Genomic DNA, 57,671 nt, shown 5'->3' with positions numbered 1-57,671 from the left:
TCCTCTCAAAGAGCTCCAATAAGTTAGTCAAGAAACCAATTAGGATAAGCTTTCTTTGCGCTCCTTACAGAAAAAGGCTTTTGCACAAGCCCTCGCCAGAAGTTTCCAATTATTGATTATAAAAGGTTAATTTTTTTAACTATTGGGGTTTTGCAAAGCGCTCAAGCATATTTCAAGTCGAATGACCTGAAAAAATGGCCGATTATCAAGAAAAGTATGGGGAGTCCAGCAATTAGCATATATGCTCAATATATCGAGCAACAGCAGACATCGCAATGAAAATCTTATAAATCAGAAAATACTTGCGATGTCCGCGCTACTCATTTCCTGCTTTCCGGCCGGAGCCTCTCGCATATTCCGAAAAATTATAGAGCAAGCGGATCTTATAGCCGCTTAAAAAGCACTGTAGCTAGCCATTATAATGATTTGACCATACTCTCAACTACTTTCTTCGCATCACCAAATATCATCATGGTTTTATCCATATAAAACAGATCGTTATCAAGACCAGCATAACCAACAGCCATGCTACGTTTAACAACCATTACAGTACGAGCTTTATGAGCATCCAGAATGGGCATGCCATAGATGGGACTGCCAGGAATATTTGCCGCAGGATTTACCACGTCATTTGCACCCAGCACCAACACAACATCGGTATTGGAAAAATCACTATTGATCTCATCCATTTCTAATACCTGCTCATAAGGAATTTCTGCTTCTGCAAGCAACACATTCATATGTCCAGGCATACGTCCAGCTACAGGGTGAATAGCAAAACGCACACTGACACCTTTTGCTTGTAAGGACTCTGCCAATTCCTTGACCGCATGTTGTGCTCTCGCTACTGCAAGACCATATCCCGGAACAATAATGACGCTATCTGCATTGCCCATCAAGAAAGCAGCATCATCTGCACTGCCACTACGATAATTCTTTTGCTCTCCGTCACCGGCTACTGCAGCGACGCCGCCATCGCTACCAAAACCACCCAATATAACTGAGAGAAACGGGCGGTTCATAGCCTTGCACATAATATAGGATAAGATTGCGCCAGAACTACCAACCAAGGAGCCCGCAATAATCAGCATAGGATTGCCCAATGAAAAGCCAATTCCCGCTGCAGCCCAGCCAGAATATGAATTAAGCATTGAGATCACTACCGGCATATCTGCGCCACCAATCGGGACAATAATTAAAAATCCCAATATGAAAGCGATAGCAGTCATGGCAATGAATGCTGTCCAGTTAGTTGTATCGCTAAAGAAAAACCATAGACCAAAACCGATCATTACGAGTGCCAGCATTAAATTAACTATATGCTGTCCGCTAAACGTAATGGGTGTACCACTCATACGACCTGATAATTTCAAAAATGCAATGACTGATCCAGACCAAGTCATCGCACCGATAAATGTACCCAGAAACAACTCTAGCTTACTACCCATGGGTAATATTTCGGGCAAACCAAACGAAACAGGATTATTAACAGCTGCGATGGCAATAAATACCGCGGCCAGACCAACTAGAGAATGCATGAAGGCAACCAGCTCCGGCATTGCCGTCATCTGCACACGCTGCGCAACAATTGCACCAATGATGCCACCCACTGCAATACATCCCAATATCAACGCCCAATTCTCGGTAAGAGTCAGCGTAGTGGCGACAGCAATCGTCATCCCGACTATACCAAACAAGTTACCACGGCGAGCAGATTCCGGCGAACTTAAGCCCTTTAGCGCCAGTATAAAAAACACTGAGGCAACTAAATACGCGAGTGCAACCATATTTGCTGACATTTACACGCTTCCTTTTTTATCTTTTTTCTTAAACATTTCCAGCATCCGTTGACTCACTAGAAAACCGCCGAATACATTAATTGAAGCCAGCGTTACAGCAATAGCACCTAGCCAGACGCCCCAATCAGTCTCCATCGGTCCGGCCGCTAACATAGCACCAACTAATATAATGCCGGAAATCGCGTTAGTCACTGACATCAAAGGCGTATGCAAGGCTGGGGTAACATTCCAGACTATGTGGTAGCCAACAAAAATTGCCAACACAAATACCGTAAGATTGATAATGACCGAATCAATTTCACCAATCATGACTACTCCCTCTTATATTCGTTAACTGTACGTTCAAAACGTAAAAATTAATTATCTAAATTCCACATTCCAGCTTCCGCACATTAATTACACTTTATTGACAATTTCTCCATCTATACAAACCAGTGTTCCGGCGATAATTTCATCTTCACGATTAACCTTGAATTCGCCGGTCTCCGGATCAAGCATCAGGTTCAGAAAATTCATCAGATTCCGTGCATATAATGTGCTGGAATCAGCCGCCACAAGTCCAGGAAGATTGGCAATACCAATTAAATGTACGCCATGTTTCACTATAATCTTGTCTAATTCCGATAAGGGACAATTACCCCCTGCTTCAACCGCCATATCCACGATAACCGAGCCGGGTTTCATAGACTGAACCGTCTCTTGTTTAATTAAAACGGGTGCTGGACGGCCTGGAATCAATGCAGTCGTAATAATAATATCTGCCGCTATAGCACGCTGGTGCACCAACTCACCCTGACGACGCTTATAATCATCCGACATTTCACGGGCATAACCACCGGCTGTTTCTGCTGTCGTTTTCTCCTCGTCGCTCAAGGGTACTTCAACAAATTTGGCACCAAGGCTTTCCACTTGTTCTTTCGCAGCAGGGCGTACATCAAATGCCTCAACTACCGCACCTAATCTTTTCGCTGTTGCGATTGCTTGCAGACCGGCTACCCCCGCGCCCAGCACCAGAACTCGAGCCGCTTTTACGGTGCCAGCAGCTGTCATTAACATGGGAAAGAATCGTTGATAAATATTTGCGGCCATTAGCACTGCTTTATAACCCGCAATATTGGCCTGAGATGAAAGAACGTCCATACTCTGAGCTCGAGAAATACGCGGCAGTTTTTCCATGGAAAAAGCAGTCAAACCATGTTTTGCCAGTGCTTCAATACCTTCTACCTGATGTGGAGACAACAGTCCCAGCAACACGGCATCTCTCCGCATCATTGCTAATTCGTCAGACTCTGGTCCGCGCACCTTAAGTATAATTTCAGACTGGCTATACAAGGCCGCCACATCAGTCACAATAGTTGCACCGGCATCATGATATGCTGAATCCGGTATGCTGGCACTTGCACCTGCACCTGCCTGTACTAAAACAACATGAGTGCCTTTAGCCGTAAATTTTTTTACAATCTCTGGCGTAGTAGCTACGCGAGTTTCTCCCGCGCGAATCTCTGCGGGTATGCCTATATGCATTGATAATCTCCCTTATCTTACCAACAAGCTTATGAAAATAACTAAAGCCGCGCTCAATTTACTATGAATAATCATGGATTATAAATCAATTTGAACCTAATGCATTACCTCGATTGGGAAAAACTTAAATTCGTTTTAGTTTCACGACTATTTACCCTATCGGATCTGCAACGTGTGCCGTTTACGCTCATCATTCTGTTGAAAGCAAGCATTGATCTGAAAAGCGGCTCGAATATAGCTTCATAGCATATATATTGACCGGAATTTCAGTCTCACCCATAGCCTGAGGCAGCATTTCTGATACGCTGCGATTAATATTACTTGTCAGCTGCTCTTGTTAAAGTGAAATTATAAATCAGGAAAAAGCCAGATCGCTCAACCAAAGTAATATTGACATTCACAAGTCCAATATCAAAATTTGCTGTTCCAGAATAATTTATTCGCTTCTCTCCAATCAATGAGAATGCACTCACCGTCCGCGAAAATTCTAATTCATTCACTGAACGAAAATTTCCAAAACCACGATAGAGAGCCAGTAATGCTTCCAATTGTTCATCGCTGACTGTTTGTAATGTTTCAGGAGCAAGATGCCGTAGTAGTACCTGTTTTTTCCAACCGGAAACTTCGGTAAGAATTTGGCCAATAGCCGGTTCTGCAGTTAAGCTATAATAATATTTCTGTCGATCTGTATAAAAATACAGCGCAACAACCAATGTGAGTAAAATCACAATGATGATACGTAACATTTGAGTTTGCATAAGTTTAATGTGTTCAGTTTAATCTAATTTATCTGCCATACACTGCCATTTAAACTTTGAAGTAGTATCTCAAAAATAGTCTGATCTATTTTTTCAATATTTCCCTCTTTCATGACGCTTCGCTCTCTTTCCGGCAGAAATATACCGAACAGCCGATAGATGCCATCTATCCGGATAACGCGCATTTCAGGAAGACTTATTGAATTAGACAAGAAGGTTTTGCTACATCCTCTGAGACCTTTGCAAAACCCCAATAGTTGAAAAATTAACTATTTATAATCAATAGTCAAAAACTTCTGGCGGGGATTTTTGCAAAAATCTCCCTCTATGGTATCCCGATTTTTCCGATTACAGCAATTCAATATAAAATCACCTCAAAATAACATCTCTGGGCACTTCGAATAATAATCAGGTCCCTATAAAAAGTCATACTTGGATATCTTGAAATAACACCAATATTATTTATATTGAATGTCACTTGCACTGCCATTATCAGCCATCACTTATTTAATCTGGAATACCGTGTTGCCAATCACGATAAAACTGTTCATGACTGCTGTACAAATCACTGTACCACTATTTATTCAGGCTATAAACACACCACTAACAAAACGCTTACTATCATTTCCACCAATAATTTCCAGCTATCAAGCCTAGACAGGACCAGTATTAACGGAGAAAACTTGCTAAATAGTTACCTACTCATGAATAACAGCCGTCGTGTAAACCTCTTGCACATCATCAAGATTTTCCAGTGCATCAAGTAATTTTTGCATTTTTATCGCATCCTCGCCGCTATACACAACTTCATCAACAGGTTTCATCGTTACTTCCGCATGTTCCGCCTTAAAACCTGCCTGCTCCAGCGCCTCCTTAACAGAAATAAATTCATAAGGTTCAGTAATGACTTCAATACTGCCATCTTCATTAACGATAACATCTTCAGCACTGGCTTCCAGCGCCGCCTCCATTAGTTCATCTTCATGAGTCCCAGGCGCAAAAAGCAATTGTCCACAATGTTTAAATAAGAACCCAACCGAACCATCAGTACCTAGATTACCCCCATATTTGGTAAAAGCATGGCGTACATCCGCCACAGTACGCGTCCGGTTATCGGTCATACAATCAACCATTACTGCCGCACCAGATATCCCGTAGCCTTCATAGCGGATTTCTTCGTAATTGACACCCTCAAGATCGCCGCTACCACGTTTGATCGCACGCTCAACGTTATCTTTTGGCATATTCTGATCATATGCCTTATCCATAGCTAAACGTAAACGGGGATTACTGTCTGGATCTGCACCACCCAATCTAGCTGCAACTGTTATTTCCTTAATTAAGCGAGTAAAAATCTTACCGCGTTTGGCATCCTGCGCCGCTTTCTTATGCTTAATATTAGCCCATTTACTATGACCAGCCATTTACCTGAGTTCCTTTATAAAAGAGCTTTATATTATCACTCCGTATCCTACGGATAAAGCATCGCACACGGTTTCCCAACAATGACTCTAAGAATTGTCACTTCCACCTGAGATCAGATTTAATCGTCGATCTATTTGCTATAGCCTAATCACAAATATTAATGCATTTCATCATTAAACCTGTTGAGCGCCCAGGTTTATTTACCAAGATAGATTTTGGTCTTATACGTTTTAGAACAAGGTGATTGAACGAAGTTGATCAAATATTGATCATAGTATCGAAAAGCATCAAACGCCTACTTTGCTCTCGGACGGGCTAATCTAAACATACGATTTATTTTAAATCCGAAGTCTATTTTATTTTTATTCTACCGTTACGGCTTTCGCCAAATTGCGTGGTTTATCAACATCGGTGCCTTTCTGTAAAGCAACATGGTAAGCCAACAACTGCAATGGGATAGTATGGAGAATGGGACTCAGCAATCCGGCATGCTCTGCAAGCCGGATAACATGAACATGTTCGCTTTCCTGTATTTGAGAATCCGCATCAGCGAAAACATAAAGTTCGCCGCCACGTGCCTGGACTTCTTGCAAATTTGACTTTAGTTTACCCAGCAATACATCATTTGGCGCAATGGCAACTATCGGCATTTCATTATCCACTAAGGCTAATGGGCCATGTTTTAACTCACCTGCAGCATAAGCCTCCGCATGAATATATGAAATTTCCTTAAGCTTGAGTGCTCCTTCCATCGCTATAGGATAATGCACCCCTCTTCCAAGAAATAAGGCATGGCGTTTCTGAGCAAATCTCTCCGCCCAGGCTTTAACCTGGGGCTCTACTTGCAAAGCCAGCTGCAATGCAGCAGGTAGATGGCGCAAGGCCGCAATCATCTTACCTTCATATTCATTGGATAATTTATGCCGCATCTTTGCCAGCGTCATCGTCAGCAGCAATAACGATGCCAGTTGGGTAGTGAATGCTTTGGTTGAAGCCACACCAATTTCGGGTCCGGCACGTGTGAGAAAGCGCAAATCAGCTTGGCGTATTAAGGCGCTTTCGGCTACATTACAAATAGCCAAACTATGGCGATGTCCGAGCGATTTAGCATAGTTAAGTGAAGCCAGTGTATCCGCAGTCTCACCCGACTGAGAGATTCCCACCACCAAGGTAGCAGGATCTGCAATGGGATTCCGATAACGATACTCACTGGCAATTTCCACATTACAAGGTAACCCAGCAACTGTTTCTAACCAATACCGGGCAACTAATCCAGCATGATAACTGGTACCACAGGCAAGTATCAGAATACTGTTTGTATCACGAAAAATATTTTCGGCTTCACTACCAAACAATTCCGGGGAAATGGAATGTATATTAAATATCATTTCGAGTGTATTAGCCACCGCACCGGGCTGCTCGAAAATTTCTTTCTGCATAAAATGGGCGTAAGGCCCTAATTCTATCGCTTCACTAGCCAGATCACTTTCATGAACAAGACGCTCTACTTCTTCACCCAACTTGCTATGCAGACAGTTAACAATGCGATATCCCTCATTATTTAACTCAGCAACATCGCCCTCTTCTAAATAAACTATATTTCGCGTCACCTGCAGCAAAGCAGACACATCAGAAGCAGCATAGTTACCAGTTTTACCTAACCCTAGCAACAAAGGGGCGCCATTACGTGCAACAATAATACGATCAGGGCGTGCTTCCTCCATAACGGCTATTGCATAGGCACCTTGCAACTCAGCGATAGACAGACAAACAGCTTCAAATAAATCACTTGTTTGCTGAAAATTAGAAGCAACAAGGTGGGCGATAACCTCGCTATCCGTATCGGAAACGAACTCAAATCCTGCCGCCTGTAAACGCTGACGCATTAATTCGTGATTTTCTATGATGCCATTATGCACAATAGCTATCTCCGAAACGGCCTTCGAGAAATGAGGATGTGCATTACGTTCAGAAGGTGCGCCATGCGTTGCCCAACGCGTATGTGCAATACCCGCAAGTCCCTGAGTATTCAATTTATTTGCAAGTTTATCCAGCTCAGATACGCGCCCGGTAGTCCGCAATCGGTGCAATCCATTCCTGGCTACCACAAGACCAGCGGAATCATAGCCCCTATATTCAAGACGAAACAAGCCTTCCAATAAGATTGGCACAACATTGCCATTTGCCACCGCACCAACTATTCCACACATATCAAGTTTTCCTTCTTACTACACTTGTCAGATCGAATTAAACTGGAAGGTTGAATTGCTTTACGTTTGGGTCTTTATCGGGCGCTTCCAGCCCGGAATACTAATCTGCTTGGTTCTGGATAAAGAAAGCTTATTCTGCGGGGTATCTCGAGTAATAGTAGAACCTGCACCCACTGTGGAACCTTTCGTTATTCTAACCGGCGCAATCAGTTGCGTATCAGAACCAATAAATACATCATCTTCTATAATCGTCTGATGCTTATAAGCACCGTCATAATTGCAAGTTATAGTGCCAGCGCCTATATTGACCTTTTCACCAATGACCGCATCACCAATATAGCTTAAATGATTTGCCTTGCTGCCATCAGCAATGCGACTATTTTTAATTTCAACAAAATTACCGATATGAACCTGGCTGGAAAGCCTGGTCCCCGGACGAATCCGTGCATACGGGCCAACCCGGCAATTTTCTCCGATTTCTGTCTCTTCCAGCAAACTAAATGGATAAATGATCGTTCCGGTCTCAATAGTTACATTCTTTAAAATACTATGTGCTTTTATTTTTACATAATCACCTAACTGTACATGCCCTTCAAAAATACAGTTGATGTCAATCTCGACACCACGGCCGCAGGTAAGCAAACCGCGAACATCAATACGTGAAGGATCAGCCAAAGTAACCCCATCAGCAAGTAATTTATTAGCGTATTCATTTTGATAAATACGCTCAAGCGCAGCTAATTGTTGCTGATTATTCACACCCATTACTTCCCATAAGTGCGTCGATCGCGAAGCAGCAACCCGAATATTTTTCTTAACCGCCATTGCCACGATATCGGTAAGATAGAATTCTCTTTGCACATTGTTATTTTCGAGCTTAGGTAACCATTCCCGTAAAAAGCGGTTCGGTACAACCATGACACCCGTATTGATCTCACATATTTCTCGTTGCGCTTCACTGGCATCTTTTTCTTCAACAATGGCAGAAATTTCATTGGTCTCATGAACACGTACAATTCTGCCATAACCCGTCGGTGTTTCCAGCTCGGCTGTTAATAACGCACAATACCTTTCCTCTGACACCCGTACCAATTTATTCAGTGTATCAACACTAACCAAAGGGACGTCACCAAAAAGCACCAGGGTTGACCCTTCTTCATCAAGGTACGGTAAAGCCTGTAACAAAGCATGGCCGGTACCTAATTGAGATTCCTGTTTTACCCAAAGCAACTTTTCATCAGCAATCGCTAGCGGGACAGCTTCACCACCATGACCATACACAATACATATCTGGCTAGGTGATAATGCATGAGCGGCATCCAGCACATGCGCCAATAAGGGTTTACCCGCTAGATGATGGAGCACCTTGGGTAAAGAGGATTGCATACGCTTCCCCCCACCTGCCGCCAATATTACAATATTAAGTTTTGGCACGATATCAAACACCAATTAATTAAGGGAACAATTAACGGATTGTGTCTCAGACCAAAAGACAAACCCTCAAAGTCTCAAATAGCCTCACTGAGCACTTCAATGATGGTTACTTGCTTAAATTCTGCAACTTATTATAATAAATTGTAAAAAAATTAGCCGCCTGACAAATAAAGCCATTTCTTAGCACGATACTCTACCTTCATCAGATTAATAAGCAGATAGCACATATTCAATCTTTCTTTCATGAAAGGCAGATACAAAAAAGGCGACTGATGTCGCCTTTTTTAGCTATTAATATATTCAATGACCACGCTTTCTTAGTTTATTGATTGCTGCCAATTGTGCTGTCGACTCAATCAGCTCTGCCTGGGCTCGCGCATAATCTAATTCAGATAAGCGATCTCTTATTGCCGCCTCAGCCGCACGTTTTGCTTCGATCGCTTTTGCTTCATCAAGATCCTCACTGCGCACAGCAGTATCGGCCAGTATCGTTACGACATCAGGCTGAACTTCCAGCATGCCACCCGAAACATAGACCAACTCCTCACTCTTCAATGGCGCCTTGATACGTACCATACCGGATCTTATCCTTGTCAGCATGGGAGTATGACGCGGATAGATACCTACCTCGCCCATTTGTGCAGGTGCCACTATAAACTCCGCTGGTCCAGAATAGATGGATTCTTCAGCACTAACGATATCAAGATGGAATATAGTACCCATTAATATTCTATTTCTCTCGTGTTATTATTGTAACGTTTTGGCTTTCTCAACCGCTTCTTCTATACTACCAACCATATAAAAAGCCTGTTCAGGAAGATCGTCATATTCGCCATTGACAATACCTTTAAATCCTTTAATTGTATCCTTGAGCGATACATATTTTCCAGGTGCACCGGTAAAGACTTCCGCCACATTAAACGGCTGTGATAGGAATCGTTGAATCTTACGTGCTCGACTCACAGCTAACTTATCTTCAGGTGACAGCTCATCCATACCAAGAATAGCAATAATATCTCTCAATTCCTTATAGCGTTGCAGTGTTTGCTGAACATCCCGGGCTGTATTATAGTGCTCTTCACCGACCACCTGTGGATCCAGTTGACGTGAACTTGAATCCAATGGATCAACCGCCGGATAAATGCCTAGCGAAGCAATATCACGCGACAACACTACAGTTGCGTCCAAATGACCAAAAGTTGTTGCGGGAGAAGGGTCGGTTAAATCGTCAGCAGGAACATATACAGCCTGTATGGATGTAATGGAACCCGACTTAGTTGAAGTAATCCGCTCCTGTAATCGTCCCATCTCTTCAGCCAGTGTAGGTTGATAACCCACAGCGGAAGGCATACGACCTAATAATGCAGAAACTTCGGTTCCAGCTAATGTAAATCGATAAATATTATCAACAAAAAGTAATACGTCACGACCTTCATCACGGAAATATTCTGCCATTGTTAAACCCGTTAATGCAACACGTAACCGATTTCCGGGTGGCTCATTCATTTGACCATATACCAGCGCAACCTTATCCAATACGCCAGAATCTTTCATTTCGTGATAGAAATCATTACCCTCACGAGTTCGCTCGCCGACACCCGCAAATACGGAAAAACCACTATGTTCGATGGCAATATTACGAATTAATTCCATCATATTAACCGTCTTACCTACGCCGGCACCACCAAACAAACCAACCTTACCGCCTTTAGCAAAGGGGCAGATTAGATCGATCACCTTAATACCTGTTTCCAATAGCTCTGTAGAAGCGGATAATTCATCAAATGAAGGCGCTTCACGATGAATGGACATGCTGTTCTCAGAACCGATTTCACCCATTTCATCAATGGGCCTACCCAGTACATCCATGATTCTACCCAATGTTTTTGGGCCGACCGGTACTGTAATCTGCGCGCCGGTATTTTCCACCATCATTCCTCGGCGTAAACCATCTGAAGAACCCAACGCGATGGTACGCACAACACCATCACCCAACTGTTGCTGGACTTCCAACACCAAATCCGAACCCTTCATCATTAAAGCATCATATATCTTTGGTATGGCGTCTCGAGAAAATTCGACGTCAATCACCGCACCAATACACTGAACAATTTTTCCTTGACTCATTGTTGTTCCCTAAATACTAATAAATATTTAAACAGCTGCTGCGCCACCGACAATCTCTGACAATTCTTTAGTAATTGCAGCCTGTCGAGACTTATTATAAATCAGCGTTAATTCGTCAATAACACTGCCAGCATTATCCGATGCAGCTTTCATAGCTACCATTCTTGCAGATTGCTCAGATGACATATTCTCAGTCACCGCCTGGTAGATTAATGCCTCAACGTATCGCACCATAATATCGTCAATAACCGGTTTGGCCTCAGGCTCATATATATAGTCCCAGGTTGTGCTTCTATTACTGCTATCTTCCTTGTTACCTTGGATACGTTCATCTGAAAGTGGAAGCAGTTGCTCCATAACCGGCTCTTGCTTCATTGTATTTATGAATCGATTATAGAATATATAAACACGATCAAAATGATCCTGAGTATAGCTATCCAGAACAACCTTTACTGCTCCAATCAATCTTTCCATATCAGGCGCATCTCCCAAACTCACAACCTGAGAGATAACATTGGCTCTGATCCGGCTCATGAAGCCTAAACCTTTATTACCAACGCAACAAACCTCAATCTGCTCACCCTGTGCTTCCCACGCTTTTATTTCCTTCAAAGCCCTGCGCAAAATATTAGTATTCAGTCCGCCACATAAACCTTTATCGGAAGTCACGACAATGATGCCAATGCGCTTCACCGTATTACGCTCAATTAAGAAAGGATGTCGATATTCAGTATTGGCACGGCTCATATGCGCAGCAACATTACGTATCTTCTCGCCATAAGGACGTGCTTTTTTCATTCGATCCTGTGCTTTACGCATTTTAGATGCGGCAACCATTTCCATAGCCCGCGTAATCTTCTGCGTATTCTTAACACTTTTTATTTTGTTACGTATTTCCCTGCTGCCAGCCATTGGTTAGTACGTTCCATTTTTCTTGAATTGTTGAATTGCTGCATCGAGTTCTTTCTCGGTATCAGCATCCAGTTCTTTGCTCTTCTCGATTTTATCCAGAATCGCACTATATTGCCCACGTATAAAACTCTTCAAAGCAGATTCAAACGCTAATGCGCGACTCACCTCAACATCGTCAAAATAGCCCTTATTGACTGAAAATAGTGTTACTGCCATTTCCGATACACTAAGAGTTGCGTATTGTGGTTGCTTCATTAACTCCGTTGCCATTTTTCCGCGCTCAAGCTGTTTACGTGTTGTCTCATCCAGGTCAGATGCAAACTGCGCAAATGCAGCCAGTTCACGATATTGCGCCAAAGCTAATCGTATACCACCACCCAATTTCTTAATGACCTTTGTTTGTGCAGCTCCACCAACCCGAGAGACCGAAACACCCGCATTAATAGCAGGACGAATACCCGCATTAAACAAATCCGTTTCCAGGAATATCTGTCCATCAGTAATGGAAATCACATTAGTTGGCACAAAAGCAGTAACGTCACCCGCTTGTGTTTCAATAATGGGCAAAGCCGTTAATGAGCCTGTTTTACCTTTTACAGCCCCATTAGTCGCCTTTTCTACATAAGCAACACTGACACGCGCAGCCCGTTCTAACAATCGTGAATGCAGATAAAATACATCACCCGGGTAGGCTTCACGACCGGGCGGGCGACGCAGTAAAAGAGAAATTTGTCGATATGCCCAAGCTTGCTTAGTCAGATCATCATAAATAATGAGGGCATCTTCTCCTTTATCCCGGAAATATTCACCCATAGTACATCCAGAATAGGGCGCAATAAATTGCATTGCCGCAGATTCCGATGCTGTAGCAGCAACAACAATGGTATATTCCATTGCCCCGTGCTCTTCTAGTTTACGTACCACGTTTGCGATAGACGAGGCTTTCTGCCCTATCGCAACGTAGATACATACCATATTCTGGCCTTTCTGATTAATAATCGCGTCAATGGCTACCGCTGTTTTTCCCGTCTGGCGATCACCAATGATCAATTCGCGCTGCCCTCGACCGACAGGCACCATCGCATCAACAGATTTCAAGCCCGTTTGTACTGGCTGATCGACGGATTGACGCCAAATAACACCGGGGGCAATTTTCTCAATTGGCTCAGAACCCTGTGAAGTCACCGGACCTTTGCCATCTATTGGCTGTCCCAACGCATTCACAACACGACCGAGAAGTCCCTCGCCTACAGGTACTTCCAGAATACGACCCGTGCACTTTACGGTGTCTCCTTCGGAGATATGCTCATATGATCCCATAATAACCGCACCAACAGAATCACGCTCAAGGTTAAGTGCCAGACCATATGTATTCCCAGGAAACTCCAGCATCTCGCCTTGCATCACATCAGACAAGCCGTGTATACGCACAATTCCGTCAGTCACAGAAACAATGGTTCCTTGCGTACGAACTTCCGATGTAACGGCTAATCCTTCAATCCTGTTTTTAATCAGTTCGCTGATTTCGGATGGATTTAACTGCATTTCAAATAACTCCTAGCTTTTAAGGGCAATAGCCATGGTTTCTAGTTTACCGCGAACTGAGGCATCGAGAATTTCGTCGCCGATTTCTACTTTTACCCCACCTATTAATTCTGGATCAACACTCACTTTAACTTCTATTTTACGCTTAAACTTTCTTTCAAGACCCGCCACTAATTGATTCAACTGGTTATCGCTAATAGCAAATGCGGAAACAATTTTTGCTTCGAGAACACCCTCATGCGCCGCTTTCAACTGCTCAAATAATATACTGATGTGAGAAAGAATCTCTACTCGATTATTTTCAATTAAAAGCAATATTAGATTACGACCTTTGTCATTAAGCCTATCGCCACATATATCCAAAAATAACTCTTTTAGCTGTTTGGCAGAAACTATCGGATTGTCAATCAGTTGTTTAATGCGATTATCTTCAGTTATAGCTGCCAACAATCGCAGCATATCCGACCATATGGACAATGTTCCGCTTGCCATCGCCGATTTGAATACTGCATCAGCATATGGTCTTGCAATAGTAATTACTTCGGCCATTATTTCAATTCTTTTTCAATTGAGGAGAGCAGATCTGCGTGCGCTTTTGCGTCTATTTCACGGCGCAGTATTTTAGCCGCGCCCGCAACAGCTAAATTCGCAACATCCTGACGCAGCTCTTCTTTAGCACTAAATATCTCATGCTCGATTTCAGCCCTTGCACCAACAAGGATACGCTCTCCTTCTTCTTTGGCTGAATTTTTTGCTTCCTCAACTATTTCAGATGCACGTTTTTCTGCTTGAGTAATTATTTCTGCCGCATGCTGTTTGGCATCTTTTAATACATCAGAGGAACGCCGGCTGGCTAGCTCCAATTCATGTCTGCCACGCTCGCCTGCGGCCAGCCCATCAGCAATATTTTTCTGCCGCTCCTCAATCGCACGCAGCAATGGTGGCCAGACAAATTTGACTGTAAACCAAATAAAGATTGAAAAGGCTATCGCCTGCGAAATAAGAGTAAAGTTAATATTCATGACTAGCCTGTAATATAAAACCAAATACCATTATTATTTACTGAATAACTGCCAGCAATGGATTCCCAAACGCAAACAGCATTGCCAGACCAACAGCAATAATAAAAGATGCATCAGTCAGACCAAGCAACAGAAATACTTTACCTTGCAACGTTGGAATCATTTCTGGCTGGCGCGCAGCACCTTCAAGAAAGCGGCTACACATTACACCCACGCCAATACACGCACCTGCCGCACCAAGACCGATCATCAAACCGATACCAATTCCAGTGTAAGCTTGAATCATTGCCAAATACTGCAAATTATCCATTTTATTTCCCTTTCGTTTCGTTATGATTAATGATTCTATGACTAATATGTTGTAAAGATCTAATGCGACTCATGCGCCATTGAAATATATACTACCGCCAACATCATGAAAATAAATGCCTGTAAAGCAACAATCAGAATATGAAATATTGCCCAACCTGCACCCAAAATTGCACCAAATAGTGTGCCAGCTACACCTGTTGCTGCCCACATACCCAGTAACAAGAAGATAATTTCACCCGCGTAGATATTTCCGAAAAGCCGCAAGGAATGCGAAAGTGGCTTCGATACATATTCGATAAAATTAAATAATAAATTAAGTATCCAAAGTAGCGGGTTACTCCCGAATGGAGTACAGCAAAGCTCATGTATCCACCCTCCCAAGCCTTTAACTTTAATACTGAAAAATATCATTAACAGCCATATCGACAAAGCTAATGCAAATGTTGTATTTACATCGGTAGTCGGTACTGTTCGCCAATTATGCAATCCGAATGCATGTTCATATACCCACGCCATAATATCAATGGGTAATATATCCATTGCGTTCATCATCAGTACCCACACGAATATTGTCAGCGCCGTCGGTGCCACAAACACATGGCGATTACCATGAAAGCTGCTCTTAACCTCATTATCGATGAATTCAATGGCCAACTCTACGAATGCCTGACGCTTACTTGGCACACCGGGTGTGGCTTTACGCACTACTAGCCATAAAAACCCAAAGCTCATGACTCCAAGTATTAGTGATGTTACCAATGTATCAACATGCAAAGTCCAGAATCCACCCTCACCTACTTGAGTAGTCAAGTTTGTAAGATGATGGTTAATATATGATGTTGGTGTAAGTTCGTTTTCTGATGCCATATACTGTCTACTTTCTATTTGTTAACCTGTGTAACTTTCGTATCATCCGATATAAACAAAGCCATACTGTATACAATTACAGTTATGGCAAATGTACCTACAAATGCAAGAGCATTAACATCCTCATACCACTTAAATACCAGCCAAAGCAAAATAACCGTAAAAATTATTTTGACCGCTTCAGCCCTCAAAGCCGTTCTCAATGTTCCGCTTGCAGTATAGCCGCGATGATTCGAGACAATTAACGCAAAAGCTGCGGAAGATATAATGCTAACCATTCCTCCCAATACAGCGGACACCGCACTACGTAAGTCTGCCCACACTCCCAATACAATCGCTACAACAATGACAAACAACATTTGCCAAATGAGAATGATTCGCAGCGGCCTATTTTTTATCCAAGGCATTGACTACACCTTATTACCTAAAGAGTAAGCAGTCGTTTTATCTAATTTACAAAAGACGCGGATTTTAACCTGCCAAAACAAATCAGTCAACGTAAGAAATCTTTTTTGTTCTTGATCCGAAGTAAACAAACGACACCAGCCGCTTGTTTAGCATCATCCTCAAGTAATCTCTAAATGCTCTATACCGGAATTCATATCGTTATTTTTTGCTTCAGCTCCTTCAAGTTTAATTTGTAAACGCAGTTCATTCATTGAATCTGCATTTCTTAAAGCATCCTCATAACTGATTTTACCCGCCTCATAAAGCTCAAATAATGCCATATCAAAAGTCTGCATACCCCCTTCACGTGATTTTTTCATAATTTGTTTGATCTCATGCACATGACCTTTAAATATCAAATCCGAGATTAATGGCGAGTTAAGCATCACTTCTATCGCCGCTATCCGGCCTTCTCCATCTTTGACAGGAATTAAACGCTGAGCAACCAGTGCCTTCATGTTCAACGATAGATCCATCAACAACTGTGATCGACGTTCTTCTGGAAAAAAGTTAACAATGCGATCCAATGCCTGGTTAGCACTATTTGCATGTAACGTTCCCATACATAAATGCCCTGTTTCAGCAAAAGCAATGGCATGTTCCATTGTTTCACGATCACGTATTTCTCCAATCAGAATTACATCCGGGGCCTGGCGAAGTGTATTTTTCAAAGCTACCTCCCAAGATTCCGTATCAACACCCACCTCTCGTTGAGTAATTACGCAATTAATGTGCTCATGTACAAATTCCACCGGATCTTCAATTGTAATGATATGGCCGTGGCTATGTTTGTTTCGATAACCTATCAATGCAGCCATCGATGTCGATTTACCTGAACCCGTGCCTCCAACAAAAATAATCAGACCACGCTTACTCATCACGACATCTTTTAATACCGGTGGTAAACTCAAACTATCAAATTCTGGAATCTGGGTCGTAATGGTACGTAACACAATACCGACCCGTTGTTGTTGCACAAAGGCATTAACACGAAAACGCCCGATATCCGAAGGATTAATTGCAAAATTGCACTCCTTGGTTTTCTCAAACTCGACAACCTGCTTATCATTCATAATGGCACGTGCCAGTTCTGAAGTATGTTCTGCTGTTAACACCTGCTGTGATACTGGTGTCATTTTTCCATCAATCTTAAGCGCAGGCGGAAATCCAGCCGTAATAAATAGATCTGATGCTTTTTTACTGAGCATCAAACGTAACAAGTCAAACATAAACTTTGTTGCCTGCTCTTGTTTCATAGCCAATTCCTGAAATTCATAATTAAAACCTAACCCAATGATGGAAACTCCCCTCTCCCGACAATACCAATGTACTACTAGACCCACCTAATAGTATTGACATCTCTCGCCACCCTAAAGAATAGTGATCTCTACGATAGGCATGCAAAAACCCTACAAAACCTTTGCAAAACTCCAATAGTTGAAAAATTAACTCTTTATAATCAATAGTAGAAAACTTATGGCGAGAGCTTTTGCAAAGACTTCTTACATGAATATCTTCAATAGATTCCTCTTTTCAAAGCAACTTGTTGTTTTTTATATTTTAATGAAATTACATTGATCTTATGCGCCGATCATCCCACTACTATAGCGATTTGATTTTTTGTATTCAAAATTGTTGTAAAACTGCCTTTCTAATGTTCTTCTGATGGTCTTTCAACACGGGGTAACAGCACGGATGAATTTAGATCTCTAGGCGACACAGCAGAATTCTGCGTTCCATATTGTCTTATATCCGAAGATGAATTCACCCCATCCCTGATTAAAGAGAAAATGATACAAACCGGTTTCAGCCTCACTCGCTTGCTGCACTACTTGCTCACTGTTGTCCTTCAAAGATCAAAACAACCATCATCCAGACAAATCTCCAACAAGCCTACTCCGAAATTATATTCCAGGTTGTCTCACATCGTCATCATCCACCATTTATAGAAAGAAGCTCATTTTGCCTGTTTCCATGTAGTATTTTATGATGTCAGATTGTATACAGTCGGACAACTGATGAAAGATATTGCTCCTATAATATTTTCTTGTAAAACCAGTCACAGCCGATCAAACCTCCAAACTAGTCGATACATTAGGCTCTAAAATTATCTTTATTCATAGCTTTACTACGCGCCTCTGCAACCGTAATCATATTTCGAGTGATTAAACTGCTCAGATTCTGGTCCAGCGTTTGCATTCCCACATTCTGACCCGTCTGGATAGTGGAATACATCTGCGCCACTTTTGCCTCACGAATCAAATTACGAATAGCTGGCGTACCAATCATGATTTCATGTGCAGCTACCCGACCTTTACCATCCTTTGTTTTTAATAATGCTTGTGAAATAACCGCACGCAATGACTCCGACAACATCGCCCGGATCATTTCCTTCTCCTCCGCTGGAAAAACATCAATAATTCGATCAATTGTCTTGGCTGCAGAGCTCGTATGTAACGTACCAAAAACTAAATGGCCTGTCTCCGCCGCTGTCATCGCTAAACGTATCGTTTCCAGATCTCGCATTTCACCCACTAGAATAATATCCGGGTCTTCGCGCAACGCTGAGCGTAATGCATTCGAAAAACTCAATGTGTCCCGTCCGACCTCACGTTGATTAATGAGACATTTTTTACTCTCATGCACAAATTCAATTGGGTCCTCTAGCGTTAAAATATGAGCATATTCATTTTCATTAATATCATTAATCATGGCGGCCAGCGTAGTCGATTTTCCCGATCCAGTCGGCCCCGTTACCAGTACGACACCACGTGATTGCTTAGCTATTTCGGAAAAAATCTTAGGTGCCTTAATATCTTCCAAACTCAGCACCTTGGATGGAATAGTCCGCATTACCGAGGCAGCACCCCGCTGCGTATTAAATACATTAACCCGGAAACGTGCCAGATTAGGAATAGAAAAAGAAAAATCACATTCCAAATGCTCTTCGTAGAATTTGCGCTGGCCATCGTTCATAATGTCATACACCATGTTGTGTACTGCCTTATGCTCCATTGCCGGTAAATTGATCCGCCGGATCTCGCCATTTACCCGAATCATAGGAGGCATCCCTGCCGACAAATGCAAATCTGAAGCCTTGTTCTTCACTACAAAAGCGAGGAGTTCAACTATATTCATACGATATTCCTTGTAAAAGCACCTTATATTTTTGTACCTTAAGTCATGTATTGATTACAGCTAGCGCCTGGCTGAAACCAAGCGCTTCAATCAAATGCTCGGTGGATAATCAAAACGCAGCGCACAAGAAGGTAACTTTACCAATTATTTGATACGACACAGCCGGATAGACTACACCGCTCTCTCCGTAATTAACCGTAGGCTACGAGGCAGACACTATCTTCCTGATTATGCATTCACAAATTTATAACCGATTCAGGCCATCATAGAGCTCAATCATCATCCTACACACCCGCCAAGATGTCATGATTACATTTTTTAACCGTTAGATATCTGTTCCTATCAACCGCCGCATTCGCATGCTCTGGATCATCACCATATCCTCAATAATAGGGCTGTTCCGTAATGTGGTAGCTACCGCATCAATTGAATTGTTACGTTTGATTATTAGAGACCTTTGCAAAACCCCAATGATTAAAAAATTAATCTTTTATAATCAATAGCATAAAACTTCTGGCGAGGGCTTTTGCAAAAGTCTCTATTAGTCTAGGAAGCTATCACAAATCATCCATCACCCTATAAATCACAGGAATTCGGGATGATTTATTCATTAACGGCTATCATCAATACAAATTAAACAAAAAGAGGGAGTGGAGAACAGAAAAGGATCAATGGCGCTGCTTTAGATACAACTCAAGATGATTCGTACGCTAATGAGCGTTTACGATACAAACAATATCAGCAGGCAATTTTATTAATTAATGGCATCGTTCTGGACCGAAAGCAAAATGCCAGCAAAACAGCATCATTGCATGGAGATTAGAAAGCTAAGCTTAATATACAATTACCATTAGAGTGCCTACAAAAAATAGCTCTGATTACACACACTATAGTCGCCTCTTGAGTTTAATACACGCATCATCACAAACAGCTTAAAAACGCTTACTGTTTACCCATCAATGCATGATACTTCTCTTGTAATTGCTCTTTACTTTCAACCATATTCGGGTCACTACTAATACAATCAACAGGGCAGACTTCGACACATTGCGGTACATCGTAATGTCCGACGCATTCCGTACAAAGAGCAGGATTGATGATATAAATTTCTTCGCCCTGTGAAATTGCCTCATTAGGGCATTCCGGTTCACATACATCACAATTAATACATTCATCAGTAATGATTAAAGCCATTTCAACCTCAAAATTATTTTTCCAGTCTACTATGTAGTCGTTCTGCAACTAAAGGATGCACAAACTTATCAGCGTTTCCACCCAATAATGCAATTTCACGTACAATCGTAGCAGAAATAAACATATACTGTTCGGATGGTGTCATAAACAAAGTTTCAACATCAGGATACAATCCACGATTCATCCCAGCCATCTGGAATTCATACTCAAAATCAGATGCAGCGCGCAAACCACGTAAAATTATACGGGCATTCTGCTGTTGCAAGAATTCCATCAGTAAACCAGAGAAAGCCAATACCGTTACATTTGGACAATCCGACAATACCTGTTGTGCCATTTTCACACGTTCATTCAATGTAAAGAATGGTTTTTTTCCACTGCTCGCTGCTACCGCTACCACAACTTGATCAAATAAACGCGATGCACGTCGGATGACGTCTTCATGTCCACGTGTGATCGGGTCGAAAGTACCGGGGTAAATCGCTTTATCCATTTGTTTTCCGTTTTAAAAGCTGATAGCACACCTTTCCCGCTTGCCCACTCCGCCATACGATCCAATCTTTATCCGGCATAAAAACATCACTTGTCTCAATATAAACCCATGCACCTTCAATAAGTCGCGACGAGAGCAGTGATAATAACTTCGGCAATAGTCCAAGACGATAGGGCGGATCAAGAAAAATAATATTAAATCGCTTCAGGTCGGCAGTCTTGATAAATTCAAGTGCATTCCCTTGAATCAACTGTACCTGTGTCGCCCGCAACTTTTCTTTAGAATTCCGTAATGTCTGTATTATATTAAAGTCGGATTCGACCATTACCACTTGTTCTGCTCTGCGAGAGGCGGCCTCAAAACCCAGCACACCGCTTCCAGCAAAAAGATCAAGGCAAATGGCTTCATTCAAATCTTGCCCTAACCAGTTAAATAACGTTTCTCGTACCCGATCAGGCGTTGGACGCAAATCTGCGCAAGAAGGAAAGGAAATGACGCGACTACGCCATTCGCCGCCAATAATACGCACCTTACCCTGAACTAGCACCATAAAACGAAATCTCTTGAGATTCTGATTTTATTCCATCGCACCTACAATAACCGTTACCATTCCTTCTGGTTTAATCCGCTGTTGAAACGCTTTCCTGATTTGTTCAGCTGTCACATTCTCAACAGCCACTACATAATCATCAAGATAAGTCAATGGCAGATTGTAAAATCCAATCATCGACAAATAGCTCAGGATTTTCTTATTACTATCGATCCGTAATGGAAAACCACCAATAAGATTTTGTTTAGCTGCGACTAACTCTTTTTCTGTCGGACCTTTGGCAACAAAATTTGCCAAAACATGTTGCGTCAGTTTCAATGCCTCCTCTGCTTGCTCCTTTTTGGTTTGTAGTCCTATTTCGAAGGGCCCTTGCTCCTTAAATGGGGAGAAGAAGCTATAGACACTATAAGCCAGCCCACGCATTTGGCGAATTTCCTCCATTAAACGTGAGACAAATCCGCCACCACCCAGTATATAATTCCCCACGAGAAGCGGAAAATAGTCAGGATCACTCCGACGCAAACCTGGATAAGCAAGCTGAATATGGCTCTGCGTGGCTGGATGCGCAATTTTTCTAACCATCGCAGGAGGAGTCTTTACTGCGGGTAAAGCGGCACGCATCCCCTCTATAGGCAAATTCGCTGTCAGCGCTTCCGCAATAGTCGTTGCCTGAATACGGCTGACATCACCAATCATAGCGATTACCGCATTTTTGGCGGTATAGTGTGAACGGTAAAATTCAACCAAATCATTCCGTTGTATTTTATCTAATGTGTTAATTTCACCTAAACTACTGAGTCCGTAGGGGTGATTACCATAAAGCATTTTCATCAGCTCACGATCGGCAATGTAGTCTGGTTTAGTAGTAGCTTCTTTTAAACTCGCAATCAATCTGATCCGCTCACGCTCAACGACTGCCTCAGGAAATTCAGGAAACTGGATAATTCGAGATAGCATATCCAGGGCCCGCCTACTTTCATGTTCACTACTTAAAGTGCGTAGCGATATACCCGCACGATCACGATCAAAGTGACTACCCAATTGCGCCCCGACATCGGCCAGTGTTTTTGCAATTTGATCTTCAGACAAGCCACCAGCGCCAAGACTCAGCAAATGCCGGGTTAAATTAGCCCGGCCTGATTTCTCCGGTGTATCCATACTACTACCAGCGCTAAATTCAATACTGACATCAAGCATCGGTAAATCACGATTCTCGACAAAATAAACGCGCGCACCGGAAGATGTCTGCCAAGACTGAATCGGCAATGAAGCAAATATTACTTGAGAATAAATACTAAAAAATAAAATTGATACAATATGTATTATCTGCATGGTAATTTCCCCTACGAGCAAACAAGCTGAAACAGCTTATTTAAAATTTTAGATCTGTTAAATATTGGATCAATTTTATTCCTGTTTACAGAAATTAAATTTTCTATCAAATACATATCCTAAGTGCAGTGAAAAATGAATCGCCAGTATCAGCAATCAACCGAGGTTACTCGGATCATTACATTAAAACAGCGCGAGACTTTTGCAGAAGTCTTCGCCAGAAGTCTTCGCCTATTGATTATAAATAATTAATTTTTAAACTATTGGAGTTTTGCAAAGGCCTCATTATAGATAATGAATAACCGCTCGGATATATCCATAATCAAAGTACAAAACTTTTTCCTGGTTTCACGCGGAACATCGCAACTAAAATAGTCATTACTGCTTGTAGCTGCATTATTCCATCTCTCAGATCAATCACAATATGAATTTAGTAGCCAATTACCTTTGCTGAGCATTCCTTTCGCCGATTCAGATAGCAGCAGTCCATTTAAACGCTATTATTGTTCAAACCTAGCAAGATAATTACCCGCTATTCCGTAATCCTGCTGTCACACCATTAATAGTAAGATGTATCGCGCCTTTGACTTCATCATCATCGTCACCAGAACGATAACGCCGCAGCAACTCCACTTGCAGATGATTCAGTGGGTCAATATAAGGGGTTCGATTACGAATACTCCGTGCCAAGGTAGGATTATCTTGTAACAACTCGCTGTGGCCCGTTATCGCAAATAACCATTTCACACTGCGATCCCATTCTTCCCGGATGCGTCCAAAAATTTGCTCGCGCAACTCAACATCTGTAACCAATTCAGCATAACGCGAAGCAATACCTAAATCAGATTTCGCAAGAACCATATCCATATTCGATAATAATGTTTGCATGAATGGCCAGGTACGATACATTTCCTGCAATAATTCTAGCCCTTTTCCAGCTTGATCATCACGCTGAACAAACGTTTCCACCGCATGACCAAAACCATACCAACCTGGAATCATGGCACGGTTTAAGCTCCAGCTAAAAACCCAGGGGATCGCGCGCAAGCTTTCAATCGAACTCGATTTCTGACGTGATGTAGGGCGGCTGCCAATATGCAACCCGGCAAATTCTCTAATCGGCGTAGATTCCTGAAAAAATTGTTCAAAATTAGGGGTCTCATATACCAAATTACGATAAGAAGCAAAAGAATCAGCAGCAAGTATCTCCATTGCCTGGTAATAATCGGCGGCACGCTGACTAATAGGATCATGACCCAGTAAAGTTGCTTCAATAGTTGCCGCAACTAGCGTCTCCAGGTTACGACGGCCTATTTCCGGATCAGCATATTTACTCCCGATTACCTCGCCTTGTTCAGTTACCCGTATTTGACCATTCACACTACCCGAAGGCTGCGCCAGAATACCCTGATAACTTGGACCGCCACCACGCCCCACTGTTCCACCGCGTCCATGAAACAAACGTAGCTCTACCTTGTGTTTAGCAAAGACTCTTGTAAGCTCGATCTCTGCCTTATAAATTTCCCAATTAGATGTAATAAAACCACCATCTTTATTGCTGTCGGAATAACCTAACATCACTTCCTGCACATCGCCGCGTGAATGCAATAATTTGCGATAATAGGGTAGCGAAAACAATTCATCCATTATGGTGCCACAACCACGTAAATCCATAATGGTTTCGAATAAAGGAATAATGTTAAGACCTAAATGAGGCGTATCCCCGACTTGGAGCAATCCAACTTCTTTTAGTAGCAACGCCACTTCCAATATATTAACAACATTGGATGCCATGGAAATAATATAATTTGGCATGGCTGCATGTCCAAAACGACGTTGAATTTCTGCCGCCATTTGCAAAATACGTAATTCACCTTGCGTTGCCTCAGAATATTCCAAATAAGGTGAAAGCAAAGGACGTGGACTGCTGATTTCGTCTAATAACCACTGCGCACGATCCGCTTCAGCTAACTCAAGATAGTTTTTACCATCTGTACCGAACTCAAATAACTCAGCCACTACCTGTTCATGCACTTTGCTATGTTGGCGCATATCCAACGGAGCCAGATGAAAACCAAATACATCAGCCGCGCGCCGCAAATTACGCAGCGGTCCTCGCGCTACCCAATCCGATTTGTGCTGTTTCAGTGAGTGGATAATAATATCTAGATCATGAACAAATTCAACGCTGTCAGCATAAGGTTCTACAGTATCTTCTTGATCGTGTGGCGCAACAGCGTGTCCTAGGTGCTGACTGGTTGCGACAAGACGAGCGCCAATACTACGAAATGCACGTCGATAAGGCTCATCAATTCGACTGACAGGAACATCTTTCGAAGCAGTCGCCAACTCCATCAACTCATCACTGACACGCACTAGCTGCTCGGTCAAACTCATAGTGCGGCCAATCTTATTCACTTCATCTATGTAAAAATCCAGGATTAATGCCGAATGGCGCTCTGCGGCATGCAGCATGACCTGATGAGTCACAAAGGGATTGCCGTCCCGATCACCGCCTATCCAGCTACCAATACGCAAAAAAGAGGGCACTCGTGGCGCATCCTTACCTAGGTGACGTTCAAGCAAATCTTCTATTTTGGCATAGATATAAGGTATTTCAGTTAGAAAGGTATAACTATAATAAGCCAAGCCATTTTCAATTTCGTCGCGTACAGACAAACGTACTGAACGCAGCATACGCGTCTGCCACAAAATCTGTATCGTAGCGCGCAACCCCTCCTCGTTATGACGGAGCTCGTTAGGGGTTAATTGCGTGCGGGCACGTTCCTTCAACAATCGCTCAATAGTTAATTGACAATCCAGTATGCTTCTACGCTGTACTTCTGTCGGATGTGCGGTCAATACTGGAGACACAACTGCTTTAGCAAAAAATTCAGCTAAGACGGCACTGTCTTTTCCATTCGCCAGTACACGTTCCAGCGCCAATGTAACACTCCCTGCCTGAGGCGGAGAACCCGCACACAGATGAACCCGACGCCGTCGATTATGGTGTAAATCCTCGGCAATATTCGAAAGTTGCGAAAAATAACTAAATGCACGTACTACTGAAACCGTCGCTTTATTACTTAATTGATTGAGTATCGTATCCAGTTCATGGCGCGCTTTCGGATCTTGCTCTCGATGAAAACGAATCGCAGTCTGGCGGATATTTTCGACTAAATCAAATGTAGGCTCACCCTCCTGCTCACGTAAAGTATCTCCCAGCATACGCCCCAATAAACGGATGTCTTCACGTAACGGTAAATCCTTATCGGCAATTGTATGATTGTTAGAATGATTGTTCTTAGAAGTAGTCATACTCATTGTGTAACACCACCTACTGTATAAAAGTGAATTCAGATCGCATATGCCATGACCCAAGTCGGCGCCGGCCATGCTAGAATGGTTGCTGTTGAAAAATTTTGTAATTCTTTCATTTTAATATTCATGTCCAGCTCATTTATTCTCCCCAAGAAAATTATAATTGCTTCACGAAAAAGCTTGCTTGCTATGTGGCAAGCTGAATTTATTCAACAGCGATTAACCGAATTATACCCACAAACCGAAATCAGCATACTTGGCATGACCACTCGCGGTGATCAAATACTAGACACCTCTTTATCTAAAATCGGCGGCAAAGGACTGTTTATAAAGGAGTTAGAGCAAGCGCTTGCAGATGGTCGGGCCGATATTGCGGTACACTCCATGAAAGATATGCCAATGAATATACCAGAAGGATTTGTGTTGGCCGCTATAACCGAACGCGAAGACCCGCGCGATGCTTTTGTTTCTAATCAATACAACAGTCTTGAAATGCTTCCTGCTGACAGCATCGTTGGTACATCCAGTCTACGGCGGGAAAGCCAACTACGCGCGCAGTTTCCGCATTTACAAGTACAACCATTGCGCGGTAATGTACAAACTCGACTCAGTAAACTTGATGAAGGACAATATGCAGCTATCATTCTGGCTGCCGCTGGACTAAAGCGGCTTGGACTGGCTGATCGCATCACTTCCTTATTGAGCGCCGAACAAAGTTTGCCCGCCGTAGGGCAAGGCGCTTTGGGCATTGAATGCGCTGCGAATCGCCCCGATCTGGTCACACTTATGCAACCATTACATCATCACGAAACAGCCCAATGTGTCAAGGCTGAGCGTACCATAAGCCGTATCTTGGGCGGCAGTTGCCAAGTACCATTAGGTGCATTTGCTGAGATTACTGATGATGTGCTGAGATTGCGTGGATTTGTGGCTACTCCAGACGGCAAACGCACGATAAAAGACGAGCTGAGTGGCAAGCCGGAAACAGGCGAACAGATGGGAGAACAATTAGCACAACAGTTGACAGCACAAGGCGCTGATAAAATCCTAGCTGCTTTAACACTTACAGATCATTGGGAATAAATTGTCTGCAATCAAACTGCTTACAGGGACTAATATCCTCGTCACACGACCCGTACATCAGGCAGACTGTCTTGCTGATGGCATTCGTGCCATGGGTGGCAATCCGATACTGTTCCCAGTTCTAGAAATTACCGATATCACAGATATTCGTCCGCTACAAGAATTAATCAATCATCTTGATGCCTTTGATCTCGCTATTTTTGTCAGCCCTAATGCTATCAACAAGGCGATGCCTTTAATTCTAATGAATCGGGCACTGCCGCCCAATTTAAAAATTGCCGTAGTTGGAAAAAGTAGTGCCGATACCTTAAAAGAATATGGCATTCATAAAGTGATTATGCCAACCCAACGTTTTGATAGCGAAGCATTACTTGATGAAGCAGAATTACAACAAATAAATAATAAGCGAGTCGTCATCTTCCGGGGTGATGACGGACGGAAATTACTCGGAGAGACGCTGATAAAACGTGGCGCCATACTGGAATATGTAACCTGCTATCATCGGAGAAAACCCTTTATTGACACAGGTCCCTTATTAACCACCTGGTCACAAGGTAAATTAAATGCTGTTACCATTACAAGCAGCGAAGGATTGCATAATTTATTTGACATGATAGGTGAGTTTGGCCAACAATTACTGAAAAGAACACCGCTATTTACAGCTCACGCACGAATCGCTCAAGTAGCAAGGGATCTGGGACTGGATATTGTAATCACGACAAGTGCTGGGGATAAGGGGTTATTACAAGGTCTGCTGGAGTATTTTCAAGCATCCAAAAACCAGATATGATTTCTCGGAAATATGGACAGAGAGATTCAAAACATGGCCAAACCACAGCGTTCAATGATACCGCTGCTGTTTATAACGGCACTTCTTATCTTCGCTATCAGCACACAATGGCCTTATGTTAGCGGCCACATCACAAGCATTAAACAGGAACTGGCCGCGCAGATAGATGAAATAGATATTTATGGAAAAAAATCCCGGCACCTTATGGCTGAGATACAAGCCACCAGGCTTGAAGCAGAAAAACGCTTAAATCAAATTGAAACCGATCTAATCGAATCACAGCAATACCAGGCAACGAACGATGCCTTCGGCAATACACCACCACCTGATTCTCACCAGAAAATATTAGAAACGGTAGAGCAACTGATCACCCTCGCAGCACAACATTTGAATCTTACTGGTAACGTTAACGCTGCTTTAGATACAATGAGAAAGGCACAGGTTTGCATACAAGATATCCATGATGAGGCTTTAATTTCATTTCATAATATTCTTGAAAAAGATATAGAAAACCTCAAAGCAGTCACGCCCATCGATATTTTAGAAATCAATTCTCGTCTCAACACCCTCACCGACACAATCAGCACACTCCCTTTAGCTATGGATCATAAGCTAATAACAATAGACTTGGCTCCCGAGCAGACCGACGCACAAGAAAATAGATGGCTTAAGCTCATGCACGAAATGCTACAGGATGCAAAAAAATTGATCCATATCCAAAAAGCTCATGATTCAGAGACACCACTGCTTTCACCATCGCAGGTTTATTTTTTACATGAAAATATTAAGCTAAAATTAATCTTAGCAAGATTTTCCTTGCTTTCCCGTAATGAGACCGGATTCAAAGCTGACCTCAAAACAGCAAAAAACTGGATCACTCAATACTACGATAAGCAATCAACGGACGTAGTTAAAATACTTCAGGTATTGAATCAGTTGCAGAATGATACCGTCGGAATAAAGCTACCGAATATCTCAGCCAGTCTTGATGCAATACGCACTTATCGACTCATGCATACTGAGGAGACTATATGAGACTGATACTCTGGCTATTAGCCTTATTTGCTGCCGCAGTGACAGTGACATTTGCAGCTAAATATAATACCGGCCATGTTTTGTTAGTGCTTTCTCCCTACCAAGTTGAGCTATCACTCAATATATTTATCATGGCATTATTAGTCGCGTTTTTTATTTTCTATTTCCTACTGCGTCTCATATTAGGCCTCTTCGGATTCAACCAGCGACATCGCCATAAAAAAGCAGACGAAATGATGCTAACCGGGCTTAAGGCTTTCTTCGAAGGTGATTATATCAAAGCAAAGCGAAGTGCTTCTACTGCATTGAAACTAGCAGATGCACCGACGATGAAGGTAATTAATGCTGTTATTGCAGCACGCTCAGCACATAAATTGGGCGCTTTTAAATTACGCGATGAATTTTTATCCCTCGCGGAAAAAGGTGCCCCTGAGGAAAGAACGGTAAGACTCGTAACACAAACAGAATTGCTGCTCAATGAAACACGTTACGAAGAAGCGCTCAATGTACTGCAAACCTTATATTCTACAGGTGGATTACAACAGACTGCTGTACTGCAACTTGAATTGGAAGCACAACAGCAAGCAAAGAATTGGGATGCAGTACTCGATTTAATTTACCTTTTGGAAAAACGGCACCCTTTTAATAAAGCATCAATAGAACAACTGAAACTCATTGCACATCTGGAAAACATTCAGCTTAAAGCATCCGATCCGCAACTATTAAATAAATATTGGCAAAACTTAACTACCATAGAAAAGAGAAACAGTAAGCTCGCTGTTGCCGCAACACGCGCGTATATATCACAGGGAGATTGCGCAACAGCCCATCACATCATCGAACAATACGTTGATGTAGAATGGAATTCTGAATTAATTACACTTTACGCAGAGTGCCTCGACTATCATGTGAACAGGCAGATAGAATGCGCTGAAGTTTGGCTCAAGTCTCAACCCAATAATGCCCATTTATTATTAACGTTGGGCAAACTGTGTGCTCATTGCGAACTATGGGGTAAAGCACAAAACTATCTGGAAGCCAGTCTATCTGTAGAGCCTGGTCACGCAGCTCATCTTGCCTTGGCTCAATTAAGTGAGAAACTTGGTAAGCATGAACTTGCCATGAGCCACTATAACAAAGGACTCGGATTTACCTTAGAGCAATTGAGTTAATATTCTAACAATGCAGGGAGATTATAAGTAAAACGGGGATCCTACCTATGTTCTATGGTTTGGAAAGCCCTGCTGAAGGTGTAAACACATCGGAAAAAAACCTGTCTTTTGGCAAGCTACGTAAATTAGTAAAATCATTATAAGCAGCTTTTACCATTACAGGTGAACCGCAGGCATATACCTGCTGCTTAGCCAAGCTCTGAAAATCCTCTAATACCGCTTGGTGGACCAGTCCTTTTCTTCCTTGCCAATTATCGGTAGGCAGCGCGTCCGACAAAACAGGAATAAAGGTAAAGTGCTCGTGTTGCCGTTGCCAATCGTATATCAAGTCTGTTAGATATAAATCAGCTTTGGTACGTACTCCCCAATAAAGCGTCATATGTTTTTTATAGCCACGACCATTTTCCATAGAGAAAGCATGCTCAAGAATGCTTTTAATCGGCGCAAACCCCGTGCCACTGGCAATAAATATAATAGGGATATCATCATACTCTGGCGCATCACGTAAAAAAAACGATCCTAATGGTCCTTCAAAACGTAAAATATCTTTCTCTTTCATTTGCGTAAACACGTGCTCCGCAAACACACCACCCGGATAATTACGTGCATGTAATTGCAGAAACTCATCATCATGTGGCGCATTCGCCAATGAAAAGCTGCGGCGCCCGCCATCCTTCAGCAAAATATCGATATACTGTCCCGCTAGAAACTGCAAGCGTTGATTCGCAGGCAGTTTCAGAAAAATAATCATTACATCAGGCGCGACACGAACCAGCTTATGTACTCTGCACGGTAATCTTTTAATTTCAATATCTTTAATTTCACTGATCTCATGACATTCTATGACCAGTTTAGATAAGGGCACAGCACAGCAAAAGAGCGCCATGCCCGCCTCTCTTTCCACTTCTGTCAGCGTATCATGACTATACTCACCATAATCTACCGTGCCTTGTATGATTTTGCCTTTACAAATACCACAAGACCCATTACGGCAACCATATGGCAATGAGAAGCCCTCACGTAAAGCAGCTTGTAAAATTGTTTCGCCGGATTTTACGGTTAAAACATGCCCACTCGGATTAATGATAATTTCATGCGACATTGAATTACAGACGAACTAAAAAAAGAAAATAACCAGGAAAAAAACTCATTATGAAAAACACACTCTTAATTATTGGTTGTGGTGATATCGCCTTGCGAGCAGCGCCGCTATTACAAACACATTATCGAATACTGGGTCTGTGCCGCAATTTAAAAAACTCACATCAACTACGTGCACAGGGAATTACTCCAATATATGGAGATCTTGACCACCCCAGTAGTCTTGACAGACTCGCAGGAATTGCCCAATCAGTCTTGCATTTAGCTCCGCCACCTAATCACGGAATAGGCGATACACGCACGACCCATCTTTTATCCGCCCTGGCAAGGCGATCTAAAACACATAGAGAGATTTTACCACAACGGCTTATCTATATCAGTACTAGCGGAGTATATGGTAATTGCCATGGTGCACTAATCGATGAAACTCATCCGGCAAAACCAGGTAATAACCGTGCGCTAAGGCGCATGAATGCAGAAAAACAAATTCGTCGCTGGGGAATACGCAATCACATTAATATCTCAATATTACGTGTACCAGGGATTTATGCCAGCAACCGCTTACCGTTAGCCCGGCTGCATGAAGGTCATCCAGTGCTCGTTGACGCAGATGATAATTACACTAATCATATTCACGCTGATGATCTCGCACAAATCATTTTCGCTGCACTACGTTACGCCAAGCCTGGTGGCAGGATTTATCACGCGTGCGATAATTCGCATTTAAAAATGGGAGAATACTTCGATCTGGTGGCAGATCAATTTGATCTTCCGCGCCCGCCCAGAATTACTCGTGATCAAGCTAATCAACAGATATCCCCTGGGATGCTGTCATACATGAAAGAATCAAGGCGACTCAAGAATATTCGCATGAAACAAGAATTGCGTATTACACTACGCTTTCCAACCGTGCAGGAAGGCATCAGAGCAGATTCGATAACCAGTTAAGATCCATATCAAATTTAATTATAAAATCCAGCTGGATAATTTCGATATTGATGTTTCAAAATTAACATTAAGCAACCTATAAAATTGTGCCGTTACAAGCCCCACAGTCTCAAAAATCATTGTTCTAGATCAATCATTTTTATATACCTAGGCAGAAAATAGGCATTTTAGGTGATTAAGGGGTCAATATGGCAGCTGCGACAACGCGCGAAGAAAAAAAATTAAAAGAAATTAATTACTCGTGGGAAGGAAAAGATAAAACAGGGAAATTACTAAAAGGTGAAATGCGTGCAGCAGGGCCTGTTGTGATTACTTCCACACTACGCCGCCAGGGAGTTAAAGTCACAAAGATTAAAAAAATTTATTCTAATGGCACGATTACGGATAAAGATATTACCTTATTTACACGCCAACTCGCGACCATGATGAAATCAGGTGTACCCTTATTACAGGCCTTTGATATCGTTGGTAAAGGAAATAGCAATCGTGCCGTAAGCCGATTGCTGATGGATATTAAAAATGAGGTAGAAACAGGAAGTAATTTAGCCGACGCCTTTCGCAAACACCCCCTTTATTTTGACGCCTTATTCTGTAATCTGGTTGGCGCCGGCGAAGCTGCGGGTATTCTCGACAGTTTATTAGATCGCTTGGCTACATACAAAGAAAAAATCCAGGCAATTAAAGGAAAAATTAAATCCGCTTTGTTCTATCCTATTTCAATTATTGTCGTGGCATTTATTATTACCGCGGTAATCATGATCTTCGTAATTCCTGCATTTAAGGAGTTATTTGAAGGATTCGGCGCTGAACTACCCACACCAACATTGGTCGTGATGACGCTTTCAGATTTTTTTGTTGCCTACTGGTGGGCGATTTTCGGCGGTGTAACTGGTGGTATCTATGGGTTTTTTTATGCATGGAAACGATCGGTTCCCATGCAGCAAGTGATAGATAGACTGGCTTTGAAATTACCCATATTCGGTGAAGTCATTCGTAAAGCCACTATTGCACGCTGGTCACGCACCCTTTCCACTATGTTTGCTGCGGGTGTTCCTCTGGTTGAATCGTTAGACTCTGTCGCCGGTGCTGCAGGCAATTATGTTTATTATGAAGCAACTAAAAAGATTCAAATAGAAGTCAGTACAGGTAACAGTTTGATGGCCTCCATGGCCAATACCAATATTTTCCCAAATATGGTCATACAAATGGTTTCTATCGGCGAGGAATCCGGCTCGCTGGACTCGATGCTTAGTAAAGTTGCTGATTTTTTTGAGGCCGAGGTTGACGATGCTGTAGATGCGCTCTCCAGCCTAATGGAGCCGATTATTATGGTTGTGCTGGGTACACTGATCGGCGGCATGGTCATTGCGATGTATTTACCTATCTTTAAAATGGGTATGGTTGTGGGCTAGACTGATCAGGATTTAAAAATATTTTTTATTACATTAACATACCCATGTCATTCATATCCTTACTGCACAATACACCCAGCTTTTTTATCACTTTCATCATTATTATTGGTTTAATGGTCGGCAGTTTTCTCAATGTACTCATTTACCGGCTTCCAAAAATGATGGAACAAGGCTGGCGGCAGCAATGTGCGGAATTGCGCGGAGAATCTGCTGAAATATTACCTACATTCAATATTGCAACGCCCCGGTCTATCTGTTTTCATTGCGGTCATAAAATTACAATACTAGAAAACATTCCCATTCTTAGCTACTTGGCTTTAAGAGGACGCTGCTCTCGATGTCACCATCCCATTTCTCTGCGTTACCCCATTGTAGAAATGCTCACCAGCATCATGAGCGGCTTCACTGCTTGGTATTTCGGTTATAGCTTAATCACCATTGCGGCATTAATTTTTGTCTGGGCAATGATTGCATTAACCTTCATTGATTTAGATACACAACTGCTCCCTGATGACATCACATTACCTCTTTTATGGATCGGTTTACTCATCAATTTGAATAATGGCTTTACCGATATTCATTCTGCAGTTATCGGCGCTATGGTGGGTTATCTTTCTTTGTGGTCCATATATTGGTGCTTTAAGCTTGCTACAGGTAAGGAAGGAATGGGGCACGGCGATTTCAAGCTACTCGCTGTTACCGGTGGATGGCTAGGATGGAATATGCTCCCACTGGTTATTTTATTCTCCTCGTTTGTAGGTGCAATAGTCGGCGTTAGCTTAATCCTCACTGCGAAGCACGATAAAGATTCACTGATTCCATTCGGACCTTATCTAGCGGGCGGCTCTCTCATTGCTTTGTTTTGGGGGGAAGAATTAAACAATACCTATTTAGGATTATTCTAGTCGATGGTTTTCATAGTGGGATTAACAGGAGGAATTGGCAGCGGAAAATCCAGTGCCGGCCAGTATTTTTCAGCTTTGGGCATTGATGTGATTGATACTGATCAAATCGCTCAGGAATTAACCCAGCCACAAGGCCCTGCTATTATTCCCATCAAAAATAGATTCGGTGGTGATTTTATTACTGCGGATGGCGCTCTGGATAGAAAAAAGATGCGAAGCCAGATATTTTCAGATTCTGCTTCTCGGCAAAAACTTGAAGCCATTCTCCATCCGCTCATCCGCGAAGAAGTCAGTCGGCGTATTGCATTGACCCGATCCTGCTATATCATCATTATGATCCCCTTATTATTTGAAACAACAGATTATCATCATATGATTCAGCGCATTTTGGTGATCGATTGTGATGAACAACATCAAATTACGCGTACCATGGCGCGCAGCCAGTTAACTCAGCAGACAATTTGCGCCATCATGGCAACCCAAATTTCACGGCAGGAACGTTTACAAAAAGCTGATGACATTATCACCAACAACCAAGGCATGGCCTATCTAAATAAACAGGTCATTGATTTACATAAAAAGTACATTATGCTATCCAAGCAACACCCCATTATTCAAACAATATCTTAGCCGTTTTCCTGAATGGTCTCATTTTTGTTTGTGAAATAATGTGACTTATGTTACATAAGGCGATACCCTATATCCCACACTCTCTTACAGGTTATACTTATTGTGATTTGTTATGAACACCCTCTCAATGAACGTATTCGTACCTTGTTACGACTTGAGGACTTGTTTAATAGAATCGATTTCTTTTCTGCCAAAGATACCCCGATCGAACACCATGCTGCACTGGTTGCCTTATTTGAAGTTCTTGAGATAACCAGTCGTGCAGATATCAAGTCGGATTTATTACAAGAACTGGAACGGCAAAAACAAATTCTGGAAATATTACGTAAAAACCCTGATATTTCTGAAGCAGCGCTTAATAAGGTGCTCAACGATATACAAATCACATTCCGAGATATGTTAAATATAGCAGGAAAAGTGGGTGAGCACTTGCGTGAAAATGAATGGCTGATGAGCATCAAACAGCGCATCAGCATGCCCGGTGGAGCATGTGAATTTGATTTGCCTTCTTATCATTACTGGTTGCATTTGGATCCAGCACTGCGACGCGATAATTTTAACGCTTGGTTCACACTGTTATTGCCTGCTCGTAATGCCTGTAATATTGTGCTCCACCTGTTGAGAAGCAGCGGCAAAACTTTTCAGTTTATCGCACGCCAGGGTGTTTTCCAGCAAACAGGATCAGGATGTATCGCACATATGCTGAGATTAAAGGTAAGTGAAGATTATCCTTGTGTTCCAGAAATCAGCGCCAATAAATATGCGCTGAGCATACGTTTCATCCCCTCACAATCAGGACAAAAAATCAAAGTATACGAGGATGATGTGCCATTCGAACTCACTTTCTGTAACTTATGATTAAATCCCAAACCGCTTCATGCCAATGCTCACACTTTCATATAATCCTTGTTCTAATCAGCACCTTTTTATGTTTCTCTCATTCATCAAAACTATCACGGAATACCCAGAAATCGGTTCTATTTCAAGATAATCTCTCAGAGAACTGTCAGATAATCGCCATAAATAACTGTTTTCAAAAAATTAATTTTTTTATAAGATTCATAATCCGAAAGCCATTATCGTGACTACAAACACCCTACCGGACAGCTCTCCGTTCCCTATTCTTAGATGGATCGAGACTTTTGCAAAAGCCCTCGCTATAAGCTTTCTACTATTGATTATCAAGAATTAATTTTTCAAACTATTGTGGTTCTGCAAAAGCCTCGGGTCAAGATGAGTCATAAATGACGCATATACCCATGCTAACTTAATAAGAAATTTCTAGAACCTTAAGCGCTTTTCTGACTACTGCGCCGTGAAATACCGACAAAACCAAGCAGACCAAGTCCCATCAACGCCAAGGTCGCTGGTTCCGGCACCAAAGCAGGTCCACCTGGATTGGTTATGGAACCGCCCGCTGCGCCAATGATAACCGCACTACCCTGATTATCAACTGCAAGAATGGGCAGACTTCCGGTGTTCCCAAAACGATTATGGCGCGGACCCGCTAACAAATCACTGTTAGTCAGCCCAGGGAATGCAGCTGTTCCGGCACCGGTCAGACTAATTCCTGAACCGCCACCAGAAATAACACCCAAGGCTGGCAATAATGATGTCACCCAGCCATAACCATTCGACTGACTAAATAAACCACCACCATTACCAAGAAAGTTATCAATTAATGTGGCATTTGCTGTAAAAATGTTTCTCTCACCAGTAGAAGAGCCACCAGGAACATTGTTGCCTGAATCCATCATAATAATACCGGTGTTACTTAGCTTATCACTACTGGTACCATTAAAAAAATTTGTGATATCGGTGTCACCATTAATGTTGACAAAGCTCCAACCACCGCCCGTCAAAGACGACAAACTAAAAGCCGAAGCCGCTGCCCTCTGTGCCTGGCTACCATTATCGCTGCCCAGATTGACGACTTTCAGGTTTCCATTTGTCAGCAAGGGGGAAGCCGCTAAATTCTCCAGTGCGCGCTGCATGAAGAGCCAGCCATCCTGATTGCCTCCTCCATTTACAGAACCATGATCATCGGCATCTGTTCCCGCCAAAATAAAGGGACCCGCCTGAGCAATCCCGACAAGCATTGTAGAAACAATCCACCCATTGATTAATATTTTTTTAAGCATCTTATTCCTCACTAATAAAAAAATTGACCTGTATTGTTTCTGAATGAATCAATACATCTTTTTACAAGCGAATTCCATGCCATATTTATAATAAAATATAAAACAATGTGTTATAGATGATTTTAACTGAACCACAGCATTCCTGTAAAAATGAACGTCATGTACTAAAGTACTATTACAGCAATCTAAAAATGAATAAACCCAAACGGGTTTTATGAATCCTAATAACCTGGCAAAAGTAAAATAGAAAGTGGAAACAGGCAGTTTTCCTGAACGCGATATCGCCAGAAGTTCCGGAATCAATCAGTCACATGATTTAAAAAAAAGGATTCGCTCGGATTACGATGACACGACAGCATTCTTATCAAAAATGGAAGAAACGATGAATTATTCCAACAAAGCGATGCAGATTCGCCTTCTGCACAATCTCATGAATAGCCTATTTGGCAAGCTCTCCGCTTTCTTGAAAACCGTCCGCATACCATCCCGGCTCACCCACCCAATTTGGGGATAAGCAGAATAAAAAAACCATTCTTTATGGGCTGATTACCAAAGGAAAATAAAGCGTATCGTATGCAGACTGCTAACGATTCAAGCCTATGTCATTCCGCATAATGTGAACACGTACCGAATGGCATCATCCTGAGTAAAACCATTTCGTTTTTCTCTTACCAATCAGAAAATGGTTAATGCTTGTTTGTCATGTTTTATTATCTACAGACTAACTGGCCTGCAAACAGCATTCAAAGCCTGGCAGAATGGGATGTTTACCCGCCGATAATACTGCACGGACATCACATTCGGTCATGATTAGATGTATCAGATAACCTGATACCATCAGGTCTCAAATACTCGTGTAATAATCAATAGCGATTCAATTCCTGTAGCCATGAGAATAAGTAGTATCGCGGCATAATGCTATAAGCCGCTGAATTCAATTACAACCTGATCAATCAATCCTGTTTTTACCATTAAAAGAAAGAAACATGACTACACCGCATGATTTGCTTAAGGATTTGCTGGAATATATCGAAGAACAAGCGAAAGAAATCGATCCAAGAGCTTATCGTATCTCTGCCACTAAAGAAGACACATGGCGCAACACTGACCTGCTGGGATTGCCCGGTCTTGCGCTTGATCTGCATGTAGAAGGTGACCCTATCTGGCTGCATTTGGCACGCCTTAAAGCGCATAATGCACCCACTATTCCTGATTCGTTCAAGGGCCTGTTCAAGATCAACAATGATCCATTTAGCGCACCGCCTGTACCCGATGAGTATCATCTAACTACTTGGATTGCCCAGCATGAATCTAATTTTGATTCTCAAACAGCATTGATTCCTGATCCAGAAACGAAACAAAAGCAACTGCGACAGAAAGCTGAAATCACCGTACAGGAATACTTATCACAATGGATCGCCTGGGCAGAAAGTGAGCGCCCACGTCGCCGGAGCATCGCATTCTATGATGAGCTCTTTACTCTGAAACACCAGATTGAATCTGAAGAAGCCGTTAATCCTCAAGAGATTGTATGGGGCGTAGGCGTCGCATCCTGGCAAATTCCCTTTAAAGAAGGTTATATTGATTTTGAATATCCGATACTCACGCAAGCTGTCGAAATTTCTATCGATGAGAAGAGTATGGCGCTGGAAATTCGCCCCCGCGATACGGATATACAGACAGAGATGCAACCCTTCGTCGCCTGTTCAGTCCCCGGAGCCACTGATATTGAAAAAATACTCAAGGCCCAGCTTCAGGAACGGAAAGATTGTCCGGTTACTCCATTTGACCCTGCAAGCTATACTGATCTTCTTAAACTCGCAGCATCCAATCTGGATAGTCATGGCAACTATCAGACATTACTGGTAAAGGATGAGCCTATACCGACTCCCGGTAACAATCTAGTCGTGACAGACGCTTGGGTTTTACTCTCACGACAGCGCAAAACGCATTATCTGACAGATGACTTGAAGCGCCTGAAAGATAAGCTCGTTTCAAACTGTCATATTCCAGCCGGGCCACGTGCGCTGGTTACACCACCTTCAGATCAACGAATTAAATATGAGACCGTTCACTTCAGGGGTTTATCCAGCCGTGGGTCAATACATAGAAAGGCTAAAGAACTGTATTTTCCGTTGCCTTATAACGAAGAACAAATTACCATCATTCAGCGCCTAGAAAATGCAGCAGGCGTAACGGTACAAGGTCCCCCTGGCACCGGCAAGACACACACCATTGCCAATGTCATTTGTCATTATCTGGCTACCGGCAGACGCGTCCTGGTTACTTCACGGGGTGAACCGGCCCTTAAGGTATTGCAGTCCAAAATTCCCGAGACAGTGCGCCCCTTGACAGTAGCCCTCATGGCCAGCGACCGGACGGGTATTCGTCAATTTCAGGCTTCGATCGAAATCATTCAGCATCAGATATCCCAGCTCAACCCGGAACAAACAAGTCAAGCAATTGCAAGACTGAAGAAGACTATTGATCGCACACACCAGAAACTCACTGCTATCGATAAACGCATCGATACAATTGCGTTTACACAACTTTCTGAAGTTGAAATCGAAGGCGTCTCCATGCGGCCACAGGAACTCGCTGAATTAGTCGTTTCCGGTTCAAAACGACATGGTTGGTTCGATGACACCGTTACTCTCTCATCGGAGAATACGCCGCCATTGTCTGAACTGGAAGCCGACGAACTTCGTCATGCACGAAAAAAAGTAGGGCGGGATTTGATTTATGTACACGCCACTTATCCCGCCATTGAATCTCTTCCAGACACAACCGCAATTGCTGAGCTACACGACGCATTATCCAGCATGAGAACAATTGAAGCCGAAATCGAACGCGGTGAACTTCCTGAATTAAAAGCAACAACAACTAAAGTGATGAACACCGTCCAGGAACTGGTGAATCGGGTGGAAACAGCCAGGAATCTGGTTGAAGAACTGGAAACGATTCAGACTGGCTGGCCACTGGCGCTACGTGAAAAATTTCGTCAGGCCTCCTACGCCGCTGAACGCCGCGCTTTTGAGCATTTATTTGAGGATATCGACGGGTTAATAGTAGCGCGGGGTAAATTCCTTAAACGGCCGGTTCATTTTCCCGATATTCATTTCCTAACAACCAAGACACGAGAGGCGATCAATCGCGCAGCCAAAACTGGCAAGCCTTTTGGCCTGCTTGCTTTTTGCACCAACGAAACCAGAAAACAGATTGCGACCATTAAGGTAGCCGGACTAGCACCATCCTCCGCAGCAGATTGGTCTCACGTACAGTGCTATATTGACCTCCATGAACAGCTCGCATCCTTTGTAAGTCGCTGGAACCAACTAGCAGATGAATTGCTTCTGCCACCAATGGAAGCAAACATGGCCTCCCTGCGACAAATTGAAATAATAAGCACTATTGCCAAGAAAACCCACCGCCTGGTCACGAAATTAGAGGCGGTATTGCTCAAGAAAGCCAATGTGGTATTCGCCACGCCTCCCAATAAGGCGCTTATGGGCAGCTCTGCTGAACTCAATCACATTAAGACTCAGCTGTTACGCCATTTAAGCAAAGAAAAACTCTCCTGCGCAGCCACACAACTTAATATGCTTCAAGAAAAATTAGTGGATAAAACAGGGCCCGTATCCATCAAGTTAAGGCAATTTTTGGAAAAACCGTTGGGAAACCCGCATATCCCTGTTGATCAAATCGTGGCGGACTATACAGCACTCATGGCAGAGCTGCATCATATTACCTCACTGGCAGCTGAATTTAACCTGATTAAAGATTACGCCAGCCGTATTAAGCAGAAAGGTGCCCCAAAATTAGCCGCTCGCATCTGCTCTCAACCAATCGAACAATCCGGTGAAGATATTATTTTTCCTGTGACCTGGCAGAAAGCATGGAACTGGGCCCGAATACGCACCCATCTTGATAAGATTGAAGCGCGCGAGGAATTGCTTACGCTTTCCACGACACGTCATAATTTTGAGGAAAGCCTTTCCCGTTTCTACAAAGAGATCGTTGCTAAAACAGCCTGGCTTGCGACCAAACAGAATGCCACACCCCGGATTCTCCAGGCGCTTGCAGGCTATGCAACAGCCATCCATCGTATCGGTCAGGGTACAGGCCCGAATGCAATGCGTTATCGTCAGGATGCGCAAGAAGCCATGCAGGATGCCGCCGATGCCATCCCGTGCTGGATTATGAGTCATGCCCGAATATCAGAAGCCATGCCCCCGGATATCGGAGCATTCGACCTTGTTATCGTTGATGAAGCCAGTCAATCCAATCTCTGGTCGCTACCTGCAATTTTGCGCGGAAAGAAAATACTCATCGTGGGAGATCACAAGCAGGTATCTCCGGATGCTGGCTTTATTTCCAGCCAGAAAATTCAAAAACTAAAAGCGCGTTTCCTTGCCAATCAACCTTATGGCACAGAAATGACACTGGAGAAATCTCTCTATGACTTAGCCGCCCGCGTCTTTGCTTCTGAGCAAGTTATGTTGCGCGAGCATTTTCGCTGCGTTTCACCCATCATCGCCTATTCCAATCAGATATTCTATAAAGGCGGCATCCAGCCATTACGCATTCCAAAAGCAACGGAAAAAATTGATCCACCACTGGTTGATATCTATATTCCGGATGGGCTTCGAGACATACACGACCGTAATGACTATGAAGCCCAGGCTATCGCTGAGGAGATGATAGCGCTATTAAAAAATAATGCTTTCGCTGGCCGCACGATCGGTGTTGTTTCACTACTGGGTATAAAACAAGCCAAACATATTGATTCCATTGTGCGGCAGCGGTGTGATAGTGCTGAGCTGCTTCAGCGCAATTTCGAATGTGGAGACGCACGGACTTTTCAAGGTAGCGAACGAGACATTATATTTCTATCCATGGTGGTGGATAGCAGAAAACCCAAAGCATTATCTGGAAATCAATACGACCAGCGTTTTAACGTAGCCGCCAGTCGCGCAAGAGATCGAATGTATCTGATCCGTTCCGTCAAGATAACGGATTTATCGAATACAGATTTACGCCTTACCCTGCTGAATCATTTCACTCAGCCTTTAATGGCTACACAAGAAGAAACTGAAGTACTCATTGATCGCTGTAAATCCGGATTCGAACGGGAAGTCTTTTCTATTCTGACAGCGCATGGCTATCGGGTTATTCCGCAGGTAAAAGCAGGCGCTTATCGAATCGATATGGTGGTTGAAGGTAGGAAAGATAATCGCCTGGCCATTGAACTGGACGGCGATGCCTATCATGGTCCAGACCAATGGCAGCACGACATGTATCGCCAACGCGTCCTAGAACGGGCAGGATGGGTATTTTGGCGCTGTTTCGCATCGACATGGGCACGGCATAGAGACGATGTGCTTCAGGAATTGCTGGCACGTCTAAGGTCAATGCATATTGAGCCTATCGGCGGTATCGATTATGCCCCTAATCTGATAGAAAAGCGCATATGGAAACCGTCAGCAATTGAACATAACACGCCTGCTATCGGTGAAGTTTTAGCGCTATCGGAACTGTGCTGACAAAAAATATGAAATACACTGGCAGCGCAGAAACAATCCACTGTATTCATTCTGGTAGACTCAACACTAAGACTACACACCCGGCAATAACCACCCGTTCACAATAAATTGAAAGCTGTATGAGCGAGTACAACCCATCCATCAGGCCAGGAGGCCGATAATAGCTTCTATACTTTATTTTTTACATTCAGGGTGATAGCATGATTATCATTGCTGATCTATTCCAGCGTGCATCTATATGGCCAATTCATTTGATCGTCGCATAGCCAGACAGGAGCAGTCATCCTGATTGAGTCCTATATGCATTTTCTACGTTATACAATACTTAATTTCTTATGAAACAGCATATCGTTACCTGCCCACAATGTGGAAAAAATGTAGTTTGGGAACCCGCTAGTCGTTTTCGTCCATTTTGTTCTGAACGATGTAAAATGAACGACTTGGGGCAATGGGCCAATGAGGGCTATCGAATTCCGGAAACGGAACAAAATAAAAAAGAAGAAGATTGACATCCTCCCCTTCCTAAACGAAGGGGATTCCTAGCGACTTATTAAGCCGTTAAGAGTAGGTTTGTATTGCTACTGCCTACTGGTTCCTGCTTCTTAGACGAAACTAACGTTTCAACTCCACAGGCTAACAAGCGATGTCCTCGCTCAAGTACATTCAAGGCACCTACCAAGTCGGCATTGGCTTTAAATCCACATTCTGTACATTCAAAAGCACTTTGGCTTTTGCGATTGTCACGACTAACATGTTGACATCTAGGGCAGGTTTGAGAGGTGTATTGAGGGTTTACCTTCAATACATCCCCGCCTGAACAAGCCTGTTTATACTCCAAGAACGAAACGAACATTCCCCATCCTTGGTCAAGAATGGATTTGTTTAGACCCGATTTCGCTTTGACGTTTTTACCATGCTTTTCAACACTGCCCTTGGCACTCTTAGACATGTTTCCTATCTTTAAATTCTCAACTACGACCATTGCGTGATTTTTGCTGATTTCGGTTGAGGTTTTGTGTAAGAAGTCTAAACGAGCATTGGCAATACGCTCATGCAGTCGGGTAATGATTTGTTTCTGCTTTTTCAAGTTAGCAGAGAAACGGACTTTTTTAGACAGCTTACGCTGTTCAAAAGCCAGTTTCTTTGATAACTTTCTGAAACTGTTTAAAGGTTCTACGTATGAGCCGTCTGACAAGGTTGCAAAGCGGGTAACGCCCATATCAACACCAATCATACTGGTTGAGCTATGACGCTTTAGCTCGGTCTCGTACTCAGTCTGAATCGACACGTACCAATAACCGCCTTTACGGGAAATCGTCATATTTTTAACGTCACCAATGACTTGGCGTGAATTACGATATTTCACCCAACCGATTTTAGGCAAGAACACTTTGCTAGACTCTTGCTCCAGCTTAAATCCTTGTGGATAACGAAAGCTGTCACTCAAATCTTTTTTCTTGAATTTTGGAATCCGTTTTAAAGGCTGTTTTTTATCAAAACCGTCTTTGAACGCTTTTTCTAAGTTTTTTAAGGCTTGTTGCAACGGTTGAGAATGAACGGTTTTTAGAAATCCATAATCTTCTGAGGATTTCCATAGCTTTAGCCAAAATGACAACTCGTTGTACCAAAGCAATGGCTGTTTCTGCTCTAATCTGAACAGATTCATTGCTAAGGCTTTATTCCAAACAAACCGATTAGCACCCGCAAACTCAACCATCTTCTGTACTTGGTCAGAATTTGGATTGAGTCGAGATTTAAAGGCTTTGCGTATAATCTGCTTCATGGTTATAATTATACAAAAAGGAATTGGTTTATGCAAGTTGATAACGATGTAAGAACAGGAAAACATTGCGTTTTTAATCTTCATGTTCATTTGGTCTTTGTAACAAAATACCGTAGAGATGTTTTCTCCGGAAGGGTATTAATTGATCTGGAAGAAATATTTAAAAACGTGTGTTTGGATTTTGAAGCAGAATTGGTGGAATTTAACGGTGAGCATGATCATATTCACCTTTTAGTTAACTATCCACCAAAAATTGCTATTTCTAACTTGGTAAATAGTTTGAAAGGCGTTTCAAGCCGACTTATTCGCAAAAAGAATTATCCCGAAATTAAAAATAAGCTTTGGAGTAATATGCTTTGGAGTCCAAGCTATTTTGCGGGTAGTTGTGGTGGAGCACCACTCTCGATTATTAAGCAATATATTGAACAACAGCAAAGACCGCATTAAACAGGCTTCGCCTGTGCGCTTATATCTCCGCCCTGAAGGACGAAGTTTTACGCGCTATTTGATAAAAAAAGCAAACCATCAAGTACCGCGCATCATGGCAATACCATGAGCACCCAACTCCTGAGCTGTCGCCAGGTCTTCCTGGCGTAATCCACCCAGAGCATAAACGGGCAGAGAGTAATCACGAATCAGTGCAGCAAATTTCTGCCAGCCAAGTGCTGGAGACCCAGGATGACTCAAGGTCGGAAAAACAGGACTCAACACGATAAAATCCAGATTCAACTGCGCAGCATGATGAAGTTCTTCGGTATTATGACAGGACGCACCACACAGACCCTGCTCAGGTCGGCATGAAAGTGCCATTAGCTGTGATGATGAAAAATGTACGCCATCTGCGTCCGTTTCACGAGAAAACACCCCATCTCCATTAATCAAGACTTTTGCGCCATACGCATGCGCACGTTTGATCACTTCACCTGAAAAAGTACGCAAGGCCTCTCTCGACATTTCCTTTTCACGTATCTGTATCATTCGTAAGCCACGTTGCAAAGCATCCTCAATCCGTGTCAAGGCCGCATCGATACCCAGTGCTGTCGCCTGTGTAATGGCATAAATCGATGGCAACTGCAGCGCCTGTATAATAGGGGCGTTTGCGGGTAATACCGGTTCAACCTCAATATCATGGGGAGATTGCCAGGATAACCGCTGATTTTCCCGTGCCCACAAGCCACCGTGCCAGTCTGTAACGCGAAAAAAGTGCAGGCGGACAGTCGCGTGAGTATAAGTAAAAATACGTGTCATCCAGGGATCTGCATGTAGCATCTGCATTCCCAATTCCTCTTGCAGCTCCCGCTTGAGCGCGTGCAGCAAGGATTCACCTGCCTCCACCTTGCCTCCCGGGAATTCCCAATAACCGGAATAGGGTTTGCCCTCAGGCCTGCGAGCCAGCAAGAAACGGCCATCCGAACGGATGATAATCGCGGCAACGACCTCAACAATCACGGCTGAATCAGATATCACCATTAGATCCAGACATCATCATTTATTTTGGCTGACAGCGTGATGTCTGCCAGCCCAATCACGGGCAAATTGCCAGGCAACCCGTCCACTCCTGGAGCCGCGTTCCAAAGCCCATTGCAACGCGGCTGTACGTATCGAAGCCGTTACTTTCTTAATGCCAAAATGAGCCAGCCAGTACTGAATAATCTCTAAATAGCGATCCTGGTCGAAAGGATAGAAAGAGAGCCATAATCCAAAACGCTCCGATAATGCAATTTTCTCTTCAATCGCTTCTCCCGGATGGATTTCTCCATCAATATGCCGCGTATCCAGATTATCCTGCATGAACTCCGGAATCATATGACGTCGATTCGATGTCGCATAAATTAAAACATTTTCAGAAACTGCTGCCATTGAGCCATCCAGGACGACCTTTAACGCCTTATAGCCCGGCTCATCCATCTCGAATGACAAATCATCACAATACAAGATAAAACGTTCCGGTCGCAGATAAATCTGTTCGACGATGTCATGCAAATCAATTAAATTGTGTTTTTCTACTTCAATCAAACGCAGACCTTGACTGGCATATTTGTTCAACAGCGCTTTTATCAACGATGATTTACCAGTGCCTCTGGCGCCGGTAAGCAATACATTATTCGCGGGATAACCTTGTACAAACTGATATGTATTTTGATCGACCCGCTGTTTCTGCTCATCAATGCCGCATAACGCATCCAGAGTAATGTGATGGGGATGAACAATCGGCTGAATAAATCCGACATAACCTTGCTTGCGCCAGCGAAACACGATCGCTTCGTTCCAGTCTGCGACAGATTGCTCAGCAGGCACCCATCTTTCCAAGCGGGCAAGCAATTTGTCCGCACGATTACACAATTTATTTAACTTATTCTTAGACACAGATCATTAACTCCGGTAATCCGCATTAATCCGGACATAATCATAAGAAAAATCACAAGTCCATACTTTCGCTGCAGCGGCCCCGCGATTTAAAACCACCCGCACGGTGATCTCTGATTGACTCATGACTCGCTGACCATCCTGTTCTCGGTAGCTTTGTGCCCTTCCGCCGCGCTCGGCAACCAATACCTCGTCGAGATAGAGCTGTATATCATTGACGTCAAGATCCACTATGCCGGCGTATCCAATCGCAGCAAGAATTCTTCCCAAATTAGGATCAGATGCGAAAAAAGCCGTTTTGACCAAGGGCGAATGCGCAATCGCATAGGCAATGCGAGCACATTCATCGCGATTCTTTCCTGCCTCAACCTGTACCGTAATAAATTTGGTCGCGCCCTCACCATCGCGCACAATCATCTGAGCCAGTTCCGCAGAAACTCTGGTAATCGCCTCTCGCAAGAGATTGAATTCTAGGCTTTCCCTGTCGTTGATCTCAGCAGGTGCCGCACGACCCGTCGCCATTAGCACAAAAGCATCATTGGTGGAGGTATCACCATCCACCGTAATACAGTTAAAGGAGTGATCAGCCGCGTACCGTGCAATCTCGTGTAGCAGTGATTGACTTACCCCCGCATCTGTTGCTACATAACCCAACATGGTTGCCATGTTAGGGTGAATCATGCCCGATCCCTTAGCAATACCTGTAATAGTGATCGTTTTGCCATTCAGCAGAATCTGTTTTGATACGGCTTTGGGTACAGTATCCGTAGTCATGATTGCTTGCGCAGCAGCAAACCAGTTATCTGCTGCGAGATTCGCCACAGCAAGGGGTAAACCACTAACAATCTTCACCAACGGCAGCGGTTCCATGATAACCCCGGTAGAAAAAGGCAATACTGCCTGCGAATCGCAATTTAATAACTCAGCTAGCGCAGCACAAGTAACCTGTGTATCCGCAAGGCCGGTCTCACCTGTACCCGCATTCGCATTGCCCGTATTAATCACCAGCGCACGTATTGAGGATTGACCATCTGCTACACTGGCAAGATGCGCTTTCGCAACCACAACGGGGGCTGCGCAAAATCGATTCTGGGTGAAAACACCCGCCACTTTCACATCTTCGTCTAGTGCGATAATCAATAAATCCTTACGGCCGGATTTTTTAATACCCGCCTCGGCGATACCCAATGATAAACCGGCTATTGGCAATAATTGGTCAGGTAATAAAGGGATAATATTAACGGGCATAGTAATCAGATCAGTAGAAAATGCGCTATCCTACCGCATCTTTATCTTCAAGATCCATGATTTATCATCAAGATCGTGAATCAAAATTGGTTAAGGAGGAAAAAATGAATTTTGATAAAGAACTCGATGCACGCGGTCTGGTTTGCCCGCTACCCGTATTGCGTACCAAAAGATCTCTGGCAGATATGCGCAGTGGACAGATATTAAAAATTGTTGCCACCGACCCCGGTGCAGTCATTGATTTTCAAGTTTTTGCCGAGCAAACAGGCAATGAATTATTATCTCAATCAGAAACAACGGAAACCTTTACATTTTTCATGAAAAAGCGATAAATCTGGCTGATGTAACGGGTATTCAGAATAAAGTGATCATGCCAGGAAAAAGCATCACTGCAACCAGAGCCACCAACTGTAAAAAGATGAATGGAATCACTCCCCGATAAATATCCAGTGTACTGATTGTTGACGGAGCCACTCCACGTAAATAAAACAGCGAAAATCCAAAAGGAGGTGTCAGAAAAGAAGCCTGTAAATTTAGCGCAACGAGTATACCGAACCAGATCGGATCAATGCCGATCTGGCTCAGGATTGGTGCAATCATGGGAATAAAAATATAGGCAATCTCAACAAAATCGATAAAAAATCCGAGCAGAAATATCAACCACATCATCAGCACTACAAACCCCCATTTACCTCCAGGAATATGTTGCATGATCTGTTCGACAGCTTCATCGCCACCGGTATAGGTGAATACCATTGAAAAGAAAGTGGCACCCGCCAGTATGGTAAAAACCATTGCGCTGATTTTGGTTGTTTCCATCGCAACCTGATGCAACATGGAAAATCTGAAATGTCCGCCGATCAACGCCAATATGATAGCGCCGACCACGCCCATGGCAGCCGATTCAGTCGGGGTAGCCACACCAACAATCACCGTTCCCAAAACAATCATGATTAATGCCAGCGCGGGTACGATTGTTTTAAACGCCTGCACATATTGTGTCATTAGTGACGCGCCGCTACGAGGCATCGGCGGTGCAACCTCTTTCTTATATAGCGCCAACAAAAGACAATAAACAATATAGAGAACCACCAGTAACAGACCAGGAACAATCGCTGCTCGATAAAAATCGCCTACCGGTCGTTGCAGGACATCGCCCATAATAATGAGAATAATGGAAGGAGGAATGATTTGCCCCAGTGTCCCTGACGCACAGATGACACCACTGGCGAGCTGTTTATCATAGCTATATTTCAGCATGACCGGTAGCGCAATCAATCCCATGGTTACAACGGATGCACCCACCACGCCGGTCGATGCAGCCAGCAGCATGCCGACCAATATCGTGGAAACAGCTAATCCACCGCGGACATGGCCAAACAGCGATCCCATTGATACCAGCATTCTTTCTGCAATACCCGCTTTCTCCAGTATCAATCCCATGAAAATGAATAAAGGAACCGCCATCAGCGTAATATTGGTCATGATTGAATGCATACGTTCGGCGACCAGCAAAAATAACTGCAGGCCCTCCGAATAGAGCCCGAACATGAGCGCCACGCCACCAAATGTAAACGCCACAGGATAGCCCATCGCCAGAAATACGAGGCAAACCAGAAACATAATCAGCGCAATCATTATTTTTCCCGATGCACTGAAGTGCGATCATGAGCCAATTCTCGATTTGTATTTTCAATCAGCAAACGCACGTTACGCGAGATAATCGTCAATGACTGCATCAGCACAAGAAAATAGCCTAGTGGCAATAACGCCTTAAAGATAAACCGATAATGCAAGCCTCCTGGATCATTGGATATTTCCTGTATCTTGTAGGAATAAGTCACAAAATCATAAGCGCTATATAAAATCAATGAACACATCGGAATAACAAAAAATACCGTACCCAAAATATCTACAATTGCCTTTTTCCGGACAGTCATACGCGCATAGAATACATCTACCCGAACATTGGCATCTTCGCGCATGGTATAAGCTGCACCCAGTAAAAAGACAGCAGCAAACAGGTGCCATTCCATTTCCTGTAGGGCAATTAAACCACCATCAAACAGATAGCGTGCAATCACATCAATAAATACAATACAGATCATCAGGATACAAAGCCATCCTGCGAGCCAGCCAAAACTGCCGGAAAGCGCGTCAACAGCCTGCTCAAACTTGCGAAGGAATTTCATTTGAATTATTTACTCAATAACTGAAACGGAGCGTCAGGAATGACATCACTTTAACCGCCTGCAACAGTCATCCGTTCTATTAAAATTGAGCCGCTTTGTTTCGATCCATGCACCACCACGTCATCACCGACTGCAATAATGCCGAGCAGCATTTCTTTCATATTACCGGCAATAGTAATTTCTTCCACCGGATAACGAATCTCCCCTCCTTCAACCCAATAACCAGAAGCACCGCGGGAATAATCTCCTGTTACCGCATTCATTCCATGGCCCAGTAACTCTGTTACCAACAGGCCGGTGCCCATTTTCTTAAGCAGCGCTTCGAAACACTCTGGAGCCGCATTCTCAAGCACCAGATTATGGCACCCGCCCGCATTTCCAGTAGAGCACAGCCCTAGTTTACGTGCGGAATAACTCCCCAGGAAATAGCCCTTTACCACCCCGTTCTCAACCACATGGCGTGGATGCGTTGCTACCCCTTCATCATCAAAAGCACTGCTCGCCAAGCCCTTCTTGATATGCGGCAATTCACGAATTTGAATATCTGAAGCGAATACCTGTCGATCCAGACTATCTAGCAAAAAGGAGGATTTTCGATAAAGATTACCGCCACTCACCGCGGCAACAAAATGACTGATTAAGCTGGAAGCAATCGGCGCTTCAAATAATACAGGCACCTCACAGGTTGCAATTTTCTTCGCGCCCAGACGCGCAACACTACGCGCCCCTGCTTTCCGGCCAATACTCTCAGCCGATTCCAGATCGACTGTATCACGTGCCACGCTATACCAATAATCGCGCTGCATGGTATTATTTTCGCCCGCAATGACAGCACAGCTAATACTGTGGCGTGACAGCGGATATCCTCCCATAAATCCCAGGCTATTGGCATATACAAACTGGGACTCTCCCAGGGCAACACTGGCGCCCTCTGAATTGATAATACGCTTATCCGTCGCATAGGCAGCAGCCTCACAAGCACCAGCAAGTTGTATGGCCTCCTCTACGGGTAGAATCCAGGGGTAGTATAAATCCAGATCCGGAAATACTTGTGCCAATAATGTCGCATCAGCTAATCCCGCACAATCATCTTCAGCCGTATAACGTGCAATGGAAAGTGCCGCCGAAACCGTATCATTAATTGCTTGTGGAGAGAAATCAGTCGTGCTGGCATTGCCCCGTTTCTGCCCAATATAAACCGTGACGGACAACCCCTTATCACGATTGTATTCAATGGTTTCAACTGCTTTCTGGCGCACCGTTACGGTTTGACCGAAACCATCCGATACATTTGTTTCACAAGCAGTCGCCCCACCCTGTTTGGCATAAGTCAGAATGTCGCGTGCAATTTGCTGAAGCGTAGTGAGTGGATACGAAAATCGGGAATTTGACACGGATAGATTATTCATAGAGTAAATTCTTTGTGGAGATAATATTAAACTGAGAAATTTAGCGCGTTATCATTACTTTTGGAGCCAAAAAAATGAATTAGGGCGTTATGATAGCAGCTTCTTGATATCGTATTACACAGGTTCCCATGCAAAATAATCCAGAAAATGATCATAATGAGGCTGCACCCCCCAGCAAAACGCAACGCAAACAAGCAATGCATGCATTGCAGGAAATGGGTGAACAATTGACAGCACTTGAACTCAAACGGCTGCATGAGCTTGATCTGCCCGAAATACTCATGGACGCAATTCTTGCAGCGAAACAGATACATCAACACGGTGCACGGCGCCGACAAATGCAGTTCATTGGTAAATTAATGCGTAAAATTGACGTTACGCTCATTCAGGAAAAATTATTCGCCTGGCAAAACACGTCTCTGCAACAAACAACCCGACTGCATCAGCTAGAACGCTGGCGGGATCGCCTCTTGGCGGATGATCAAAGCTTCACTGAACTGGCACAAAACTATCCGACTGCCGATATACAGCACTTACGGTTACTGGTGCGTAATACGCATAAAGAAAAGCTTACAAACAAACCACCTAAAAGCTTCCGTTTATTGTTTCGTGAGCTACAAGCAATCATGACTGAAACAGCGATTGAAAAACGCCCATTCAAAACAGATTGATGTAGCTAATTATAGCGCTTAGTGTTTAATTTTCACGCGGCGTCCGAATCGGTGTTGCAATAACATCGCATTCCCGCACACTCAGCTCATAACCCGCCTTCTAACCAGGGCGCGGTGCAACCCAAAGCATATATTATCAGTCATTATTGCTATCTGTTCTGTACGCCAGAAAAGATCACCGCCATATAAAGTAAGGCCATAAGGCTATGGGAGAATAAACGACCATCAAAAAAATGGGCTGAATAAAGGTACTTATGCAGAGGCATCTTGCCAGGCTGAATGCTGACAGGCTGCTTGATTCACCATATTCATACAAGAACGATCGCTTGCTTAACTAACTTTATCGTTTATATAATGGCCGTTAAATTCGACAGCGAATTATCCGTATTTAATTTAATAAACAAGCATGGAGAAATATTCCTCGTTATTGAATCTGTTCTGTCCATATAAGGAGTGATCGATGAGTGAATTGATAACTGAATTAATAAATAACTTTTCCTTTAATACCGTTGCCGATAGAAGTTGGCTAGAGATTGCTTCGATCGTAGCACCCTCTCTATTTTTGATTATTCTGTTATTTGGATTGAGCTTTTCACTGAGCAGCAAAAAATGGAAAATTACTGCCTATATTATCTGCACGCTTCTCGCTGTCGTTTTCCTACCTTATGAATTACTCCGCCAGTCAACCGAAATATCTAAGGCTGAAGCAAATATTGATGAAATGCAGGTCAACCTGAAAGCGTTATTGAACGCAGCAAACCTCGACCATCTGGAGCACTTAACCAACAAAGAAGTGGCTTCCAATATGCTCGAAGGCTTGATTGATGATCTTAATGAAGAACAAAAGAAAGATCTGATATTTATCTCATGGCTCATCACTGAAAATGAAAAACAGGCGCAACATCTTCATGAAGATAAACAAAAGGTATTCGTTGATGAAATTAAACGCGATCTAAGTAAAATGAAAAATGAAATTATTGAGTCAAGAGAACCGACTGATAAAATTTCTGGTGATATCCTGAACCGAATTGATGATGACGTCAGCGATTTGATAGAGAAAAGAATGCAGGTATTTAATCAAAAAATTGACGCTACAATAGAAAACTTTCAAACAACATTTAATTCCTTTGTACAAAAAGAATTAAACGAATATAAAAATACACTGGATTCCATTACACAGAAAAATATTCACGAACTCGCAAATTATACTCAGACGGCAAAACAGGCTTTTGCTCAGCAAGTGGATCAAGCAAATAAAGAATCGTTGCAGAAACTTGAGGATACAAAAGAAAGCATTGACAACGTAGGCGCTACCATTGAAAAAAGTAACCTGAAAGATGTGGTTAGTCAGGTACAACAGCTTTCAACCTCGATCGATTATATTCAGAAAAAAAATGATATCTTATTCGAATATAGTGAATGCCTAAGAACTACCGGATTAATTGATTTCAGTGGCAGAGAAAACCAATGCAAGAATAAACTCAAGAGGGCCATGAGCCAGTTAATCGATAGCTGATCGGCGGTCCTACGGAGACTGGATTATTAAATTTTCAGTAACGAAGTTTTCAAATGACCTTATCCAAGACTCCTGCATAAAGATAAACCCATCATTATGTCCGCCTTGTAATGTCAGGAATTGTTTTGGCTCAAAGGCCATCTGATATAAACTCTGACCGTGTTTAAATGGCACGATCTCATCTTGCAAACTGTGGACAATTAATACAGGGCAAGTTACCGATCGCAATGATTCAACGGTATCGTAATTAAATCGTGCTATCCGTCGTACGGGAAAAAAAGGATAAATTTCTTCTGCCATGTCCGGAACAGAAGTAAATACCGAGGCCAGCACCAGCATTCCTGGGGCTTTGTGTGCCGCAAGCCAGGCCGCTACAGCACCACCGAGGGATTCGCCGAATAGAATAATACGCGACGGAGAAATCCCTTTTACCTCAATCAGATAACGCCATGCTGCCAAAGCATCCAGATAGGTACCGGATTCCGTTGGCGTACCGCTACTCTGGCCATAACCACGGTAATCAAAAATAAGTAAGTTATAGTCCAGCTGATTAAACATCGACAAGTAACCGATACGATGGGAAATATTACCGGCATTGCCGTGAAAAAATAGTACTGTCGCCTTTGCTCCAGATGCGGGAACAAACCAGCCGTGCAGCATTTCATTATCCACTGTGTTAATCCTCACCGATTCATAGACTAATCCGACCTGGCCGGGCGTGGCTATAATCTTACGGCCAGTTTCTGGGAAAAATATCAAGCGTGACTGACCCAGAAATAACAGTAAAACAAGCAGCAGATAAATCAGGATAACCACGATAACCCAATTAAACAGCATGCGCATAATGTACCTATTCGTATTTTCGTATCACGCCAGGAATCCTGTCACAACTCACCTCGATAATACTCAATCAGTGTGAAAACAAAAATAATCCAGGACAATCCCCTGATCGGCATCCATTCGTCTCCTCTTCCCCGTTATCCCATGCGGTTATAGATCCAATTGCACTCTCCAGCATATGAATAACGAACCGATTTCTTCATCTTGCTTATTAAACTGCGTCAATATTTAATAGCGATCAAGACAAGATATCCATGACACATCTACTTTTCAGCGCATTAAACACAGGTGTCCTATGTTCATAGCCAACTGTGTTTAAGATCCCAAAGTCATCGATCAAAAAGATTAACCGACGGCAGATTAGCGCTACAGAATAAATAGCCGATTATCAACATGGCACCTCATTACACTCAAATGCAGCCATGTTGATATACCCAACCAGATCTCAGTGGGTCACTGATGCTTCTACCACTGCTGCGGATGAGGTCGACAAGGATGACGGTACTCGACTACTGGAAACCAGGCGATTCCACTTATCCATGAATTCAATAATGACTTCTATATTGACATCATTGAGCAAAACAAACGGTTAGATGGAATTCTGCCCAGCACTGATGTGGAAACCAGTTCTGCGGTGAGCGCCCCTCGCATACCGAAAAATTCAACGGACCAGTATAAGTTTCAATCATATCGCTGGGGATTGATTCAGGTTTCATTCGCTTCTGTTGTAGGAGACAGATGAAACGGCTCACTCAGAAAAGCATTGAATGCAACACTATCAGATGAACCAGTCATATTGCTCGGTTGCAATAGAGTCGACCTACACTCCTGACATTCGATCAATGGTTGCGTATTCCACTCTTCAAGTACCCGCATTTTTTTGAGAAAATGACACCGTACTAAACAACGGACTCCGAACTCGCCCCTGCAGGAAAACCCATCACCACCACTGCCTTTACGCGTTACAGCTACAGCTACAGGCTACAATACTGTTGTAGGCTACAGCGGCAGTCCGATTATCTGATTTACGCTTTCCAGATGTCATAATTCATCTCCTCATTCTATCTCTGCTGACCTACCTCGTTCAGCAGAAAGCTATTGATTAGCATAACCTATACTGCCCTTAAAATATTGATAGCCGCGTTAAACTAAATAGGGCCGGTACTCTAATTTATGCCAGCACCAATGCCATTTTCACAAACAAGATGAGGCTGATTTATTCAATCACTCATTTCAACAAATACACCGCATCATAAGCTTCAAACGAAAAATCCGGCCAAATTATTGATTCATTCGCATCCACTTTTTTTGACAGCTTAATCATAGAATACCAATCTTAACTACCGAATAGGTAAACCACCCATTCATGGCTAAGGAAAATCCTTAAAAAATTCCCGCCACTGTGTTTGAAAATAAGCCTGGCCATTATTTGGAATAGAGAGATTGCGCTAGGTTGTCTCACTAGCTGCTCGTCATATGATGAGATGACGGACATAAAAACCATAAATTACTCGCTTGTTGTGACAAAAATCACATTCATCTGATCGCTGATGGATCAGAATAACAACATCGCAGCGGCTAAATCAGGACAATGACTGATCACATAATCCTGTTACAGTTTTCTGACAACATGAAGCGCAAGTTATTGTGAGACGTGGTTAAAATAAAAGATCGAATGGAATGAAAGTTTCGTTATAACAACCAAGAAAAATAATTCGTATTCCAGGAGATTTTTGCAAAAGCCCTCGCCAAAAGTCTTGGGTTATTGATTATAAGGAGTTAATTTTTCGACTATTGGGGTTTTGCAAAGGTCTTCAGATATATCACTGTTAACGTGAAAAGGAGCGTTATCCCACGAGTGATAATCAATGTACGTACATTATACCCGGCATCATATTTTCACAGAAGCCAGCGTAACAGCGGACCACCATATTTTTGATGAATCAGGTAACTTGTTTCATATTAGGATCTTATTCATGGCTAAGTCCAAACCAGAAAAGCTATTTAATAAAAGGACTTATTTTATAAAAACAAAGATCATCATTGTTATTTTGATAATCCTGCATCATTTTGAAATGTACCGATTCAATATAAAAAATAGCGTTATTTAAACGATCATCCCCCCTGTGGTTGTCTATATTTTCGTTGACCTTCTACCAGATTAACCTGGTACGGAGTGATCCAATTTAATCTGGATTGCAGATAGGGAACAGATAACATTCATTAATAAACCGCCTCACCCGTATCCATTAATACATCTCAATTTAAGGCTATTTATTTTTAATCATAGTAACCAATAATTATTATCATTTAGATTATCATTATTTTTACTTTTCGTATTTATACTATATATAGATATCATATGAAAAAAACATTTATTGTATTGACGATAGCCAATATCCTGATATTTACACTCATGTCGCCATCATCATGGGCCGATCTCGCCGTCGTCGGACGCATTCAATCTGAGTACAG

The 57,671-nt window shown here is 42.9% G+C and carries 51 protein-coding genes (2 of these 51 running past the window's edge); 18 read left to right on the top strand and 33 right to left on the bottom strand.

Translation table 11 applies throughout. The features are described 5' to 3' along the window. A protein-coding gene (locus BUQ89_RS00975) for an EAL domain-containing protein (RefSeq protein WP_051537564.1) crosses the window boundary here: on the top strand, positions 1-22 show its 3' end. The gene continues 1,454 nt to the left of window position 1, outside the view; only the last 22 of its 1,476 coding nucleotides appear in the window; its start codon lies off the left edge, out of view; its stop codon occupies positions 20-22. 394 nt (positions 23-416) lie between these two features. Here BUQ89_RS00975 and BUQ89_RS00970 read toward each other — a convergent pair whose 3' ends face one another. The 23 genes from BUQ89_RS00970 to ppc all read right to left on the bottom strand — a co-directional run bounded on the left by BUQ89_RS00970 (position 417) and on the right by ppc (position 26,413). Then, positions 417-1,799: an NAD(P)(+) transhydrogenase (Re/Si-specific) subunit beta gene (locus BUQ89_RS00970; protein ID WP_028461249.1), complete on the bottom strand. Its 1,383-nt coding sequence runs from the start codon at positions 1,797-1,799 to the stop codon at positions 417-419. After that, positions 1,800-2,108 (bottom strand): NAD(P) transhydrogenase subunit alpha part 2, encoded by a 309-nt coding sequence (locus BUQ89_RS00965; RefSeq protein WP_028461250.1) that lies wholly within the window; start codon positions 2,106-2,108, stop codon positions 1,800-1,802. Between the two features lie 87 nt (positions 2,109-2,195). Then, on the bottom strand, positions 2,196-3,323 hold the full coding sequence (locus tag BUQ89_RS00960; RefSeq protein WP_028461251.1) for a Re/Si-specific NAD(P)(+) transhydrogenase subunit alpha: 1,128 nt from the start codon (positions 3,321-3,323) through the stop codon (positions 2,196-2,198). A 317-nt stretch (positions 3,324-3,640) separates the two neighbouring features. Then, the gene (locus tag BUQ89_RS00955; RefSeq protein ID WP_028461252.1) at positions 3,641-4,081 is read right to left on the bottom strand and encodes a hypothetical protein; all 441 of its coding nucleotides are present in this window, start codon (positions 4,079-4,081) and stop codon (positions 3,641-3,643) included. A gap of 698 nt (positions 4,082-4,779) precedes the next feature. Beyond that, entirely contained in the window at positions 4,780-5,505 is a 726-nt protein-coding gene (locus BUQ89_RS00945) for a YebC/PmpR family DNA-binding transcriptional regulator (RefSeq protein ID WP_028461254.1), read from the bottom strand. A gap of 363 nt (positions 5,506-5,868) precedes the next feature. After that, positions 5,869-7,716, bottom strand: a complete 1,848-nt coding sequence (gene glmS, locus BUQ89_RS00940) for a glutamine--fructose-6-phosphate transaminase (isomerizing) (RefSeq protein WP_028461255.1) — start codon at positions 7,714-7,716, stop codon at positions 5,869-5,871. A gap of 60 nt (positions 7,717-7,776) precedes the next feature. Beyond that, positions 7,777-9,150 (bottom strand): bifunctional UDP-N-acetylglucosamine diphosphorylase/glucosamine-1-phosphate N-acetyltransferase GlmU, encoded by a 1,374-nt coding sequence (gene glmU / locus BUQ89_RS00935; protein ID WP_028461256.1) that lies wholly within the window; start codon positions 9,148-9,150, stop codon positions 7,777-7,779. Positions 9,151-9,450: 300 nt separating this feature from the next. Further along, on the bottom strand, positions 9,451-9,873 hold the full coding sequence (locus BUQ89_RS00930; protein ID WP_028461257.1) for a F0F1 ATP synthase subunit epsilon: 423 nt from the start codon (positions 9,871-9,873) through the stop codon (positions 9,451-9,453). 24 nt (positions 9,874-9,897) lie between these two features. After that, complete coding sequence (gene atpD / locus BUQ89_RS00925) at positions 9,898-11,277, bottom strand: F0F1 ATP synthase subunit beta (RefSeq protein ID WP_028461258.1); 1,380 nt, start codon at positions 11,275-11,277, stop codon at positions 9,898-9,900. A gap of 27 nt (positions 11,278-11,304) precedes the next feature. Beyond that, positions 11,305-12,189, bottom strand: coding sequence for a F0F1 ATP synthase subunit gamma (atpG, locus tag BUQ89_RS00920; protein ID WP_028461259.1), 885 nt, complete (start codon positions 12,187-12,189; stop codon positions 11,305-11,307). 3 nt (positions 12,190-12,192) lie between these two features. Next, positions 12,193-13,734, bottom strand: coding sequence for a F0F1 ATP synthase subunit alpha (gene atpA, locus BUQ89_RS00915; RefSeq protein ID WP_028461260.1), 1,542 nt, complete (start codon positions 13,732-13,734; stop codon positions 12,193-12,195). Positions 13,735-13,746: 12 nt separating this feature from the next. Continuing rightward, a complete protein-coding gene (locus BUQ89_RS00910) occupies positions 13,747-14,283 on the bottom strand; it encodes a F0F1 ATP synthase subunit delta (RefSeq protein ID WP_028461261.1) in 537 nt (178 codons plus the stop codon). Then, positions 14,283-14,756, bottom strand: a complete 474-nt coding sequence (locus BUQ89_RS00905; RefSeq protein WP_028461262.1) for a F0F1 ATP synthase subunit B — start codon at positions 14,754-14,756, stop codon at positions 14,283-14,285. The genes BUQ89_RS00910 and BUQ89_RS00905 overlap by 1 nt, the downstream gene beginning before the upstream one ends. A 37-nt stretch (positions 14,757-14,793) precedes the next feature. Beyond that, positions 14,794-15,066 (bottom strand): F0F1 ATP synthase subunit C, encoded by a 273-nt coding sequence (gene atpE, locus BUQ89_RS00900; protein WP_028461263.1) that lies wholly within the window; start codon positions 15,064-15,066, stop codon positions 14,794-14,796. Between the two features lie 59 nt (positions 15,067-15,125). Continuing rightward, positions 15,126-15,935 carry a F0F1 ATP synthase subunit A gene (atpB, locus tag BUQ89_RS00895; protein ID WP_028461264.1) on the bottom strand — a complete coding sequence of 270 codons (810 nt, stop codon included), beginning with the start codon at positions 15,933-15,935 and terminating at the stop codon, positions 15,126-15,128. 14 nt (positions 15,936-15,949) lie between these two features. Next, positions 15,950-16,342, bottom strand: a complete 393-nt coding sequence (locus BUQ89_RS00890) for an ATP synthase subunit I (protein ID WP_028461265.1) — start codon at positions 16,340-16,342, stop codon at positions 15,950-15,952. A gap of 159 nt (positions 16,343-16,501) precedes the next feature. Further along, a complete protein-coding gene (locus tag BUQ89_RS00885; protein ID WP_028461266.1) occupies positions 16,502-17,638 on the bottom strand; it encodes a PilT/PilU family type 4a pilus ATPase in 1,137 nt (378 codons plus the stop codon). Between the two features lie 838 nt (positions 17,639-18,476). Further along, on the bottom strand, positions 18,477-19,520 hold the full coding sequence (locus tag BUQ89_RS00880) for a type IV pilus twitching motility protein PilT (protein WP_028461267.1): 1,044 nt from the start codon (positions 19,518-19,520) through the stop codon (positions 18,477-18,479). 942 nt (positions 19,521-20,462) lie between these two features. Beyond that, positions 20,463-20,714, bottom strand: a complete 252-nt coding sequence (locus BUQ89_RS00875) for a YfhL family 4Fe-4S dicluster ferredoxin (RefSeq protein WP_028461268.1) — start codon at positions 20,712-20,714, stop codon at positions 20,463-20,465. Between the two features lie 13 nt (positions 20,715-20,727). Further along, entirely contained in the window at positions 20,728-21,207 is a 480-nt protein-coding gene (gene coaD / locus BUQ89_RS00870; RefSeq protein WP_028461269.1) for a pantetheine-phosphate adenylyltransferase, read from the bottom strand. After that, complete coding sequence (gene rsmD / locus BUQ89_RS00865; RefSeq protein WP_036572897.1) at positions 21,200-21,757, bottom strand: 16S rRNA (guanine(966)-N(2))-methyltransferase RsmD; 558 nt, start codon at positions 21,755-21,757, stop codon at positions 21,200-21,202. Before rsmD ends, coaD begins: the two co-directional genes overlap by 8 nt. Positions 21,758-21,784: 27 nt before the next feature. Continuing rightward, a complete protein-coding gene (locus BUQ89_RS00860) occupies positions 21,785-23,089 on the bottom strand; it encodes a M16 family metallopeptidase (protein WP_028461271.1) in 1,305 nt (434 codons plus the stop codon). Positions 23,090-23,614: 525 nt separating this feature from the next. Continuing rightward, positions 23,615-26,413: a phosphoenolpyruvate carboxylase gene (gene ppc / locus BUQ89_RS00855; protein ID WP_028461272.1), complete on the bottom strand. Its 2,799-nt coding sequence runs from the start codon at positions 26,411-26,413 to the stop codon at positions 23,615-23,617. Positions 26,414-26,536: 123 nt separating this feature from the next. On the opposite strand from ppc, the gene hemC reads away from it, so the two are divergent. Genes hemC through BUQ89_RS00835 form a run of 4 tightly spaced genes read left to right on the top strand, consistent with a single transcriptional unit; the run spans position 26,537 to position 30,490 of the window. Next, positions 26,537-27,493, top strand: coding sequence for a hydroxymethylbilane synthase (gene hemC, locus BUQ89_RS00850; protein ID WP_028461273.1), 957 nt, complete (start codon positions 26,537-26,539; stop codon positions 27,491-27,493). A 1-nt stretch (position 27,494) separates the two neighbouring features. After that, complete coding sequence (locus tag BUQ89_RS00845; RefSeq protein ID WP_028461274.1) at positions 27,495-28,283, top strand: uroporphyrinogen-III synthase; 789 nt, start codon at positions 27,495-27,497, stop codon at positions 28,281-28,283. 33 nt (positions 28,284-28,316) lie between these two features. After that, complete coding sequence (locus BUQ89_RS00840; RefSeq protein ID WP_074202455.1) at positions 28,317-29,318, top strand: uroporphyrinogen-III C-methyltransferase; 1,002 nt, start codon at positions 28,317-28,319, stop codon at positions 29,316-29,318. Then, positions 29,315-30,490: a heme biosynthesis protein HemY gene (locus BUQ89_RS00835; protein ID WP_028461275.1), complete on the top strand. Its 1,176-nt coding sequence runs from the start codon at positions 29,315-29,317 to the stop codon at positions 30,488-30,490. Before BUQ89_RS00840 ends, BUQ89_RS00835 begins: the two co-directional genes overlap by 4 nt. 52 nt (positions 30,491-30,542) lie before the next feature. Here BUQ89_RS00835 and BUQ89_RS00830 read toward each other — a convergent pair whose 3' ends face one another. After that, the gene (locus tag BUQ89_RS00830; RefSeq protein WP_028461276.1) at positions 30,543-31,592 is read right to left on the bottom strand and encodes a CDP-6-deoxy-delta-3,4-glucoseen reductase; all 1,050 of its coding nucleotides are present in this window, start codon (positions 31,590-31,592) and stop codon (positions 30,543-30,545) included. 50 nt (positions 31,593-31,642) lie between these two features. Here BUQ89_RS00830 and BUQ89_RS00825 point away from each other — a divergent pair, with 50 nt between their 5' ends. The 5 genes from BUQ89_RS00825 to zapD all read left to right on the top strand — a co-directional run bounded on the left by BUQ89_RS00825 (position 31,643) and on the right by zapD (position 36,344). Then, the gene (locus tag BUQ89_RS00825; RefSeq protein WP_028461277.1) at positions 31,643-32,539 is read left to right on the top strand and encodes an SDR family oxidoreductase; all 897 of its coding nucleotides are present in this window, start codon (positions 31,643-31,645) and stop codon (positions 32,537-32,539) included. A 188-nt stretch (positions 32,540-32,727) separates the two neighbouring features. Beyond that, positions 32,728-33,951, top strand: coding sequence for a type II secretion system F family protein (locus BUQ89_RS00820; RefSeq protein ID WP_028461278.1), 1,224 nt, complete (start codon positions 32,728-32,730; stop codon positions 33,949-33,951). A 44-nt stretch (positions 33,952-33,995) separates the two neighbouring features. Continuing rightward, positions 33,996-34,856, top strand: coding sequence for a prepilin peptidase (locus BUQ89_RS00815; protein ID WP_028461279.1), 861 nt, complete (start codon positions 33,996-33,998; stop codon positions 34,854-34,856). 3 nt (positions 34,857-34,859) lie between these two features. Continuing rightward, entirely contained in the window at positions 34,860-35,486 is a 627-nt protein-coding gene (coaE, locus tag BUQ89_RS00810; protein WP_028461280.1) for a dephospho-CoA kinase, read from the top strand. Between the two features lie 102 nt (positions 35,487-35,588). Then, the gene (zapD, locus tag BUQ89_RS00805; RefSeq protein WP_028461281.1) at positions 35,589-36,344 is read left to right on the top strand and encodes a cell division protein ZapD; all 756 of its coding nucleotides are present in this window, start codon (positions 35,589-35,591) and stop codon (positions 36,342-36,344) included. 431 nt (positions 36,345-36,775) lie between these two features. Here the strand turns inward: zapD and BUQ89_RS00800 are convergent, their stop codons facing one another. Continuing rightward, positions 36,776-37,627, bottom strand: coding sequence for a PEP-CTERM sorting domain-containing protein (locus BUQ89_RS00800; RefSeq protein ID WP_028461282.1), 852 nt, complete (start codon positions 37,625-37,627; stop codon positions 36,776-36,778). Between the two features lie 250 nt (positions 37,628-37,877). Here BUQ89_RS00800 and BUQ89_RS00795 point away from each other — a divergent pair, with 250 nt between their 5' ends. The 3 genes from BUQ89_RS00795 to BUQ89_RS00785 all read left to right on the top strand — a co-directional run bounded on the left by BUQ89_RS00795 (position 37,878) and on the right by BUQ89_RS00785 (position 43,679). Next, on the top strand, positions 37,878-38,141 hold the full coding sequence (locus BUQ89_RS00795) for a hypothetical protein (RefSeq protein WP_028461283.1): 264 nt from the start codon (positions 37,878-37,880) through the stop codon (positions 38,139-38,141). A 472-nt stretch (positions 38,142-38,613) separates the two neighbouring features. Continuing rightward, positions 38,614-43,170 carry an AAA domain-containing protein gene (locus tag BUQ89_RS00790; RefSeq protein WP_028461284.1) on the top strand — a complete coding sequence of 1,519 codons (4,557 nt, stop codon included), beginning with the start codon at positions 38,614-38,616 and terminating at the stop codon, positions 43,168-43,170. 335 nt (positions 43,171-43,505) lie between these two features. Beyond that, positions 43,506-43,679 carry a DNA gyrase inhibitor YacG gene (locus BUQ89_RS00785; protein ID WP_028461285.1) on the top strand — a complete coding sequence of 58 codons (174 nt, stop codon included), beginning with the start codon at positions 43,506-43,508 and terminating at the stop codon, positions 43,677-43,679. 41 nt (positions 43,680-43,720) lie between these two features. On the opposite strand, the gene BUQ89_RS00780 is transcribed toward BUQ89_RS00785, so the two are convergent. Continuing rightward, on the bottom strand, positions 43,721-44,953 hold the full coding sequence (locus BUQ89_RS00780) for an RNA-guided endonuclease InsQ/TnpB family protein (protein ID WP_074202454.1): 1,233 nt from the start codon (positions 44,951-44,953) through the stop codon (positions 43,721-43,723). 30 nt (positions 44,954-44,983) lie between these two features. Here BUQ89_RS00780 and tnpA point away from each other — a divergent pair, with 30 nt between their 5' ends. Beyond that, positions 44,984-45,400 (top strand): IS200/IS605 family transposase, encoded by a 417-nt coding sequence (tnpA, locus tag BUQ89_RS00775; protein ID WP_074202453.1) that lies wholly within the window; start codon positions 44,984-44,986, stop codon positions 45,398-45,400. A 78-nt stretch (positions 45,401-45,478) separates the two neighbouring features. Here the strand turns inward: tnpA and BUQ89_RS00770 are convergent, their stop codons facing one another. From BUQ89_RS00770 to argJ, 3 genes are read right to left on the bottom strand one after another with little or no spacing between them, the layout of a single operon-like run. Further along, positions 45,479-46,423, bottom strand: a complete 945-nt coding sequence (locus BUQ89_RS00770; protein ID WP_143071280.1) for a Nudix family hydrolase — start codon at positions 46,421-46,423, stop codon at positions 45,479-45,481. Between the two features lie 15 nt (positions 46,424-46,438). Beyond that, positions 46,439-47,320 carry an ATP-binding protein gene (locus BUQ89_RS00765; protein ID WP_028462258.1) on the bottom strand — a complete coding sequence of 294 codons (882 nt, stop codon included), beginning with the start codon at positions 47,318-47,320 and terminating at the stop codon, positions 46,439-46,441. Between the two features lie 6 nt (positions 47,321-47,326). Continuing rightward, positions 47,327-48,568, bottom strand: a complete 1,242-nt coding sequence (gene argJ, locus BUQ89_RS00760; RefSeq protein WP_028462259.1) for a bifunctional glutamate N-acetyltransferase/amino-acid acetyltransferase ArgJ — start codon at positions 48,566-48,568, stop codon at positions 47,327-47,329. 104 nt (positions 48,569-48,672) lie between these two features. Between argJ and BUQ89_RS00755 the strand changes: the two genes are divergently transcribed. After that, positions 48,673-48,900 carry a sulfurtransferase TusA family protein gene (locus BUQ89_RS00755; protein ID WP_028462260.1) on the top strand — a complete coding sequence of 76 codons (228 nt, stop codon included), beginning with the start codon at positions 48,673-48,675 and terminating at the stop codon, positions 48,898-48,900. Between the two features lie 22 nt (positions 48,901-48,922). Here the strand turns inward: BUQ89_RS00755 and BUQ89_RS00750 are convergent, their stop codons facing one another. Genes BUQ89_RS00750 through pmbA form a run of 3 tightly spaced genes read right to left on the bottom strand, consistent with a single transcriptional unit; the run spans position 48,923 to position 52,169 of the window. Further along, entirely contained in the window at positions 48,923-50,206 is a 1,284-nt protein-coding gene (locus BUQ89_RS00750; protein ID WP_028462261.1) for a TRAP transporter large permease, read from the bottom strand. Next, entirely contained in the window at positions 50,206-50,760 is a 555-nt protein-coding gene (locus BUQ89_RS00745) for a TRAP transporter small permease subunit (RefSeq protein ID WP_028462262.1), read from the bottom strand. The genes BUQ89_RS00750 and BUQ89_RS00745 overlap by 1 nt, the downstream gene beginning before the upstream one ends. A 50-nt stretch (positions 50,761-50,810) precedes the next feature. Then, positions 50,811-52,169: a metalloprotease PmbA gene (pmbA, locus tag BUQ89_RS00740; RefSeq protein WP_028462263.1), complete on the bottom strand. Its 1,359-nt coding sequence runs from the start codon at positions 52,167-52,169 to the stop codon at positions 50,811-50,813. 128 nt (positions 52,170-52,297) lie between these two features. On the opposite strand from pmbA, the gene yjgA reads away from it, so the two are divergent. Both yjgA and BUQ89_RS00730 read left to right on the top strand, forming a co-directional pair. Beyond that, positions 52,298-52,840: a ribosome biogenesis factor YjgA gene (gene yjgA / locus BUQ89_RS00735; RefSeq protein WP_028462264.1), complete on the top strand. Its 543-nt coding sequence runs from the start codon at positions 52,298-52,300 to the stop codon at positions 52,838-52,840. Between the two features lie 460 nt (positions 52,841-53,300). After that, a complete protein-coding gene (locus BUQ89_RS00730; RefSeq protein ID WP_028462265.1) occupies positions 53,301-54,356 on the top strand; it encodes a DUF445 domain-containing protein in 1,056 nt (351 codons plus the stop codon). A 9-nt stretch (positions 54,357-54,365) separates the two neighbouring features. On the opposite strand, the gene BUQ89_RS00725 is transcribed toward BUQ89_RS00730, so the two are convergent. Next, the gene (locus BUQ89_RS00725; protein WP_245812863.1) at positions 54,366-55,193 is read right to left on the bottom strand and encodes an alpha/beta hydrolase; all 828 of its coding nucleotides are present in this window, start codon (positions 55,191-55,193) and stop codon (positions 54,366-54,368) included. 2,365 nt (positions 55,194-57,558) lie between these two features. On the opposite strand from BUQ89_RS00725, the gene BUQ89_RS00715 reads away from it, so the two are divergent. Then, positions 57,559-57,671 carry the 5' portion of a porin gene (locus tag BUQ89_RS00715; RefSeq protein WP_028462268.1) on the top strand. The gene runs 1,072 nt beyond the window's last position, so 113 of the gene's 1,185 nt are visible here — the first part of the coding sequence; its start codon is at positions 57,559-57,561; its stop codon lies off the right edge, out of view.

This window comes from Nitrosomonas cryotolerans ATCC 49181, assembly GCF_900143275.1.
Classification (GTDB): Bacteria; Pseudomonadota; Gammaproteobacteria; order Burkholderiales; family Nitrosomonadaceae; genus Nitrosomonas; species Nitrosomonas cryotolerans.
This window is presented reverse-complemented; position numbering and strand designations above follow the sequence as displayed.

Bases quoted from the DNA above. Each gene is read 5' to 3' on its own strand.
- BUQ89_RS00970 (WP_028461249.1), bottom strand. From the start codon at position 1,799: ATGTCAGCAAATATGGTTGCACTCGCGTATTTAGTTGCCTCAGTGTTT.
- BUQ89_RS00965 (WP_028461250.1), bottom strand. From the start codon at position 2,108: ATGATTGGTGAAATTGATTCGGTCATTATCAATCTTACGGTATTTGTG.
- BUQ89_RS00960 (WP_028461251.1), bottom strand. From the start codon at position 3,323: ATGCATATAGGCATACCCGCAGAGATTCGCGCGGGAGAAACTCGCGTA.
- BUQ89_RS00955 (WP_028461252.1), bottom strand. From the start codon at position 4,081: ATGCAAACTCAAATGTTACGTATCATCATTGTGATTTTACTCACATTG.
- BUQ89_RS00945 (WP_028461254.1), bottom strand. From the start codon at position 5,505: ATGGCTGGTCATAGTAAATGGGCTAATATTAAGCATAAGAAAGCGGCG.
- glmS (WP_028461255.1), bottom strand. From the start codon at position 7,716: ATGTGTGGAATAGTTGGTGCGGTGGCAAATGGCAATGTTGTGCCAATC.
- BUQ89_RS00930 (WP_028461257.1), bottom strand. From the start codon at position 9,873: ATGGGTACTATATTCCATCTTGATATCGTTAGTGCTGAAGAATCCATC.
- atpD (WP_028461258.1), bottom strand. From the start codon at position 11,277: ATGAGTCAAGGAAAAATTGTTCAGTGTATTGGTGCGGTGATTGACGTC.
- atpG (WP_028461259.1), bottom strand. From the start codon at position 12,189: ATGGCTGGCAGCAGGGAAATACGTAACAAAATAAAAAGTGTTAAGAAT.
- atpA (WP_028461260.1), bottom strand. From the start codon at position 13,734: ATGCAGTTAAATCCATCCGAAATCAGCGAACTGATTAAAAACAGGATT.
- BUQ89_RS00910 (WP_028461261.1), bottom strand. From the start codon at position 14,283: ATGGCCGAAGTAATTACTATTGCAAGACCATATGCTGATGCAGTATTC.
- BUQ89_RS00905 (WP_028461262.1), bottom strand. From the start codon at position 14,756: ATGAATATTAACTTTACTCTTATTTCGCAGGCGATAGCCTTTTCAATC.
- atpE (WP_028461263.1), bottom strand. From the start codon at position 15,066: ATGGATAATTTGCAGTATTTGGCAATGATTCAAGCTTACACTGGAATT.
- atpB (WP_028461264.1), bottom strand. From the start codon at position 15,935: ATGGCATCAGAAAACGAACTTACACCAACATCATATATTAACCATCAT.
- BUQ89_RS00890 (WP_028461265.1), bottom strand. From the start codon at position 16,342: ATGCCTTGGATAAAAAATAGGCCGCTGCGAATCATTCTCATTTGGCAA.
- BUQ89_RS00885 (WP_028461266.1), bottom strand. From the start codon at position 17,638: ATGAAACAAGAGCAGGCAACAAAGTTTATGTTTGACTTGTTACGTTTG.
- BUQ89_RS00880 (WP_028461267.1), bottom strand. From the start codon at position 19,520: ATGAATATAGTTGAACTCCTCGCTTTTGTAGTGAAGAACAAGGCTTCA.
- BUQ89_RS00875 (WP_028461268.1), bottom strand. From the start codon at position 20,714: ATGGCTTTAATCATTACTGATGAATGTATTAATTGTGATGTATGTGAA.
- coaD (WP_028461269.1), bottom strand. From the start codon at position 21,207: ATGGATAAAGCGATTTACCCCGGTACTTTCGACCCGATCACACGTGGA.
- rsmD (WP_036572897.1), bottom strand. From the start codon at position 21,757: ATGGTGCTAGTTCAGGGTAAGGTGCGTATTATTGGCGGCGAATGGCGT.
- BUQ89_RS00860 (WP_028461271.1), bottom strand. From the start codon at position 23,089: ATGCAGATAATACATATTGTATCAATTTTATTTTTTAGTATTTATTCT.
- ppc (WP_028461272.1), bottom strand. From the start codon at position 26,413: ATGAGTATGACTACTTCTAAGAACAATCATTCTAACAATCATACAATT.
- hemC (WP_028461273.1), top strand. From the start codon at position 26,537: ATGTCCAGCTCATTTATTCTCCCCAAGAAAATTATAATTGCTTCACGA.
- BUQ89_RS00840 (WP_074202455.1), top strand. From the start codon at position 28,317: ATGGCCAAACCACAGCGTTCAATGATACCGCTGCTGTTTATAACGGCA.
- BUQ89_RS00835 (WP_028461275.1), top strand. From the start codon at position 29,315: ATGAGACTGATACTCTGGCTATTAGCCTTATTTGCTGCCGCAGTGACA.
- BUQ89_RS00830 (WP_028461276.1), bottom strand. From the start codon at position 31,592: ATGTCGCATGAAATTATCATTAATCCGAGTGGGCATGTTTTAACCGTA.
- BUQ89_RS00825 (WP_028461277.1), top strand. From the start codon at position 31,643: ATGAAAAACACACTCTTAATTATTGGTTGTGGTGATATCGCCTTGCGA.
- BUQ89_RS00820 (WP_028461278.1), top strand. From the start codon at position 32,728: ATGGCAGCTGCGACAACGCGCGAAGAAAAAAAATTAAAAGAAATTAAT.
- BUQ89_RS00815 (WP_028461279.1), top strand. From the start codon at position 33,996: ATGTCATTCATATCCTTACTGCACAATACACCCAGCTTTTTTATCACT.
- coaE (WP_028461280.1), top strand. From the start codon at position 34,860: ATGGTTTTCATAGTGGGATTAACAGGAGGAATTGGCAGCGGAAAATCC.
- BUQ89_RS00800 (WP_028461282.1), bottom strand. From the start codon at position 37,627: ATGCTTAAAAAAATATTAATCAATGGGTGGATTGTTTCTACAATGCTT.
- BUQ89_RS00790 (WP_028461284.1), top strand. From the start codon at position 38,614: ATGACTACACCGCATGATTTGCTTAAGGATTTGCTGGAATATATCGAA.
- BUQ89_RS00785 (WP_028461285.1), top strand. From the start codon at position 43,506: ATGAAACAGCATATCGTTACCTGCCCACAATGTGGAAAAAATGTAGTT.
- BUQ89_RS00780 (WP_074202454.1), bottom strand. From the start codon at position 44,953: ATGAAGCAGATTATACGCAAAGCCTTTAAATCTCGACTCAATCCAAAT.
- tnpA (WP_074202453.1), top strand. From the start codon at position 44,984: ATGCAAGTTGATAACGATGTAAGAACAGGAAAACATTGCGTTTTTAAT.
- BUQ89_RS00770 (WP_143071280.1), bottom strand. From the start codon at position 46,423: ATGGTGATATCTGATTCAGCCGTGATTGTTGAGGTCGTTGCCGCGATT.
- argJ (WP_028462259.1), bottom strand. From the start codon at position 48,568: ATGCCCGTTAATATTATCCCTTTATTACCTGACCAATTATTGCCAATA.
- BUQ89_RS00755 (WP_028462260.1), top strand. From the start codon at position 48,673: ATGAATTTTGATAAAGAACTCGATGCACGCGGTCTGGTTTGCCCGCTA.
- BUQ89_RS00750 (WP_028462261.1), bottom strand. From the start codon at position 50,206: ATGATTGCGCTGATTATGTTTCTGGTTTGCCTCGTATTTCTGGCGATG.
- BUQ89_RS00745 (WP_028462262.1), bottom strand. From the start codon at position 50,760: ATGAAATTCCTTCGCAAGTTTGAGCAGGCTGTTGACGCGCTTTCCGGC.
- pmbA (WP_028462263.1), bottom strand. From the start codon at position 52,169: ATGAATAATCTATCCGTGTCAAATTCCCGATTTTCGTATCCACTCACT.
- yjgA (WP_028462264.1), top strand. From the start codon at position 52,298: ATGCAAAATAATCCAGAAAATGATCATAATGAGGCTGCACCCCCCAGC.
- BUQ89_RS00730 (WP_028462265.1), top strand. From the start codon at position 53,301: ATGAGTGAATTGATAACTGAATTAATAAATAACTTTTCCTTTAATACC.
- BUQ89_RS00725 (WP_245812863.1), bottom strand. From the start codon at position 55,193: ATGCTGTTTAATTGGGTTATCGTGGTTATCCTGATTTATCTGCTGCTT.